Raw genomic sequence first — 55,653 nt, forward strand, 5'->3', positions numbered from 1 at the left:
ACAATTTCAGAAAATGCGGAATCGCAGCAGGTAGCTGGGAACCGCGCAGAGGAGATGATGGCCTCGGCAATCGCACACGAGGCAAAGATGGCGGAAATCAAAGCCGCCGAGGAGCAGGAGGAGAAAATGAATCTTCGCATTATCAAAATCAAACCCGCAGGGAATGCCAAAATGTTCCGCACGCTGGCGAAAGCGATTGCGGCAGGGGCTACCACCCTGATCGTGACCACCCGTGTAGACGTGGCTGGATGCGGCTACGTGTGGTTCGGAATCCGTAAGGGTTACACCGAGTTGGACGGGAAGCTGTTGCTCAATGCCCAAATCTGGAACTACCTGATGGCGTTCCTGATGGGTAAGGAGTTGCCCGAAGTAACGGAGTTTGAACCCGACCGTGAAATCTGCTGTCAGTCCGAGTGGCTGGCAGAGGTGGCCGCCGAGGTGGAGAAACTGACCCCGATCACCTCCGAGGAGTACAACGAGAGCGAGGAGGGAATCGGCTACCTTGCCAAAAAGTACCACTTTTCCAACGGCAAAGTCGTAATGCCTGCCGAGGCAATGGAGGACATCACCGACCTGCTGAACTAAACTGCTGAACGAGGGGAGCGGGTTTCACCGCTCGCTCCCCAAGTTTTTTTAACTACAAATCAAATTATTAGATGAAGATTGAATATATCACAATAGATGCAGGCCAGCGGTTCGACGCCGTGATGCCCGAAATACCGACCAACTCGATCATCAACAAGACCGTCACGGGATGCGGTGCGACCTATGCCGAAATCAATGCACCCCGACACTCCGTCATCATCGAGCCGAATGTTCCCGTTATCGAGGGCAAGATGAAAAAGCACCCGCAGATACTCGGCGTGTTCGAGGGCGTAACGACCGAGGACATCATCGACTTTCTGAACACGAACTACAACGACGGCTACCTGAAAATCATGACCACGCCCGAAAGTTTCCCCAAAGTCCGCTCGGCGATGGTGCAGACGCATACGGATATGCACGGTGAATGGTTCATGCTGTTCGACGAGTGCGAACGCACGATACAGGATGCAGGCTACCGCGGCTCTATCACGCTCCCGATGGATGATTTTTTCCGATGCAAACAAAAGGCGATGGTTTCCGCGACGCCGATCATCCCGTCCGATCCCCGTTTCGAGCAGCAGGGATTTACGATGAAGATACTCCGCCCGACCTACGACCACAAGCCGAAAATGTTGCTCATACACACGAACAACACCGTCGGCTGGGTGCGTACCCTTATGGGACAGGTAAAAGGCAAAGGGCATCCGCTCTGCATCTTTCTGAACTCGACCGATACGATCCACCGCATGATCTGCACCTATAAGATCGAGAAACGGTGCAAGGTCTTTTGCAGTTACGAGAGTGTGAAGAAACTCCGCAAGCGGGATTTTTCGCGGGCTTACTCCTCGCTCGAAGAACTGGATGAAATCAACTTTTTCACGAGCCGTTTCTTTTCGGCGGTGGACATCGAACTGCCGACAACAGCCTGCGTGCTGATCGTAACCGACCTTTCGTTTGCGGCGCACACCGTCATCGACCCCACGACCGAAGCCGTGCAGATCGTCGGACGCTTCCGCAACGGCGTGGAGGATGCCGCGCATATTTTCAGCACCAACAAGGAGATGCCCTGCAAATCGCGGGAGGAGATCGCCACGAGGTTGGAGGAGTGCGAAGCGGTCTACAAACAAGTCCTGCAAATCGAAGCGTCGGGGGCGGGTTGCGATACCCGTGCGCAGGCGTTGGAGGGAATGGACTACAAACGGTTCATGAACGCCGACGGAACGCGCAACTGGTTCATGTGGGACAACGCCTACGACGACGAGCGGATAAAGCAATACTACACCGACGCCGAACTGGTGCGGGAGGAGTACGCGAAAGCATTTCACACGGATTGCGCCGAACATATCTATCCGTTGTCGGACTGCGACCGACTGCAACGCATAAATCCCCGACTGAAAATGAAAGACTTGTTCCGCGAAATCGTGCGGCAGTTGGAGATACTGGAACAAAACCGAACGTGGAATGAATACTACTTTCTGCGCGAGGAGATTCAAAGCCAAGTGCCGATGATGGTGGATGCCTACTACGCCCTCGGAGCGGCAGAGATCGAGCGGCACAACTACAACATGAACGCAATCGGTAAACAGATACAGGAAAACGAAAGCCAACAACTGCTGACCTCGGAAAAAGTTTGCGGAGAGGTGTACGACCGACTGAAAACGGGCGACAAACTACCCGTGTGCGCCGTCAATCGTTTTATGAACGACCTGATTATGCGGTTCGGCATCCCCTACCGCAAAAAAGTGACGGCAAAGATGATCGGAATCTATTTCGAGTACAGGGATGTGCGCACCAACAAACAACGGTTCATCGAATTGGGAAAGCGAATCATATAGCCCGTAACGGGTGAAAACAGGTCGGTGACAAACTTTTGAAAAGGGTCTATAAAAGTACCTTTTTCGGAATTCCTGTCACCCGATCACCCACTCCCCGCAGCGTGTAGACCCCACCCGTTTGAGCCTGCCCGACTTGGTGAGTTTCTGCAAATGATATTTCACGCCGTCGGGTGAGATTCCGACAACCTCGGCCAGCTCCGCCCGCGTAATGCTGGGATTGCGGGCGATGGCTTCCAAAATAATTTCTTGGGTAGTCTTTCGGGTAATTTCTTGGGTAGTGAGCGTTTCGGCGATTACCCCCAAAATAAACTCGACGAAAGGCGTGCAACCCGCTTTACCGCCACTTACGGCAATCGCCTTATAATACTCCTTTTGATACTTATATACAATGTTTTCGATAGGCAGGTTTTTGAAGATAGGCCGCCACCTGCTCAAAATCAATGTCTGCCACAATCGCCCCGTGCGACCGTTACCGTCCGCGAACGGATGGATAAACTCGAATTCATAATGAAAAACGCAACTTGCGATCAGCGGGTGTTCATCCGTGGTGCGCAGCCACTCGAACAGATCGTTTACGAGAAACGGCACACGTTCGGCATCGGGCGCATAATGGATAACCGTTTTCCCCGACACCACACCCGCACCGCCTTTGCGGAAACAACCGATTTCGTCAATCAATCCCGCCTCCATTGTGGCGTGCACCTTTAACAGATCATCAACTTTACAGGGGTCGAGCATATCGAGCAACTCATACGCTTTAAGGGCATTGCGCACCTCCTGTACCTCGTTAATAGGAGCAACAACGGGTTTTCCCTCCAATACCGCCGTGACCTGCTCCGTCGAAAGCGTGTTGCCCTCGATAGCCAGCGTGCCGTGAATCGTTTTGATTCGATTGACACGATGCAGACGCAGATTTTCGTGCGCATAATAGCCGCCGATTGCTTCGCTGATTTGTGCAACTAAATTCGTGATCTTCGGCGTAATGGTGTAAGGCGGTTTATAGGACATGATACACTTGCTTTTCGGCAAAGATAACGATTCTTTCTTTTATAGGGTAGTTTTGGGTAAATCTATTTATCATCCATTCCCCACATCGTGCGATTTATGCCGAAACTACCCCGCAACCAAAAGGTGACAAACTTTGTGAAAGGGTCTATAAAATATCCTTTTCTGAAAAGGTTGTCACTCGCAGACAAACAAACCGAGATACCCCGACCGAGCGGACAATCCCTATTTTTCACCCCTCCCCCTTTTCGGCTGGAAAACCGAATTTTTATCTATCCCATTAATAGGATTCCACATAAAACAGACCACCCCCTATTTATGCCCGAAACCATATAACAGCATAGAATTATTTGCATTATCATAGAATCGGAAAGCTATTCTTACATGGAGATATGCCGCCCTTTTTAGTTGGTTATGAATGGAGTTATCTTTTTACAAGTAATGGGGAATAACTCTAAACTTTACAGACCATGAAAACATTAAATGAAAGGGCGACAGAAATTCTGAAAGCCTTGTTAGCCGTGCGGGCTTACAGAATCGACCACGGGAACGGAGTTTACACACGCTTACGTGCCGCAATGATTGGGCGCAATGGAAAGTACAACCTTATTTCGCTGGTAGAATACTACGAAGCTAAAGGTAAACTTGCGCAGAATACAGAAATGAATTTTGCATTTGACACAAGTACAAAGCAATTTATCCCGTACTATTACTGCAACAAAACTCTCCGCATTGAATCGCATAGTGCATACCCGACAGAAAACGGAATGGAGAATTGCGCCGAGGAACGACAGGCAGACCACACAAATTTTGCAAACCGATGGCTAATACGCATGAACTCGCAACAACCGATTATATGAATGCGCAACGAATAGTACAGAATTGTGTTTTGAAGAATCAAAGCACGGTTATCGAGGAAATGATACGGGCAAACCTTATTTCCGAAGAATATCTTTATCCGTTCGCGGATGATGTCATGGAATGGTGGCTGATTGATTCATGGCTGGCCGAACGACTGAAACGTGAGGGCGAGGTTATCATCGAGGAATACGGTTGCTACTGGTGGGGCAGACAATCCAGCGGACAGGCGATTTACATGGACGGCGTAATACAAGAAATCTGCGGGAACGATTAACCCAACTTACAACTAACAAAGTTTCGATTCCATACTCCCCGCTATTGGATAGAAACTTTGTTTTTCAGAAATTTGATACGGCAACAATCCCGAAAAGCGGGATAAGGTCATTGCGATTTCAGAATATGTTTTTTACCTTTGTGGATGACATATTGAAATTTACGGAAGCGTAAGTTTATTCTCGGATAGTGAACGTAGGAAATTCATTGAACATGAGAATAGGCAGACCTTATCTCCCGTCATATCCTTTACGGATACGGCGCGGGGTTGTTGCTTATTTGAATGTTCGGGCAATCCTACGGCCTACTATCCTCAAATGAGCTTTCAGCCCTGCGCTTTCTTATTATTGAATCCACTATTGAGGGGCGGATAGTAAGATTTAAAATACTTGTTCAACTTAAATAAATCTTACTATGAAAAAACTATTGGCTTTTGCCGCATTATTTGCGGTGGTTGCGCTCACATCGTGTAAATACGATGATGATGACCTTTGGAACAGCGTTCACGGATTGGAAAACCGTGTCGCAAAATTAGAGGAACTCTGCAAGCAGATGAACACAAATATTTCATCGTTGCAGACTATCGTAACAGCATTACAAAACAACGTCTATGTTACGGGGACTACACCTCTTATGAAAGACGGCAAAGAAATCGGCTATACAATTACTTTCAGCAAAGGTAACCCTATTACCATCTACCACGGTAAAGACGGACAAGACGGTGAAGATGGGATAACACCCACTATCAGCGTAAAGAAAGATACTGATGGTGTCTATTATTGGACGTTGAACGGTGAATTTATCGTGGTCGATGGTGGAAAAATCCAAGCCGAGGGCAAAGACGGAACCAACGGCACGACCCCGCAATTCAAAATCGAAAACGATTATTGGTTTGTTTCCTATAATAACGGAGCAAATTGGACGCAGTTAGGTAAGGCCACAGGTGAAGACGGCATTGGTGGCGATTCCATGTTTTCGGGTGTGGATTATGAAACCAGCACCGACTATGTAATTTTCACTTTATCGAACGGTACGCAAATCAAACTACCCACATGGTCAGCTTTTGAAGCCTTACAGCGTCTTTGCAACGAAACGAATACCAATCTTTCGGCATTACAGACAATTGTAACAGCACTCCAAAACAACGATTATATTACGAGTGTAGACCCGCTGACCGAGAACGGCAAGGTAGTAGGCTATACGATTAAGTTTGCCAAGAGCAACCCGATTGTGATTTACAACGGCAAGGATGGTGCGGATGGTGTCGATGGCAACACACCCGTTATCGGAGTGAAGAAAGACACGGACGGCATCTATTATTGGACGCTGGACGGTGAGTTTATCGTTGTAGATGGTCAGAAGATAAAAGCACAAGGGACAGACGGTAATAATGGCACGGATGGTTCAGATGGTGTTACGCCTAAACTCGAAATTCGAGAGGGCTATTGGTGGATTTCCTATGACAACGGAACGAATTGGACGCAATTAGGCAAAGCTACGGGAGAGGACGGCAAGGATGCAGACAGCATCAAAATCACGCAGGATGAGAACAATGTTTACTTTGAATTGGCAGATGGAACGGTAATAACTATGCCTCAGAATAATGATACGACAACACAAAACATTCAATTTGCTGATCCCATTACGAAATATTTGTGTTCTAGTCAATGGCTTAACAGTAGTAATATAGATAATCTCAATTCGTGGGATAAAAATCTTGATGGTGAACTATCGTATCAGGAGGCAGCAAATGTAAAATATATTGGGTATTACCATTACTTTCATGGTAGTGCGATTTCGTCATTCAATGAATTACGATATTTTATCGGGGTAACCTATATTGGAAAAGAGGCATTTAAAGACTGCTCTAAATTATATACTATCGTTATTCCAGATAATGTAAAAACTATTGAGCAAAATGCATTCTCGGGATGCTCAGATTTACAGTTTGTTACTTGGGGAAATAATATTACAGATATTCAAGATAGAGCATTCTATGGATGTACCTCACTCCGATTTATAATATTAGGGGATTATGTAGAAACTATTGGAGCATATGCATTTTATGGAGCATCTAGTATCAATATCTCAACTTTACGTGTTACGCTACCCGCAAGTGTCAAATCTATTGGAGACTATGCATTTCACAATCGCAATGTAGAATTTGTCTATTGCAAATCTCTTACACCGCCTTTTTTAGGAGGTGCCAACGTTTTTGGAAATGATTGGGGAACTTCATGGAAATGTAAATACTATGTTCCGATGTCAGCTGTTGATGATTATAAAAAAGCTCCATATTGGAAAGATTTAGGCGATAATATTGTTGGATACGATTTTACAGAGTAAGCCCAATGGAGTACAAAAATATTTTTGAAATAGAGTTTATCCAACGGACACAAGAAATTGTTAACGGATACCAAATACCGTTTGAAAATACATTGTTCATCAATGCATGTGTTGGATTATTGATAATTCCACAACAAAGCCTATTCAATCATCTTCCGACAGAGGTTGTTTCAGCGGACAAATGGGGAATTGCCGATACAGACATTAGCTGCATAAAAGAACCCAATAAGAGCGTGAAGAACGTGGCTCGGCATATCCGAAATGCCATTGCACATGATGGAATCCGATTCGGGAGCGATAACGGAAAAGACATTACACATATTAAAATCACAGATTGGAAAGACGAAAGACACAAAACAGAAACATTTAAGGCGGTAATAGAGGTGACGAAATTTAAAACGTTTGTTTGGGCATTCGCTCAATTTGCCTTAACTCAACAATCACTATTCAAAAGCCAAAACTGATTGGCAAAATTCCGAGTGACAGACTTTGTGAAAAGGTTAATCCATAAGACCCTTTTGCAGAGTTTGTCACTTTCTTATTTTGTTTATTCCACTAATAATCTTATCTTTATAAAGATAAAATAACAATTAAATTTTAGCTAAAATGAACAGATACAAACAACCGAAAACAGAATGAATGACCAAAGCATGGGAGGATAAACAAGCTATTTGCAAGTTGGTCGAATGGAGCAAGACAGAGGGAATAGGCTTAATTGTCATAAAGCCTCAAAATGAGATTTATCCCGAAATGTTTTACTTTGTTTTCTCTCCCGAAACAGCGGACATAAATAAACCCGTTGAAATCGCACTTGTAAAGAACAAACAATGAATAATCGGGTGAAAAAGCGATCTTAAAGAGATAGACGATACAATAGGAATAATAATCGCTAACGAGGTGAAGATGGAGGGCATGAGCGAAACGGTAAATTTATTCGACTGCCTTGTCAGAGCGAACACTATATTATTATTTCATTACACCACGCCCGACGGACGGAACGAAACAAAAAGATTCCCGTTAGCGGGATTCTGCGAAAACTATCTGATGCAATTTGCAAAGTAGCGGCAGGAACCGTACGGTAGTATGGAACAGGCGCACGTATTAGAGGCAACGAATATTACTCCACAAAAAATGGAGTTATATATACTATATATCTTAAAAGGTTAAGGGCAGGCCGAAAAAATGTGGTTTTCCTTTGACAACGACAAGTGACAGACTAAAAACGAGGGGCTATATAATTGCCCTTTCAACAGAGTTTGTCACTTTTTCTATTTATCAAATAATCAATTAATTCACCTATTGTTTAACCAGCATTGAATTTGCCCTATTGTGTAAACCAACGTGTAAACCGCGCCGAGCAACAGCACGAAAAAGAGAAATTAATCGACAAAATTCACTACCGTAACTATCTGTTAATCAACATTGCCCTACATTTGCAATCGCAATTCGGCACCGTAGCTTAATTGAATAGAGCATCTGACTACGGATCAGAAGGTTACAGGTTTGAGTCCTGTCGGTGTCACAAGGAGGGAAAGGCAAATGCTTTTCCCTCTGTTGTTTACAGCCGCTTGCAATTTGCAGGCGGTTTTTTCGCATCTTGTTTCGAGCGGTTTTCACGGCGAAATCGGGAATTTATTTAAACCAATGCGTAAACCGAAAAATCCCGATGAACACGGCCATCGAGACGATCGAAAAATGCAGTGACGCGTAAAGCCGGCATTATTTCACCTCCGAATTTTTCCGTTTCACCCGTCCGAAACCGGACAATCGGACAAAGTTTTCTAATTCTATATTTCAGCAACCGGCTCGTTTCACTGTCAAAAGCCGACGGCCAACACGCTTTTTGGGCATTTTCGGCATCGTTACGACACTTTTATTCGTCGGAAAGGGCACCAGAACCGGACGCCCATTCGGTTTTGCATCCATCCGCCTTTTTCGTATCTTTGCATACAATACCCTACGCAAAACCGGACTCTCGCAATGAATAAGAAAAAGAAATGGATCATCACGGCCATCGTTCTCGTGGTATTCTGCCTGATCCTGGGCCTCTACAATCTATTGAACGACAAAGCTCCGGCATCGGATGACGCCGCCAAAGCGCCGATCGCGCCCCGCAGACAGAGCACCCTCAACGTCAACGGACGCATCGTCCGTCCGCAGCGGCTCACCGACGGCATCACCACGGTGGGCAACCTGCTGCCGGACGAGGAGGTGGACCTCTCGTTCGAAACCTCGGGCAAAATCGTGGCGATCAACTTCCAGGAGGGCACCGTCGTCCGCAAGGGCGAGCTGCTGGCCAAGGTCAACGACCTGCCGCTCGTGGCCCAGCTCTCGCGTTACGAGGCGCAGCTCAAACTGGCCGAAGACCGCGTTTACCGCCAGAGCGCCCTGCTCAAAAAGGACGCCGTGAGCCAGGAGGCCTACGAACAGGCCCGCACGGAACTGGCGATGCTCAACGCTGACATCGACATCGTGAAGTCGAACATCGCGCTCACGGAGCTGCGGGCGCCGTTCGACGGCGTGATCGGCCTGCGCAACGTCAGCGAAGGCGCCTACGCCTCGCCCAGCGTCGTGGTGGCCAAGCTCACGAAGATTTCGCCCCTGAAGATCGACTTTTTCGTTCCCGAACGCTATGCCAACCAGATCAAGCCCGGCACGCGCCTCTCGTTCACCATCGAGGGACGGCAGGAGCGTTTCGAAGCCGCGGTTTACGCCACCGAATCGAAGGTCGACATCGCCACCCGCACGCTGGCCGTCCGGGCGAAGTATCCCAATACGCAGGGCAAACTGCTGCCGGGACGCTTTGCGACGGTGCAGATCCGCATGCACGAAATTCCCGACGCCATCGCCATCCCGACCGAGGCCCTCGTGCCGGAGATGGGCGTCGACAAGGTATTCCTCTACAAGGGAGGCAAGGCGCACGCCGCGGAGGTGAAAACCGGACTGCGGACCGATTCGAGCATCCAGATCATCGACGGGCTTAACGTCGGCGACACGCTCATCACCTCCGGCACGTTGCAGCTGCGCGAGGGGCTTCCCGTGAAACTCGACACCGTCGAATAAACCCTCCGCCGCATGAACATTTCCGAACTGAGCATCCGGAGGCCCGTCCTGGCGTCGGTGCTGACGATCATCATCCTGCTATTCGGTCTGATCGGATACAGTTACCTCGGCGTGCGCGAATTCCCGAGCGTCGACAACCCGATCATCTCGGTCTCGTGCTCCTACCCGGGCGCCAACGCCGACGTGATCGAAAACCAGATCACCGAGCCGCTCGAACAGAACATCAACGGCATCCCGGGCATCCGCTCGCTGTCGAGCGTCAGCAGCCAGGGCCAGAGCCGCATCACCGTCGAGTTCGAACTCTCGGTGGACCTCGAAACCGCCGCCAACGACGTTCGCGACAAGGTTTCGCGCGCCCAGCGCTACCTGCCGCGCGACTGCGACCCCCCGACCGTGACCAAGGCCGACGCCGACGCCTCGCCGATTCTGATGGTCACGATCCAGAGCGACAAGCGGTCGCTGCTCGAATTGAGCGAGATCGCCGACCTGACGGTCAAGGAGCAGTTGCAAACCATCAGCGACGTGAGCGGCGTGCAGATCTGGGGCGAGAAACGCTACTCGATGCGCCTGTGGCTCGACCCCGCGAAGATGGCCGGCTACGGCATCACCCCGACCGACATCAAGACGGCCCTCGACCGCGAGAACGTCGAACTGCCTTCGGGCAGCATCGAGGGCAACACCACGGAGCTGACGATCCGCACGATGGGACTGATGCACACCACGCGGGAGTTCAACGACCTGGTGGTGCGCGAAGACGCCGACCGCATCATCCGCATGAGCGACGTGGGACGCGCCGAACTGGGTCCGCAGGACACGCGCAGCTACATGAAAATGAACGGCATTCCGATGGTGGGCGTCGTCGTGATCCCCCAGCCGGGCGCCAACCACATCGAGATCGCCGATGCCGTGTACGCACGCATGGAGAGCATGAAGAAGGACCTCCCGGACGACGTGGTCACCTCCTACGGATTCGACAACACGCGCTTCATCCGCGCCTCGATCGACGAGGTGAGGACCACCGTCTACGAGGCTTTCATCCTGGTCATCATCATCATCTTCCTCTTCCTGCGCAACTGGCGCGTGACGCTGATCCCCTGCATCGTGATCCCCGTGTCGCTGATCGGCACGTTCTTCGTGATGTATGCCGCGGGATTCTCGATCAACGTGCTGTCGATGCTGGCCGTGGTGCTCTCGGTGGGACTGGTCGTCGACGACGCCATCGTGATGACCGAAAACATCTACATTCGCATCGAACGGGGCATGACGCCCTTCGACGCCGGCATCGAAGGGGCCAAGGAGATCTTCTTCGCCGTAATTTCGACCTCGATCACGCTGATCGCCGTCTTCTTCCCGATCGTCTTCATGGAGGGCATGACGGGCCGCCTGTTCCGCGAATTCAGCATGGTGATCTCGGGCGCGGTGGTCATCTCGACCTTCGCCGCGCTGACGATCACCCCGATGCTCGCGACCAAGCTGCTCGTGCGGCAAGAGAAGAAGAGCTGGTTTTACAGCAAAACCGAGCCGTTCTTCGTCTGGCTCAACGACTTTTACAGCCGCACGCTGGCCTCGTTCCTGCGCCGCCGGTGGCTGGCCCTGCCGCTGGTCCTGCTGACGATGGGACTCATCGGCTGGCTATGGAGCGCCATCCCGGCCGAGATGGCCCCGCTGGAGGACCGTTCGCAGATTTCGATCAACACGCGCGGCTCGGAGGGCGCCACCTACGAATACATCCGCGACTACACCGAGGACATCAACCGCCTGGTCGACTCGCTCGTGCCGGAAGCCTCGTCGGTGACAGCCCGCGTGTCGAGCGGCTCGGGCAACGTCCGCATCGCCCTGACGGACATCGCTACCCGCAAACGCTCGCAGATGGAGATCGCCGAGCAGATCTCGGCCGCCGTGCGCTCGAAGACCAAGGCCCGCGCCTTCGTGCAGCAGCAGAGCACCTTCGGCGGACGCCGCGGGCGCATGCCCGTGCAGTACGTGCTCCAGGCCACCAGCCTCGAACGGTTGCAGGAGGTGCTGCCCGAATTCATGCGCAAGGTTTACGAAAGCCCCGTGTTCCAGATGGCCGACGTGGACCTGAAGTTCAGCAAGCCCGAGGTGCGCATCGAGGTCAACCGCGACAAGGCCAACCTGCTGGGCGTCTCGACGCGCAACATCGCCCAGACGCTCCAGTACGGATTGAGCGGCCAGCGTCTCGGCTACTTCTACATGAACGGCAAGCAATACGAAATCCTGGCCGAGATCAACCGCCAGCAGCGCAACAAGCCCGCCGACCTGCGTTCGATCTACGTGCGCAGCGACAAGGGCGAGATGATCCAGATGGACAACCTCATTTCGCTCGCGGAGAACGTCGCGCCGCCGCAGCTCTACCACTACAACCGCTTCCTGTCGGCCACCGTGTCGGCCGGACTGGCCAAGGGCAAGACCATCGGGCAGGGACTCGACGAAATGGACCGCATCGCCGACGAGACGCTCGGCGACGACTTCCGCACGGCGCTGGCCGGCGACTCGAAGGAGTTCCGCGAAAGCTCGTCGAGCCTGATGTTCGCCTTCATCCTGGCCGTCATGCTGATCTACCTGATCCTCGCCGCGCAGTTCGAGAGCTTCAAGGACCCGCTGGTGATCATGCTCACCGTGCCGCTGGCCATCGCCGGCGCGCTGGTCTTCATGTGGGGCGCGGACCAGACGATGAACATCTTCAGCCAGATCGGCATCATCATGCTGATCGGACTGGTGGCCAAGAACGGCATTCTGATCGTCGAGTTCGCCAACCAGAAACAGGAGGCCGGGCTGGACAAGATGCGAGCCATCGAGGAGGCCTCGCTGCAACGCCTGCGCCCGATCCTGATGACCTCGGCCTCGACCATCCTGGGCCTGCTGCCGCTGACCGTCGCCACGGGGGAAGGCGCCAACGGACGTATCGCCATGGGTATCGCCGTGGTGGGCGGCATGGTGGTCTCGACGCTGCTGACGCTCTACATCGTTCCGGCCATTTACAGCTACGTATCGACGAACCGAATCAAGAAATCGAAACACAACGACGCATGAAAATAGCATTTTTAGCGGCCCTGCTGCTGGGAATCGGCAGCGCCGCCGGAGCGCAGGAGGCGCCGCCGGCTCGGGAGGCGTCCGCTCCGCTGACCCTGCGCAAATGTCTGGAGATCGGGCTTGAACAGAATTACGACGTGCGCATCGTGCGCAACGAGGAGCGCGTCAGCGACAACAACGCCACGGCGGGAAACGCCGGGATGCTCCCCACGGTCGACCTCTCGGCCGGGTACACGGGCACGCTGGACAACGACCGCACCGTCACCCCGCGCAACGGGGACGCCACGACCGAGACCGGCGTCTACGACCAGACGGCCAACGTCGGGCTGGCGGTGAACTGGACGCTGTTCGACGGACTGCGCATCCGCACCAACTACAAACGCCTGAAGGAGATGCAGCAGATGGGCGCGCTGAAGACGCGCATCACCATCGAGGACTTCATGGCCAGCCTCACGGCCGAATATTACAACTACATCCAGCAGACGCTGCGCCTGGAGAACTTCCGCTATGCGGTCTCGCTTTCGCGCGAGCGGCTGCGCATCACTGAAGCGCGCGTCCAGGTGGGCAACTTCTCGCGCCTCGACCTGCTGCAAGCCCGCGTCGACTTCAACGCCGACAGTTCGAAATACATGTCCCAGCACGAACTGGTGACCGCCTCGCGCATCCGCATCAACGAACTGCTGGCCAACGAGAACCTCGACGAGAGGTTCAGCATCCCCGACTCGGTGATCCGGGTCAACGCCACGCTCGACTGGAACGACCTGCTGGCCAAAACCCTTTCGGCGAACGCCTCGCTGCTGATGGCCGAGCACAACAGTTCGCTGGCCGAACTGGACCTGAAGACCGTTCTGGCCCGGAACTATCCCTATGTGAACCTCACGACGGGCTACGGATACACCTACAACCGCTACGGCACGGGAGGGAACCTTTCGCGGGGAACGCTCGGGCTGAACGCCGGGGTGAAGGTGGGCTTCACGATCTTCGACGGCAACCGCCGCCGCGAACAGCGCAACGCCCGCATCGGCGTCGAGAACGCGCAGCTGACGCAGCAACGGCTGGAACAGTCGCTGCGCGCCGACCTGTCGAATTTCTGGCAGGCTTACCGCAACAACCTCGAAGTGATCCTGCTCGAGGAGGAGAACCTGATCGCCGCCAAGGAGAATTACGAAATCGCCATGGAACGCTACCTGCTGGGCGACCTGCCGGGCATCGAGATGCGCGAGGCGCAGAAGAGCCTGCTGGACGCCGAGGAGCGCATCCTCACGGCGCAGTACAACACCAAACTGTGCGAAATCTCGTTGCAGCAGATCAGCGGCAACGTGATGGTCTACCTGGAATAATCCGCGAGAGTTCGCATTCCTTCGCCATCAAAACATTTCGCACGCTTCGCCGGCTGTTCTTTGCCGCTTTTTGGTCGGCGGTTAACCGCGGTCTCGGCCCGCGGAAGCTTATGTACTTTTTGACCGCAAAAAGTACCAAAAACTCTCCGACAGATGCCTTCGCCGACTTCGTCCCGTCTAACGTTCGCCCGCCTAAGAGGCGGGTTTTAGGGGACTGCGCGAACATTCATAAAACAGGCGCATTATCGCTTGGAGCGGAACAAGAACAACCGACAGCCTGCGTGCCCGGAGCGGGAGGCTGGCAAAGGCGTCCGCAGGCGAAGGCAGATACGTGCTGTTTGCCGAGCCGCCACAGCCTTTACGGCGCGTGTTTTTGCGCCGTAAAGGCCTGATCTTACTGCGCCCGCTCAGCACGGGACGGAGAAGACTCCCGCAAAGAACGACATGCGGATGGTTCTGGCGCTTTTAACTTCGCTACGCTCGTTTTCCTCCTTCTGGCACGGCATAGCCCGCAAGCGGTCTCTGCTCGCGCTGCGTGTGTCGGTTGACATCAAAAGTACATAAAATTCCCGCGGGCGAAACCCGCCGTTTTCAAATCAGTGAATCATTAGATCACAATATTTTCCATTGGAAATTTGTTTTATCGGAAAATAAATTCTATCTTTGCATCGTTATTGATAGAGAACAATAAAAAACAAGATGAAAAAACTGCTCATAACCGCTTTCGCGCTGCTGGCCTTCGCCGCCGGAAGCCAGGCACAGACAAACAACAAAAACGCAAAGAATATGAAAACGATCGCATTGACCAAAGCCGACTTTCTGAAGAAGGTCGCCGACTATGAAAAAAATCCCGAGGAGTGGAAATACCTCGGTGACAAACCCGCCCTGATCGACTTCTACGCCTCGTGGTGCGGTCCCTGCAAGGCCCTCGCACCGGTGCTCGAAGAACTGGCCGCCGAATACGGGGACCGGATCTACATCTACAAGATCAACACCGAGGAGGAGCAGGAGCTTGCCGCGGCGTTCGGCATCCGCTCGATCCCCACGCTGCTGTTCATCCCGATGGAAGGCAAACCCCAGATGGCCCAGGGCGCCCTGCCCAAGGCTTCGCTCAAGGAGGCCATCGACAAAGTGATGCTGGGTAAATAATGGCACTGACGGTCGACGCCCTGCTATGCCCGCAGAACCACCGTTGCCCGCTGATCCCGATCTGCCCCGCGGGCGCGATCTCGCAGGAGGGGAACTCCCTTCCGCGGATCGACCCCGGAAAATGCATCGAATGCGGCAAATGCGTGAAACGCTGCGGCATGCAGGCGGTATATAAAGCGAAGGAACATGGACAAACTTTGTAAGATCCGCGACCTTCAGCGCGCCGTGCACCAGTTCGAAAGCGCGTTCGAAAAACGCTACGGCATCTGCCTGAACGAGGGCATGACGCTGTGCAGCCTCTCGAAAACCGGGCGTCTCTGCCCGGGAGAGCTGGGAGAACTGCTGGGACTCACGCCGTCGAACACCTCGAAAGTGCTCCGCTCGGTGGAACAGAAAGGACTGGTGACCCGCGAACTCTGCAACGAAGACCGGCGCCAGATGTACTACTCACTCACGCAACAAGGACGCGAACTGCTCGCTTCGGTCAGCTGCCGGGAGGTGGAAACACCCGAAATCCTGCGCGACTGGCTCTGCGGGTAGCACGGGACGCAACCAAACACAGCAACGGCTGTCCTTCCGGGGACAGCCGTTTGTCGTTTCGGGACGGCAGGAGCGCTATTCGAGAAAATGGTTCTCGTCGTTGAAGGCCGCAGCGAATTCGCTCAACGACTTGAGGTGGCGGCGCTGCATCGCGACGGCCCCCTCCTCGTCCTTCTCGCGGACGCAGCGCAGCAGTTCGCGATGCTCGAAATAGACCTCCTCCTGCGGAACCGTGCAGACACGGTAACGCTGGTAATAACGCAGCACGTCGGGCGTGATGACCAGCAGCATCGACGCGATCACCGGATTGTGCGCCCCGCGGGCCAGCGCCTGGTGGTAGGCGAAGTCCTTCGAGACACGCTCCTCGGTATAGAATTTCGCCTCGCACTCCTCCAGCGCCCGTTCGATGTTCTCCAGATCCTCCGCCGTACGGTTGCGGGCGCAGAGCTTGATGGCCTCGATTTCGAGCAGCACACGCACGTAGACCAGCGACGCGAAGTCGTACTGTCTGATCTGAAGCGCGTCGGTGATCATGCGTTCGAGCACCTGCATCTTCTCCTGGGCGACCACCGTGCCGCTCTGGGGGAAGGTCTGGACGATGCCGTAAAATTCGAGTTTCTGAAACGCCGCACGCACATGGGCGCGGCCGACGCCCAACATGTCGGCCAGCCGCCGCTCGGCCGGGAGGCGTTCGCCCGGCTGCAAACGTCCGGAATAAAGCTCATTCTTGATGTATTTCAGGACGGTTTCCACCTGTTTGATGTTCGGCGAGTTGTTCATGGGTTATTCTTTTGCAGCACAAAGATCGCAAAAAAACCAATCAAACCAAACAATTCCGGCAATTTCGTGAACGTCCCGCAGATTCCGCTCCGCAAAGTCCCCGCCTCCGGGAAAAGCCGAAAGGCCGGATACGGGCCGCACGGCGTCCCGGAGCGCATTTTACATTTTTCAACCAGAAACCGGGTCGAAACCTATATTTTTTCCCGATTCCAGCCGAATGTCTGATAAATTATCGCCAAATATTGGATTTTAATTAAATTTTCCTAAATTTGTAAAAAGTGAACCAGACCGTAAGCTCATGGCAAAACGAGAACTCTTACTCGGAGACGAAGCCCTCGCACTGGGGGCGCTCCACGCGGGACTGTCGGGTGTCTATGCCTATCCGGGCACACCCTCGACCGAAATCACGGAATACATCCAGCAGCATCCCCTGGCTGCGCAGCGCAACGTGCACCGCACGTGGTCGTCGAACGAAAAGACGGCCATGGAGGAGGCGCTCGGCATGTCGTTCGCCGGCAAGCGCGCGCTGGTCTGCATGAAACACGTGGGGCTGAACGTGGCGGCCGACGCCTTCGTCAACTCGGCGATGACCGGAGCCAACGGCGGGCTGGTGGTCGTGGCAGCCGACGACCCCTCGATGCACTCGTCGCAGAACGAACAGGATTCGCGCTTCTACGGGAAATTCGCCCTCGTGCCGACCTTCGAGCCTGCGGACCAGCAGGAGGCATACGACATGGCGAAGGCCGCCTTCGACCTCTCGGAGCGGTTCCGGATTCCGGTGCTGATGCGCCTGACGACCCGCATGGCCCATTCGCGGGCCGTCGTCGAGACGGGCGAGGCGCGCGCCGAAAACCCGTTGAGCCATCCCGAACAGCCCCGCCAGTGGGTGCTGATGCCGGGAAACTCGCGCGTGCGATACCAGACGCTGCTGGAGGATTACGCCCGGCTGGAAGAGGAGTCCGCCGCCAGCCCGTTCAACGCCTATACGGAGGGTCCGGACAAACGGCTGGGCATCGTCGCCTGCGGCATCGCACACAACTACCTGATGGAGAACTACCCCGACGGATGTCCGCACCCGGTGCTGAAAATCGCGCAGTACCCGCTGCCCCGCACGCTGGTGCGCCGTATCGCCGCCGAGTGCGGCACGCTGCTGATCCTCGAAGAGGGCCAGCCCGTCGTGGAAGAGATCGTCCGGGGCATGCTGCCCAATCCCGTGGCGATCCGCGGACGCCTGACCGGCGAACTGCCCCGCACCGGGGAGCTGACGCCCGACAGCGTGCGCGCGGCCCTCGGCATGGCGCCCCGCCGGACGCACGCCGCAAGCGGAATCGTCGTACCCCGCCCGCCCGCGCTCTGCCAGGGATGCGGACACCGCGACATGTACACAGCCCTGACGGAGGTGATCCGCGAGGAATACCCCGCGGGCAAGGTTTTCAGCGACATCGGCTGCTACACGCTGGGGTGGCTGGCGCCGCTGCACGCCATCGACACATGCGTCGACATGGGAGCCTCGATCACCATGGCCAAAGGCGCGGCCGACGCGGGCCAGCACCCTTCGGTGGCCGTGATCGGCGACTCGACCTTCACCCATTCGGGCATGACGGGCCTGCTGGACGCCGTGAACGAGCGCGCGGACATCACGGTCATCATCTCGGACAACCTCACGACGGGCATGACCGGCGGGCAGGATTCGGCCGGAACGGGCCGTCTGGAACAGATCTGCGCCGGCATCGGCGTCGATCCCGCACATATCCGCACGGTCGTGCCCCTGCCCAAGAACCGCGAGGAGATGAAGGCCGTGATCCGCGAGGAGATCGCCCACCGGGGCGTCTCGGTGATCATCCCGCGAAGAGAATGTATCCAGACCGCAAAGCGACACAACGCTGCTAAAAAGTAAAGGCTTATGAAACGCGACATCATACTCTCGGGCGTAGGAGGCCAGGGAATCCTCTCGATCGCCGCCGTCATCGGACGGGCCGCCCTCGAAGACGGGCTTCACATCAAGCAGGCCGAGGTCCACGGCATGAGCCAGCGCGGCGGCGACGTGCAGTCGAACCTGCGCATCTCGTCGTCGGCCATCCGTTCGGATCTCATTCCGCGCGGCGCGGCCGATCTCATCGTCTCGATGGAGCCGATGGAGGCGCTGCGCTACCTGCCGTGGCTCGCCGACGACGGATGGGTAATCACCGGCATCACGCCGCTGATCAACATCCCGAACTACCCGGAGGGCGAGGCCCTGCGGCGCGAACTGGAAAAACTCCCGCACGCCGTAGTCCTCGACGCCGACGCCGTCGCCAAAGCCGCCATGGCGCCCCGCTCGGCCAACATGGCGCTGCTGGGAGCCGCCGCGCCGCTGCTCGGAATCGACGCCGCGAAACTGGAGTCCGGCATCCGCGCCATCTTCGCCCGCAAGGGCGGGCAGGTCGTCGAAACGAATCTCGCGGCGTTCCGCGCCGGCTACGAAGCGACCCAAAAACAGGCAAAGCCATGAAAATACCGTTCGACAGGTCCTGCCTGCGCTCCGCGCTGGAGCGGATGGACATAGCCGACATCGCGCAGGCCACGATCCGCCAGTCGGGCGACATCGCCCGCACGATGGAGCGCGACACGGGCGTGGAGTTCCTCCACCTCGAAATGGGCGTGCCGGGGCTGCCGCCCGAACGGGCGGGCGTCGAGGCCGAATGCGCGGCCCTGCAGGCGGGCGTCGCGTCGCAGTATCCCAACATGTTCGGCATTCCGGAACTCAAGACGCAGGCGTCGCGCTTCCTGAAAGCCTTCCTCGACGTGGAGGTGGCCCCCCGGGGCTGCATCCCCACCGTCGGGTCGATGCAGGGCAGCTTCACCACATTCCTGCTCTGCTCGCAGCTCGACCCGCAGCGGCGCAAAATCCTCTTCATCGACCCCGGATTCCCCGTGCAGCGCAGTCAGGTACGCATTCTCGGCATTCCCTCGGAGTCGTTCGACATCTACGATTACAGGGGCGAAAAGCTGGGGCCGAAGATCGAGAGCGTCCTCGCCGCAGGCGACGTGGCGGCCATCGTCTACTCGAACCCCAACAACCCGGCGTGGATCTGCCTCACGGAGGACGAGCTGCGCACGATCGGCGAGCTGGCCACGCGGTACGACGCCATCGTCATCGAGGACCTCGCCTACCTCTGCATGGATTTCCGCAAACCGTTGGGACGGCCTTTCGAAGCCCCCTACCAGGCTTCGGTGGCCCGCTACACGGACAATTACATCCTGCTGGTCTCCGGGTCGAAGATATTCAGCTACGCCGGGCAGCGAATCGCCGTGGCGGCGATCTCCGATGCGCTTTTCCGCCGCGAGTACCCCGCCCTGCGCCGGCGTTACAACATCGGACGGCTGGGCGACGCCTACGTACTGGTCTTTCTCTATGCGGCCTCATCCGGCACGAGCCATTCGGCGCAGCACGCCCTGGCGGCAATGTTCCGCGCGGCGGCCGACGGCGAACTGGACTTCGTGGGCGAAGCCTCGGAGTACGCCCGGCGCGCCCGGCTGACCAAGGAGACGTTCCTCCGCCACGGATTCCGCATCGTCTACGACAAGGACCGCGACGAGCCGGTCAGCGACGGATTCTTCTACACGGTCGGCTACGGCGCGATGACCAGCGCCGAACTGTTGAGCGAGCTGCTGCTCTACGGCATCTGCGCCATCTCGCTCACCTCGACCGGCAGCCGCCAGAGCGGCATCCGCGTCTGCGTCTCGCAGATGAACCGCCCCGAACAGTTCGAAATGCTCGAAGAACGTTTAACCGCTTTTGCAGAAAATAACCGCTGACAACATGCACTACACGACTGCCGCGGAGGCGGTAAAACTCATCCGATCCAACGACAGCGTCTACATTCAGGGCAGCACCTCGATCCCCGAAGCGCTCGTGGCCGCAATGGCCGAACGGGGCGGCGAACTGGAGCATGTGACGGTCTATTCGGCCTTCGCCGTGGGAGCCTTCGACGCCCCCTACTGCCGCCCCGAATACAAGGAGTCGTTCCTCGTCAACAGCCTGTTCGTCGCCAACAACATCCGCAGGTGGCTGGCCGACGGCTACGGACAGACCATTCCGGCCTTCCTGGGCGAAATCCCCGCGCTGTTCCGCGACGGCACGCTGCCTCTCGACGTCGCACTCATCAACGTCTCGCCGCCCGACGCCGAAGGCTACTGCTCGTTCGGCGTCTCGGCCGATCTGGCGGTTTCCGCCGTGGAGTGCGCCAAGACCATCATCGCGCAGGTCAACAAGGCGATGCCCTACTCCTACGGCGACGCCGTGATCCACACCTCGCGCCTGGCGGCGGCCGTGGAGGTCGATTCTCCGCTGGTGGAGGTCCCGACGGCCGTGCCGAGCGAAACGGAACGGAAAATCGGCAGCTACATCGCCGAACTGATTCCCGACGGGGCGACGTTGCAGATCGGCGTGGGCGGCATTCCGAACGCCGTACTGGCGGCCCTCGGCGGCCACCGGCATCTGGGACTGCACACCGAGGCGATGACCGACGGCGTGCTGCCGCTGCTGGAAAGCGGCGTGATCGACAACTCGCAGAAAGCGGTGATGCCCGGCGTGACGGTGGCCTCGCTGGCCCTCGGCTCGCGCCGGCTGTACGACTACATGGACTACCGCAAAGACCTCGTGATGAAGGACGTGGCATGGACCAACGACCCGTTCCGCATCCGGCAAAACCCGAAGGTCATGGCCATCAATTCGGCCGTGGAGGTGGACCTCACGGGGCAGGTGTGCGCCGACTCGGTCGGAATGCGCATCATCTCGGGCGTGGGCGGCCAGCACGATTTCATGTACGGCGGGGCGCTGTCCGAAGGCGGCAAGACCTTCATCGCCATCCCCTCGACCACACCCAAGGGCGAATCGAAGATCAGGGCGCTGCTGTCGCCCGGCGCGGGCGTCGTCACGACGCGCCACATGGTCCAGCACGTCGTCACCGAATACGGCGTGGCGCACCTGCGGGGCCGCAACCTCGCAGAACGCGCCCGGGCGCTGATAGCCGTGGCGCACCCCTCGGTCCGCGAGGAGCTGGAACGCGCCGCAGCCGAACGCTTCGGCTATTCGTTCCTGCGCCTCAAAGCATAAACCCCCGCCCGGTCCCCGAAAAGACCGGGCGGGCCTTTTTACCGATAGGCAGATATTCCGCAATCACCTCTTTTTCGCCCCCGACGGCCGCCGCACGACCGGCGTGATCCGTCATGCGCCCGGGGAACCGGGAACCGCCCCCGCGAAGCGGCTGCGGCCCGAAGGCTCGGAACACGCGGTGGCCGTCCGGGACACAGATGCGCCATAACAGCCGCGAATACGCCGGCGTCCCGCTCGACAACCCGATCTTCAACCGCCGGGCCGCGCGCAACGACATCAGCAAGGCGCAGCTCGCCGTGCGCAGCCAGCAGCTCGCCGTCACCCAAACCGTGCAGGCCAAATACGAGTTCGTTTTCCGTCGAAGATTCCCGATTTCCACCGCGGGAAGCCGTTGCAACTCTGAAAACGGGAGATTCTGATAAACGAATTCAAACAAAAAGGGTGACCTAAAACGGTCACCCTCGCTGCTACCCGGAACATCAAGTTCCTGAATAATCCGGGCGGCTGCCGGATTGGATCCCGGACCTTCTCCGGCAGAAAAGTCCTTCGTGCGTCACTGATGATCTGTGTTTATCCCAGCAATACAAAAGTAGACAAATTATCCCAACCCACAATAGGTAGAGCGTTTTTGTAATAAGGCTCGACCAAAATGTCATACCCCGAAAAGGCAAAATAATACGCCCGGACGCATACGGACCACTTTTCGTTCTGCAAAAAAGCGGCAATCCGGAAAATTTGACCTACTTTTGCAACGGTTTCAACAGTTGAAGGAATGGAATGGCTTAAAGAATTGTTCGTCGAGCACTCGGCTTTGCAGGCCGTCGTGGTGGTTTCGCTCATCTCGACGATCGGTATCGGACTGGGAAAGATCCGCTTTTTCGGAATCTCGCTCGGAACGGCCTTCATCTTCTTCGTGGGCATTCTGGCCGGGCATTTCGGGCTTTCGCTCGACCCGGCGATGCTGACCTATGCCGAGAGTTTCGGACTGGTGATCTTCGTCTACGCCCTCGGCCTTCAGGTGGGGCCGGGCTTCTTCAGTTCGATGCGCGCCGACGGACTGCGGCTCGTCTCGCCCGCCATCGCCATCGTGCTGCTCGGAACGGCCCTGGCCATGGCGATGAGCTACGCCTTCGGAGTCTCGATGCCCGACATGTCGGGCATTCTGTGCGGCGCGACGACCAACACCCCGGCGCTGGGCGCCGCGCAGCAGACACTGCAACAAATGGGCATCGACGCCAACGGAGCGGCGTTGAGCTGCGCCGTGGCCTACCCGCTGGGCGTCGTAGGCGTAATTCTGGCCGTGGTCTTCCTGCGCAAGCTCTTCGTGCGTCCCTGCGACATGCCGGGACCCGACGCCGAACACCGCAAGAACGTCTTCATTGCCAGCTACCACCTCACCAATCCCGCGGTCTTCGGCAAGAGCGTCCACGAAATCGCGACGCAGAGCCACCACCATTTCGTCATTTCGCGCCTGTGGCGCGACGGGCGGGTTTCGATCCCCACCTCGGACAAAACCCTACAGGAGAACGACCTGATCCTGGTCATCACCACGCCCGGCGAGGCCGACGCCCTGCGGCTGATCTTCGGCGAGCAGGAGACCAAGGACTGGAACACGGAAAACATCGACTGGAACTCCGTCGACAGCCAGCTCATCTCGCAGCGCATCCTCGTGACACGCCCCGAAATCAACGGCAAGAAACTCTCGCAATTGCGCCTGCGGAACACCTACGGCATCAACATCAGCCGCGTGTACCGCTCGGGCGTGCAACTGCTGGCCACCCCCGACCTGCGTTTGCAGCTGGGCGACCGTCTGACCGTGGTGGGCGAAGCGGAGGCGATCCGCAACGTCGAGAAAATCCTCGGCAACGCCGTCAAGAGCCTCAACGAACCCAACCTCGCGGCGGTGTTCATCGGCCTGATCCTCGGCCTCACGCTGGGAAGCATTCCCGTGGCGATCCCCGGGATTTCGATTCCCGTGAAACTGGGACTCGCAGGCGGCCCGATCATCGTCGGCATCCTGATCGGCACGTTCGGCCCCCGGCTCCACATGATCACCTACACCACCCAGAGCGCCAACCTGATGCTGCGCGCACTGGGCCTTTCGATGTACCTCGCATGCCTCGGGCTGGATGCCGGAACCCACTTCTTCGAGACCGTCATGCGCCCCGAGGGGGCCTTGTGGCTCGGCATCGGATTCGCCCTGACGTTCGTGCCGGTGGTGCTGGTGGGGCTGTTCGCCCTGCGGGTGCTGAAGGTCGACTTCGGATCGGTCTCGGGACTGCTGTGCGGCAGCATGGCCAACCCGATGGCGCTCAACTACGTGAACGACACGATCGAAGGCGACAACCCCTCCGTATCCTACGCCACGGTCTATCCCGTGTGCATGTTCCTGCGCGTGATCATCATTCAGGTGATGCTGATGCTGGTGCTTTAGCCTCCTCCGGGGCGGGCTGTTCCGCCTGCGGCCTTTGCGGGGCGGCCGGCCGGGATGCATGCAGGGGCGGCGCATTTTGCGGGGCGGCCTGTGAGGAGGCCTGCGGTGACGCCTGCGGGGGTGTCTGCGAGGGTGTCTGCGCGTTTGGAAAAAAGGCATTGCGCAGCGAGGCGACGTCCTCCCCCGACGGATTCTGAAAAACCCGCAACCCGAATTCGGGAATCACGGCCAGCACATGATCGAAGACATCCGACTGAATCCCCTCGTAATCCACCCACACGACCGTATCGGTAAAGAAATAGAGCTGCATCGGAAGCCCCGTTTCGGTGGGCTGCAACTGCCGCACCATCAGCGTCATATCCTTGTTCACCGGAACCTCGTTCCGGAGGTAGCGGACCAGATAGGCCCGGAAAACCCCGAGGTTGGTCTGATGCAGGCCGTTGATCCGCCGTTCCCCGGAGCCGATGCCGTGCGCGGCGTTGTACTCCTCGACGCGCCGTTCGGTCTGATCGACGTAGTCGCGGATCAGGTCGATCGTACGGTAGTGGTCCAGCATCTCGGGGGTGCAGAAACGCACGCTCGTCATGTCGATCGCCACGGAGCGCATCACGCGCCGCCCGCCCGAAAGCTGCATGGCGTGCCAGTTGGTGAACGAATCGGTCGTCAGCAGGTAGGGCGGCAGCATGACGAGCGTGTTGTCCCAATTGCGGATCTTGACCGTCGTGAGCGACACCTCCTCGACGTTGCCGTCGGCCCCGTACTTGGGGATCGAAATCCAGTCTCCGACCTTGAGCATGTCGTTGGCCGCGAGCTGAATGCCCGAAACGAAGCCGAGGATGCTGTCACGGAAAATCAGCATCAGCACGGCCGCCGAGGCGCCCAGTCCCGTCAGCAGGATGGCGGGCGACTTGTCGAGCAGGATCGAAACAATCAGAATCGTGCAGATCAGCAGCGCAATGCCCTGCGCCGTCTGCCGCAGGCCCTTGATGGGTTTGTTCTGCCAGGCGGGACGCGCCGCAGCGATGTGGAAGGCGGCATAGAGCAGGGCGTTGACGAAGCGGAAAACCGAAAAGACGATATAGGCCTCCATGAACCGCAGGACGATGACGCGCCCGGTGGATTTCTCCTCGAAGACCACCGGGAGCACGACGGCCAGCAGAATGGCGCTCAAAATATGGCACATGCGCCGGAGAACCGGAACGCTGAAAAGCGTGTCGTCCCACTTGGCCCGGGTGCGCTCCACGAGTTTCCGCACCCCGTGTACGATGCCCAGTTGCAGCAGCAGGTCGAAAACCACGGCGGCCAGCACCACGAGCACGAAAGCCGCCCAGCGGTCGAGCGCATCGCCGGTGGCCGAAGTCAGGCCCAGCCATTCGAGCAGGGCGTGCGTCCAACGTTTCAGAAGTGTCTGCATACCCGTACCCGCATCAACTTTCGGGCCTCAACCGCAGCGGCGGCCGAAAAACCGGAAACGACGCCGGCGCGGACAACGGAATCACCCGAGAATCAATCCGGCTTCGCCTTCGAAGTTGGGTGTGAAAACACCCTGTCCGAGGTTTTCGCGGATTTCGTCCGGGGACCAGAAACGCCCGCCGTCAAGCTCCCCGCTCGGACGGACCTCGCCGTCGTAGACCGTGCGGAAGACATGGACCAGTTCGTATTCGCGTTCCGAGCGGAACGGATAGACCGCAACCGCCCCGGGCACGAAATCCGTGATGCCCAGCTCCTCGCGCACCTCGCGCCGCAGGGCTTCGGCGATCGTCTCGCCGTAGTCCACATGGCCGCCCACGGCCGTGTCCCACCGTCCGGGCTGAATGTCCTTCCAGGCGGGGCGTTTCTGCAAATAGAGTTCGCCGCGCGAATTGAAAACATGGAGGTGCACCACCGGGTGCAGGAGCATCGACCCGCCGTGGCACTCGCCGCGCGTGGCTTTGCCGACGACGTTCCCCGCCGCGTCGACCACGGGAAAGATCTCTTCGCTGTTATCGCTGTTCATGCCGGGGATATTTACGGATGTAGATCATGGCGGCCGTCATCCCCAGCAGCACGAAAGCCGCGCCGGGAAGCGCCGTATATTCATAGCCAAGCCCGTGCCCGATCGGCAGGCCGCCGACGTAGGCCCCCAGGGCGTTGCCCAGGTTGAAAGCCACCTGCACGAGCGCCGCGCCGAGCATCTCGCCGCCGCGCGAATTTTCGAGGATCAGCAGTTGCTGGGGCGACGATACGCAGAAGAGGCAGGCCGTAGTCAGACACATCAGCGCTAGCGAAAGATAGCGGACATGCGCCCCGAAAAAGATGCCGACGAGCGCCAGACAGGCCATGCCGAGCGTGAAGCGCACAACCCGCTCGGGCGTGAACCGGTCGGCATAGTGACCGCCGACGATATTGCCCGCAAACATGCCGAAACCGGCCAGCATGACGATCAGCGTCAGGTCCTCGGAACGGAACCCCGAGGTGTGGACCATCAGCGGGCTGACGTAGCTGTACCAACAGAAGATGCCGCCGTTGCCCAGCATCACCGACGCCAGCACCAGCCACGGAGCGGCGCTTTTCAGAAACCGGAACTGCCCCTTCATCCCCGTATCGGGCAGCGCGGGCAGAGCCGGAACCCACAATTTCACGAGCAGCATGGCCACGGCTCCCCACACGGCGACGATCCCGAACGTGGCGCGCCACGTCACGACGCCGCTGATATAGGTTCCCAGCGGCACGCCGAAGAGGTTGGCGACGGTCATGCCCACGACCATGATCGACACGGCCTCGGCCCGCCGGCCCTTGTCGGCGACGCGCTCGGCGACGATCGACCCCACGCCGAAGAAGGCCCCGTGGGGAAGCCCCGAGACGAAACGCATGGCCAGCAGGGTCCAGTAGTTCGGCGAAAGCGCCGCACAGGCGTTACCGAGAATGATCAGGCCCGTGAGGGCCAGCAGGATGTGTTTCAGCGGCCGCGTGCGGGCCACCAGCACCGTGAGGGGCGCCCCGAAGCAGACGCCCAGCGCATAGGCGGAGATCAGGTGCCCCGCTTCGGGGATCGAGACGCCGAGGCTGCGGGCGATGTCGGGCAGAATGCCCATCATCACGAACTCCGCCATACCGAGCGCCAACGTCCCGAATGCCAGGGCGATCAGACTTTTCTTCATGGGAAAACAGACATTAACGGCTAACCGGCTGCAAAAATAGCACAAAAAAGGTGAAAAGTTTTTGCATCTTTTCACCTTTTTCCAATTTTTCAGAGCTTGGGTCCCGACTCCCGAGGCTGGCCCACCTCGAAGCCCAGCGCCCGCATCCACTCCACGGTGGCGGCATCGACCTGATCGTTGCGGTCGGCCCAGCGGCGCTCCTCGATCAGCTGCTTCTTGCGCTCCTCGAGGGCTTTCAGAAGCGGGAAATCCGGATGTGCGAGATGCCTCTTCTCCTCGCGCTGCGAGGGCCGGACCCTGCGGTCGAAAACCGCCCCCTGCGTCGGACGCCGCGCGCCCTCCCACTTGAACCCCTTGAGGTAAAGCTCCTGATCGGCGGGAATCTTGTCCATCGGATAGATGTTCCAGTCGGGGTCCTTGCGGTAGACGATCGTCACGACCTGTTTGTCCTCGATATAGAACGAACAGTCGCCGCTCTCGATGACGCCCATGCCCGTGATCTGGGGCGGCTCGCCGTCCTGCATGTAGTAGATCGTCTGGGCATTGCCGTTCACGTCGTTGCGGTAGATCTGATTGTCGCGGAACCACGCCGTCATCTGCTTGCCCGCCACCTGGTTGTAATGGACCGTGTCGAGCTGGGAGACCATCATCGGAGTGCCGATGAACTCGGCGCGCGTGATCTGCTGGTTCTCGGTGAATATGTCCATCACGTCGGAGGTGATCTGGTTACCCTGGTTCCACAGCACGGGATTGATGTAGAGGTGGATCGTCGAATCGGTGCTGATGGCCGTCATCGAGTCGCATACGGCCTGGAAATCGGAACGGAAAATGCGCACATTGCGGAAACCCTTCATCAGGCGGTAAACCGAGTCGGCGGAGTCGGTGAGCGAATCGACCGAGTCGGCCGGAATCCGCATCGCCAGCGAGTCGGCGGCCAGCGAATCGGCCATCTGCAACAGCAGCGAATCCATCTCCCGGTCGTTGCGGGCGATCAGCGAGTCGATCTCGCGCAGGGCCGTGGAATCGACCGGAATCACCTTGCCTTTGCGGGCGGCGCGGGCCTGACGGGCGCGGAGTTTCGACTCGGCCTTGAGTTTGCGCGCAGCGAGGCGCCGCTCCTCCCGCTCCTTCTGCGCCAGCAGTTTGGCCGTCGTCTTATCCTGGCGTTTTTTGGCGATCTCCTCCAGTTTTTCCTTCCGGGCCTTGGCGGCAGCGGCTTTTTGGGCCGCCTTCAACTTGGCGGCCTGCTCCTTGAGGTAGGCTTTCCGGGCATCGCCGACCAGCGTGTCGAGCGGATCGACGGCCGGAACGGCCAGCGAATCCGGGACGGAAACGCCCAGCAGCGAATCGGGGACCTCCCGCCGGGCCAGCGAATCCGGCCCTGCGGCGTCTTCCGGCGAACCGGGACCGACGGCCGGAACGCGGGGACTTCCGAGCGAATCCGCCGCAGGACGGCCTTCGGGAAGCTCCCCGGCCGGGTGGTGCGGCGTCCCGAGAAGGGCGGAATCGGTTTTCAGACGCGCCAGCGAATCGGCTTTGGCCGCAGCGGCGGCCCGGCGCAGTGCGTTTTCATTGATCGTGAAGAGGTACATCGAATCGGCGCGCATGAAAAGCGAGTCGCCCTGCGAAAGGTCGTAACTCACCACCGCGGGCCGGCGCGTGAGGAACGCATTTCCCGGCTCCTTCCAGTACTCGCCGTAGTCGCCGAAGGCGATCACCTTGTGTTCGGCGTCGTCCAGCTGCAAATCACGCCGCAGGATCACATGGTCCTCGGCGCGGTAGTAATGGAGGCTGTCGCTCCAGATCTCCTGCTTTTCAGTCAGGATATAGCCGTTGCGCGTCACGATGTAGAGCGTATCGGCCTTGTCGTAGGAACCGCGGTCGGCATAGAGGTAGTCGCCGTCCTTGTTCCAGATGTTGGTGCGGTCGAAGAAAAAGGCGTTGTCGGTAGCCATGTTGTAAACCACCGAATCGCCCTTGAGTTCGTATTCGTCGTTGCGCATTTCGACGCGGTCGACGGCGATCAGCTCCTTCGTGTCGGCATAATAGTAGCCGCGGACCGATTCGAGCAGGTTCTCGCGGTTGAGCATCACCCCGCCGTCGGCGAATTCGCCGATGTTCTTCTTCGTGTTGAACAGGAATTTATAGGTGTAGAGCGTGGCGTCGCCGTCGACGACCTTGACGATGTCGGAGTAGACCCGCGCCTCGTTCAGCTCGCCGTCGTACTCGGCCCGGTCACCGTAAATGTAGGTCGTATTCTTGTTGATGAGCACGTTGCCGAAGAACTCGATGCGCATGTCCGAGTAACGCACGGCCGAGTCGCACGTGATGACGGCGCCGTTGTGCTGTGCGGCGAAGTTCCCCACCAGGAAAACCACCGAATCGCCCGGGGCGATGGGGCCCATCAGGTCCGACTTGAGGTCGATGAGCTTTTTCTCGCCCTCCGGCTCCGGCGCCTGCATACCGCTGCGCGCCGCAACCACGGCGGCGGCCAGCACCACTACGGCTATGGACAAGAGCCTGCGCACGGCCTATTTCACCCAGTGTTTGTTCTCGAACTCCCCGTTGCGGAATTCGGGCGAGATGTAGACGTACATGCCGTCGATCTTCTTCGAAAGCCACTCCTTGAAGACCCGCTCCTGCTTGTCCTGCAAGGCCATCTCTTCGAGCCGCAGGTAGTCCTCGTTGAGCGAAGCCGTATGCGTGGGGATCACCTCAACCAGCTTGACGATCTTGGCCATCTGGTTGCCGAGCATGTCTTCGGTGAGGTAGGCCTCCGAAATCTCGCCGGGTTTGAGCCGGTTCAGGGCGTTGTAATCATCGAGGCTCTTGAAGCGGCCAAAGTCCTCCTTGAGGAATTTCGTGACGGTCAGCTTGGCGTCGAAGGCGTTGAAACGCTCCAGGATGTCGTGGTTCGAGACGATGCCGCCGTTCATCTTCGACTGCGCGTCGTCCGAATAGAGCAGCGCAGCCCTCTCGAAGGTGATCGAATCCTTGCGGATCACCTTCACCAGACTGTCGAGCGTATTGAGCGAACCGCCCAGCTCCTCGGTCGTGTAGACCGGACGCAGCAGGATGTGGCGGAAATGATAGAGCCGGCCGCGCTTGTCCAGAAGCTGGATGATGTGGAAGCCGAACTGCGACTCGACCACCTCGGAAATCTGGCCGGGGCGCATCTTCTCCAGCGCCGCGCCGAATGCGGGGTCGAGCTGTTCGAGCGTCGAGGGGTCCATCTCGCCGCCGCGCATCATCGTGCCGGGGTCCTGCGAATACATGCGGGCGAGGTTTTCGAACTTGGCCTTGCCCGTGATCACGCGTTCGCGCATGTCGATCAGCCGTTCGCGCGTACGCTGCTTGGCGGCGGTCATCGACTTGGGAAACTTGGTGATCTGCGCATAGACATACTGGTCGGCGACGAGCGGCAGGCTGTCCTTCGAGATCGACTTGTAGAAACGCTCCACCTCGCCCGGAATCACCGACACCTTGTCGACCACCTCGGTCTGCATGGAGTTGGCATAGGCCTGCTCCTCGTAACGCTGGCGCATGATCTCGCGGATGTTGAAGATCGGCATGTGGTGCTTGGCTTCGAGCTGGGGGATCGAGCCTTCGGCCTCGACCATCTGCTGCACCTGCTCCTCGACGCGCGCCATGATGTCGGCGTCGTTGACCTTCACCGAGTCGATCTGGGCCTGGTTGTAGAGCAGCTTCTGGGTCATCAGCGCTTCGAGCGCCTCGTTCATCGGGTCGCGGTCGGAAGTGTAACCCTCCTGACGGCGCTGTTCCGTCAGCTGGCGCGCATAGTCGTCCACCTCGGAGTAGAGGATCGACGATCCGCCCACCACGGCCACCACCTTGTCGAGCATCACCTGTCGTTTCTGCGCAAGGGCGCCTGCGAACAACAGGGCGAGCGCCGCGGCCATCATAGCTTTTTTCAACATCTTGGTTTCGTTTATCGTTTTATTTTTATTCGTCTTTCTTCGGTTTCTCGTCGGCGAAAATCTTCACCTCGCCCATCTCCGCGGCCCGGGCGCAAAGCTCCTCCTCGTGCGCGCGGATGATCTCGCCCTTGCGCTGGTTGAACAGGATGCGGCGAATCGTTCCGCGCAGCCGTTCGAGCGGAATCGGCTCGCCCTCGCGCAGCACCGCATCAATCTGGAAATAATAGTGCGCATGGCTGTCGCGCATCTCCTGCACGGCAGCAGTCGCCAGCACCGAATCGTAGCTCTGCGAACGCAGCGTCGGGAGGTAGCTCAAGAACTCCGGGAAATCAATCCACTGGTCGCGGAAATCGTCCACCGTGAAATCGTTCTTCTCGCAGATGTCCCTGAAATCCTGCTGCTGCGCCTCCGACCTGGCCCCCATCAGCGTCTTGAGCTTCGCGGCCTGCCGGTACCCCTCGCCGAAACGGACGATGCGCCCCTTGACGATCGTGCGGTCGAGTTTGAAATCGGCCTTGTGAGCGTTGTAGTAGGCCGCAATCTCGTCGGCGGTGAACACCGTGTCGATCGAACGGTCGACGTAATGCTGGTCCAGCTGGCGGATCAGCAGCGCCTGGCGGTACTCCTCCACCATCTTGTCGATGTCGCCCGCCGAAGAGGAAAAGAGCGTCTCCGCCTCCTGGAGCTTGAGCTGCTTGAGCACCCAGCGGTCGATGTAAACCTTCATAAAGGCCGCGCTGTCGTCGCCCGAAAGCCCCTGCGGGACCACCGACCGCACGTCGCCCAGCCGCAGGTCCTTGCCGCCGGCCCGCGCAATGGTCGTGTCGCCGGCAAAATAACGCGGCAGCTCCCGGCATCCCGCCAGCAGCAGCACACCCGCCGCGACCGCTATTTTCGCTCGCAAATTCATATTCCGAAGGGCAAAGATACGTTTTTTACTTGTAAGTAACGCAGTGCGGAGCCGGATTATTACGCCGCAGACGGATTTTTCTCCGCCTCCTTCATGCGCCGCAGCGTGCGCAGCATCATATAGCCCGACACGGCGGAGAGCGCCAGCGCCGCGATGTAAATCAGCACGTAAAGCGTCCGGCTGCCCACCAGGTCGATCAGCAGCGCATTGCCGTGCCCGGTGGCCAGCGCCAGATAGGCCACGGCGTTGTTCAGCGCATGGAGGATCATCACCGACCACAGCGAATCGGTCGCCAGGTAAACGTAGCCGAGCACCAGGCCGATGACCGTGGCGTTGATCACCTGCACGGGCTGGCCGTGGAGCACGCCGAAGAAAAGCGACGAGACGAGCCATGCGGTCGTCACGCCGAACTTACCGCGCAGCGACCCCAGCACGACGCCGCGGCAGATCAGCTCCTCGAAGATCGGAGCGAAGATCACCAGCGAAAGGATGGTCCAGAATCCGCGGCCCACTTCGAGCGACAGTTCGGGCATCAGCCGCAGCAGCGGTTCGAGCACCACGCCGACGGCGAACATCAGCACGAAGGCCCACAGCAACAGCGCGGGATTCAGCCCCCGGGCCGAGAAACGCGCCCACGGACCGCTGCCGCCGCGCGCGCGGCGGTAGTAGAGGATGCCGGCAAGCGTGATCGACATCGAGCAGAAATAGAGCGCCGCCATCACCTTGCCCAGCGCAGCCGGCTCCAGCGATTTGAAATCAAGCCCGTGCCCGGCGAAAAGCAGGAAGACCATCGCTGCGGTCCCCACGACGATCTGCGCCCCGAAGGCGATACCCAGCATGGCGAACAGGTCGCCCACGGTCGGGAATTTCCGGCGGCCCGGACGCAGCTCCGCCGCCGGGACTGCGGCCGGCTGTCCCGAAGCTGCGGACTCCGCCGCGGAAGCCGGCGATTTTTTTTCTTCCATAGTATCGTATAGCTATCAATTCATTCCGACCGTAAAGATAAGCATTTTTCCGCTACGGTTATGGATTTCCATTTAATTTCACTAAATTTGCCTGCTTATAAACCGAATTCAAACATGGCAAAGGTAATCGCATTGGCCAATCAGAAAGGCGGCGTGGGCAAGACCACGACAGCTATCAATTTAGCGGCTTCGCTGGCCCTGCTGGGCAAGAAAGTCCTGTTGCTGGACGCCGATCCGCAGGCGAACGCCACCTCGGGGCTGGGCTTCGACATCAACCTCGAAGGCATCTACGAGTGCATCGCCGGACAGAAACAGGCCGACGAAGTGCTTCTCCAAAGTCCCGACGTGAAAAACCTCTGGGTGCTGCCCTCGTCGATCGACCTGGTGGCCGCCGACACCGAACTGCCGAAGATGGAAAACGCCCACCACGTGATGAAACGCATCGTCGACTCGGTGCGCGGAAAGTTCGACTACATCTTCATCGACTGCTCGCCGTCGCTGGGCTACACCACGGTCAACATCCTCACGGCCGCCGACACGGTGCTGATCCCCGTGCAGTGCGAATACCTCGCCCTGGAAGGGCTTTCCAAACTGCTCAACACCATCCGCAAGGTCAAGGGCGGACTGAACCCCGGCCTCGACATCGAGGGCTTCCTGCTGACGATGTACATGCGCAACCGCCTGAACAACCAGGTGGTGAGCGAGGTCCGCGAGCACTTCGGCCCCCTGGCCTACGACACAATAATCCAGCGCAATATCCGTTTGGGAGAAGCGCCCTCGCACGGAAAACCCGTGATGCTCTACGACGCCGGGGCCGTCGGCTCGGAAAACTACCTGGCCCTGGCCCGGGAATTTCTGAAACGCAACCGCAAACGCAGCAAATAAACGAATACCGATATGAAACAGAAGGGATTAGGACGCGGACTCGACGCCATTTTCGGCAGCGATCCCGTGGATGCCAAGCTCAAACCGATGAGTCAGATGGCAGAAATCGAAATCGCCGACATCATACCCAACCCCACGCAGCCGCGCACGCAGTTCGACGAGGAGGCTCTGGACGAACTGGCCGACTCGATCCGCCAGCTGGGCGTCATCCAGCCCGTGACGGTGAAAAAGGGCGACGGAGGCAAATACGTCATCATCAGCGGCGAACGCCGCTGGCGGGCCGCGCAGCGGGCCGACCTGAAGACCCTCCCGGCCTATATCCGCGAGGTGGACGACGAGAACCTGCACGCCATGGCCCTCGTGGAGAACATCCAGCGACAGGACCTCAACGCCATCGAAATCGCGCTGGGCATGCAGCGCCTGATCGACGAGTGCAACCTCACGCAGGACGCCCTGTCGGAGAAGGTGGGCAAGAAGCGTTCGTCGGTGTCGAACTACCTGCGCCTGCTGAAACTCCCCGACGAGGTGCAGCTCGCCCTCAAGGAGGGGCTGATCTCGATGGGACACGCCAAAGCCATCGCCGGGGCGCCCGCCGACCAGCAGCTGCGCGTGCTGAAAAGGTGCATCAAGAAAGGCCTCTCGGTCCGCCAGGTCGAGGAGCTGGTCCGCTCTCTCTCCGAAGCCCCGGGCAAAGAGGCACAGAATGTGGAGGACGAAGAGTATCCCGAAAGCTACCTGAAACTGGTCGAGCAGCTCGAAAAGTTCTTTTCGCAGGAAATTTCGATCAAACGCGCGAAAAACGGCGGCGGCAAAATCGTCATCGGCTTCACGGACGACAGGGACATCGAACAGTTCATCGAACGTTTCGCTAAACGCTCCTAATTAATATATGGTGACAATCCGGTTCAGACTCCTGCTCCTGGTCGCAGCCCTTTCGCTGGGACTGCCCGCCGGGGCGCAACTCCACCGCGGCGCACGCACGGTCGTCCGCGGCGGACTGCTCGAAAAACCGGATTCGCTCAAGGGCCGGCGCGATTCGCTGCGCCTGGCGGGCCTCGTACGGCAGATCGACTCGATCGCCGCCGCCGAATACGCCGCCGACTCGGCGGCCGTCGCGGACCTGCGCTCCGACGACCTGCATTACCTCGACTCGCTGGCCCTGGCGCGCTTCGACGCCGCACAGCGGGGCGTGGACACCACGACCAAACGCAAGGTCTACAAAAAAGGCTGGTTTATGAGCGACTCGATGTCGCTCTCGAAGGTGTGCTGGATTTCGACCGTGGTCCCCGGCTACGGACAGATTTACAACAAACAGTACTGGAAACTGCCGATCCTCTACGGACTGGTGGGAACCGGACTGGGACTGTACATCCACGAAAACAAGACCTACAAGCCGCTCAAGCGCCAGTTCGAATCCTATACCGACGTGAACCTCTCGCGCACGCCCGAGCTGGACGCCCTCCAGTCCAAGATGATCCGCAGCAACACGCGGCGTCAGGTTTACCTGGGGATCACGATCGCCTCGTACATCTACTTCATCGGCGACGCGGCCGTGAGCTACTCGACCAACGACGTGTCGAGCGTCAAGAAGGCCACCACGCTGGCCTGCATCTTCCCCGGAGCGGGACAGATCTACAACAAAAGCTACTGGAAAGTGCCTTTCGTCATCGGCGGATTCGCCTCGATGATCTACTGCATCGACTGGAACAACCGCGGCTACCAACGTTTCAAAAAGGCCTACAATCTGTTGAGCGACTACGACCGCAATCCCGACAAATACCCCGACGGGCCGACCGACGAGTTCCACGGACGCTATTCGGCCTCGTTCATCCGCAACCTGCGCAACAACTACCGGCGCAACCGCGACCTCTGCATCATCCTCTCGGGTGCGCTGTACGTCCTGCAGATCGTCGATGCGCATGTCGACGCCCACCTCAAGGACTACGACATTTCGGACGACCTCTCGATGAACCTCGAACCGCTGGTCGACTACACCTACGTCCCCACCCTCGGGGGCAACCGCCCGGTGTTCGGCTTCAATCTGAGCCTGAAATTTTAGACGATGAAGAAACTCCTTACCATAGCGCTGCTCCTGGCCGTCGCCGCTTCGGCGTCGGCCCTCGACCGCAGCCCCCGCAAGAAGAAACGCGACAAGAAAGCCAAAACCGAAACCGTCGTCCCGGCGCCCGTTCCCGAGGCCGAACCGGTTCCCGTCCCCGAGCCGGAACCCGCCCCGGCCGAAGAACCCGTCGTCAACGACATGACGCTGGGATTCTCCCCCGAACAGACCGACTCGCTGCTGGCCGCATGGCGCGAACGCCAGCGGCAGGACGCGTTCAGCGAATTTTTCAAACAGTACATCCTGGAGGACTCCACCGAGGTGGCCGACAGCACGCCCGACTCGGTCTACTCCCGGCGGCTGCTCGACCTCGCGTCGCCGATCCAGTTCCCCTACAACAGCATCGTAAAGGGCTACATCAACCGCTACACCAACTCGCGCTACGGCACGATCAGCCGCATCCTCGGCATGTCGCAGTACTACTTCCCGATCATCGAGGAAGAGCTGCTCCGCGAAGGCCTTCCCGTCGAGCTGCGCGCGCTGCCGATCATCGAATCGGCGCTCTCCCCCACGGCGGTGTCGCCGATGGGCGCCGTCGGGCTGTGGCAGTTCATGCCCACGACCGGCAAGAGCTACGGACTCGAAATCAACTCGCTGGTCGACGAACGCCGCGACCCCTACCGCGCCACGCAGGCCGCCTGCCGCTACCTGAAAGACCTCTTCGCCATTTATAACGACTGGTCGCTGGCCATCGCCGCCTACAACTGCGGCCCGGGCAACGTCAACAAAGCGATCGCCCGCTCGGGAGGCAAGAACTTCTGGGAGATTTACGACTACCTGCCCCGCGAGACGCGCGGCTACGTGCCGGCCTTCATCGGCGCGTCGTACGCCTACGCCTACCACCGCCAGCACGGCATCGAGCCGACCGAAGCTCCGATTCCCCTTTCGGTGGACACCGTCCGGATCAACAAACTGATGCATCTGGAGCAGATCTCCTCGACGATCGACCTGCCGATCGAGACCCTGCGCCAGCTCAATCCGCAGTACAAACTCGACATCATCCCGGCCACGACCAAGCCCTACACGCTGGTCCTGCCGCAGCGGTATGTCATGCAATACATCGCTCACGAGCCTGAAATCCAAGCCAAAGACTCGATGTACCTCAAGGAGTACATCAACCCGGCCAACATCGACAAGAAACGCCAGGAGCGCAGCGGATCGGTCTACGTGGTCAAAAAGGGCGACACGCTGGGGGCCATCGCCCGCCGTTACCGCGTGACCACGGCGCAGATCATGCGCTGGAACAAGCTCAAGAGCGCCCACAAACTCCGCATCGGACAACGGCTCCGCATCGAAGGCAGGTAATGAACACCGATCACGATACCATCGTCGCCCCTGCAACCGCCGCCGGAGGGGCTATCGCCGTCATCCGCATCAGCGGCGGAGAAGCCTTCGCCGTCTGCGACCGGATATTCCGGGGCCGGCGGCTGCTCGCCGAGGCAGACGGCTACACGGTGCATTACGGTACGATAGCCGAGGGCGACCGCGTGATCGACGACGTGCTGGCGGCCGTTTTCCGCGCCCCGCACTCCTACACGGGCGAAAACTCGGTCGAAATCTCGTGCCACGGCTCCTCCTACATCGTCTCGGAAATCCTCCGGCTGCTGATTGCCGCGGGAGGACGCATGGCCCAGCCGGGCGAATTCACCATCCGCGCCTACCTGGCCGGGAAACTCGACCTCTCGCAGGCCGAGGCCGTGGCCGACATGATCGCCTCGTCGTCACGCGCCGCGCACGCGCTGGCCTCGACGCAGATGCGCGGCGGATACTCCGAAGAGCTCGAATCGCTGCGCGAAAAACTGCTGAACCTCACCTCGCTGCTGGAACTGGAACTCGACTTCTCGGAGGAGGATGTGGAGTTCGCCGACCGTACGGCGCTGCGCGCGACGATGCAGCGCATCGCTGCGGAGATCGACCGCCTGCGCAGTTCGTTCGCACTGGGCAACGCCATCCGGGAGGGCGTCGCCGTGGCCATCGCCGGAGCGCCGAACGTCGGCAAATCGACGCTGCTCAACCGACTTCTGAACGAGGAGCGGGCCATGGTCTCGGAGATCGCCGGAACCACGCGCGACGTGATCGAGGAGTGCGCCAACATCGGCGGCGTGCTTTTCCGGTTCCTCGACACGGCCGGCATCCGCCCGACCGACGACCGGCTCGAACAAATGGGCATCCAGCGCACGATGTCGAGCATCGAACGGGCGCGGATCGTCATTCATATGGTCGACGCCTCGACGCTCACGGGTCCGGTTCCCGCCCCGGATTTTCCGCTCCGTCCCGGGCAGAAACTCCTGACCGTCGTCAACAAGACCGACAAGGCTCCGGCCGCATGGCGGCTTCCCGAAGGCGTTGTCGGCATTTCTGCCAAACACGGCGAGGGTATCGACGCCCTGTGCGACGCCCTGCGGGAGTCCGTCGACACCGAAGCGCTCTACCACGGTGATCCGGTCGTCTCGAACAGCCGCCATTACGAAGCGCTTTCGGCGGCCCGCGAAGCACTCGGCCAAGCCCTCGACGGTCTCGCCCACGGCCTTCCGACCGACCTTTTGAGCGAAGAAATCCGCCAGGTCATCACCCACCTCAGCGCCATCACGGGCCGCGGCGCCATCGCCCCCGACGAAATCCTGCAAAACATCTTTTCGAAATTCTGCATCGGAAAATAGGTCGTCATTTTTCCAATTAACCAAAACGCCATTTCGCCAGCACATCATCGGCATATAAACAGCAATAACAAAGCTATTTACAGTTTTATCTGCCAAACAAAATTTTCTCATCTCTTTGCTGTACGGATGCAAATAATTTGTTACTTTTGTGTTGCTATTCTGTTACTCGGCCAAAATGAGTAACAGAAGTAACAAAAATCATTCAACGCAAAAGGATATGGCGGAGATCAAAGAACCGATCCGGATCAGGCGCAAGAAGCTGACGAACGGGAACGTCAGCCTCTACCTCGACATCTACCTGAACGGAAAGCGGGAATACGAATTTCTGAAACTGTACCTCATTCCCGAAAAGACAAAAGCCGACAGGGAGGCGAACCGGCAAACCCTCCAACTCGCCAACTCGATCAAGGCACGGCGCATCGTCGAGGTGCAGAACGGCGAGCATGGCTTCAAGTCGGCATACGCCTCCGACACCCTCTTCTTCGACTACTACCGTGCGATGTGCGCCCGGCGGCTCGGAGCGGAGAGTACCGGAAATTGGGGGAATTGGAAATCATGCCTGAAACACCTCCAAAAATACGAGCCGAACGAGCGGATCAGGTTCTCGCAGATCACGCAGGAATGGGTGCAGGGATTTCGGGACTATTTAGAGAAAGATGCGTGCGCGTGGAGCTGCGACGAGCGGGATCGCATCAAGGATCATCCGCTGTCTCGCAATTCACGGGTCAGCTACTTCAATAAACTGCGGGCCTGCCTGAATCAAGCATACGAGGATCGCATCATACCTATCAACCCCATGAGGGGCGTCGAGGGTTTCAAGGCCGAAGAGGGAACACGCATGTACCTGACCATCGAAGAGGTGCAGCGGCTCGCTCAAACAGAATGCGAATATCCGGCCATCAAGCGGGCGTTCCTGTTCTCCTGCCTGACGGGACTGCGCCGCTCCGACGTGATCCGTCTGACATGGGGCGATGTGCATCAGCAGGGAGAGTTCACTCGGATTATCTTCAAACAGAAGAAGACCAGCGGACAGGAATATCTCGACATCCCGCCGCAGGCCGCCGAACTCATGGGCGAGCGCGGCAAGGACGCCGAGCATATCTTCCCCAACATCCACTCTCCGAGTTGCACCAACGAAACGATCAAAAGGTGGGTATTGCGGGCCGGAATCCATAAGGATATAACCTTCCATTGCGGCCGCCACACGTTCGCGGTGATGATGCTCGACCTCGGAACCGATATTTATACGGTCAGCAAGCTACTCGGACATCGGGAGCTATCGACCACGCAGATTTACGCAAAGGTGCTCGACAAGAACAAGCAGGCAGCGGTCGCCAAGATACCCGACATATTCTAACGAAGAAAGGCATCGGTTTCGATGCCTTTTTCTATTGCTGGAACATCATGCCCCGTCCGGTCAGGAGCCATGTCGCGGATATGCCGCAATCCCGAACCAGCGGAACGAGCCATCCGACCTCGAAATAGCCACGATTGCGGTCTTTACGCTGCGTATAGAAATGAGGCGGAGCTATCGAATTATCCCGGCAATATTCGGCGATACTCTTTATCAGCCGATTCTGTACGGCAATGTCGAACGCCGTGAAAAACCGCTCCATAATAGCCAACGTATTGTCGCTGTAAACCCGTCTGCGGCTCATTTCTTCTTCCCCTTGATTAGCGTCTTTTCCTCCGATTTAAGCCGTCGTTCGACTTTCTTCACATCTTCGCCCGCAGGGAGCTGTTCGGGGACGATACCCCGGCTCAAAAGCATATTGCGGACGGCGACGTTGTTATCGACATGCTCCTTTTCTATCGCCATCTGTCCGTGCAAATTCTTCTGCTCGGCATTTACAGAGGTCATTTCGGCGGCAAAATCTTTCGCTTTGATACCGATCGTCGGCAGAAAGTCGGCCAGCGGACGGGAATCGGGTGCACCGAGTTTGCGCTTTACCAATGCTGTATCAAGATGGAACAAAGCCCTATCCCCTTTCGACCGGATAATCGCAAAACCCCGGCTATCGACGCCGCGCTCATACAGGACGCCTGACAGTCGTTTTTCGGTTTCTGCCAGCTTCGCGCGAGCCTGCACCCGTTCGTAATCGAGGATTCTCTGCTGCACCAACTCCGCTCTACGGGTCTGCACAGCGAAATAGTTTTGTGCAAATGCGATCTGCGGCTTGCGGGGATCGCCGTTCTGCGCAATCAGGTAGCAGGCATAGCGGGTCAGCATATAATCATCAATCTCGCGCTGCGCACCTTTGGCAAGTTCGATCATTTTCCCGACGCGGGGAAAATGATCCTCGACATGCTCTCCTGCGTTTACACACGCATCCCGCGCCTTTTCGATTACATTGTAGAATTTTTCCCACTTCGAATAGCCGAGAAGCCCGCAAAGTTCTCGCGCACTCCAACATTCGATCCCCTCATACTCATTGGCGATAGATTCGAACTGCTCGAACAACTCCTTTATCTCTTCTGTTTTCATATATCCGACCTCTATTTATTATTCTTTTCTATAATCCCGATGAGCCGATCCATCTGCTCGTCCTTTTTTTCGAGCAAGGCGATGAATTTCTCCGACAGCGCATTGATCTGATTCGAATCACCCGATACCGCGATACCGTGATCCGTCGCTACCGTATTCCCGCTACCCTCATAGAAATAACAAACACTTTTGTTGGTAACACGGGCAATATCCTCGATCAACCCACTTTTGACATCCTCGGATTTCAGGGCACTATGCAGACGTTGATCCCCATTATGTCCGAGCATCCGCGCAACATCCGCAATTGTGATGCCCTCCGAGCGAAGTATGTCCTTTATCTTCTGTCCTGTCATATATGTTTGTATATCACAATGTTATTCTTATTCAAACGCAAATCCCAATCTATGCCAAATATTTTTCTTTGCAGAAAACAAAGAAATATGTTGGTTATCCAAACAAAAGTATTTATCTTTGCCCTTGCAATACGGGAAGATATTGACGCATCAATAAAATCCGTCGGGTGCAAATATATAAAAATAGTACCTAACAAGTGAATAATTATCGACGAAATATGAGCAGAACAGAGAAAAAATCATTTTTCGACCTCTATGCGGAGCAGAAAAAGAAGCCGACGCCCGCGCAGAATTTCATCGCCGAGATCGCTGCGCTCACGCATCGTTCCGAGAATACGGTCAAGATGTGGCTCTGCGGTCGGCAAGTCCCCGACGAGCTGACGCAGAGTATCATAGCCCGTCGCTACAACCTGAATATAAACGGCCTCTTCCCAAAATCGGAGGTGCAATCCAATGAAATATGAAAGCTCTGCTGAATTGGCGATACTACGTTCTGATGGTCGTCGGTATGATCGCCGTTATCGGGACATTCTCCGTCCCCATAGACGACCAACCGCTCGGAGCATGGCTGCTCGCCCTGATAATCCCGAAGATCATCGGATTCGGGGCTTGGTATCTCATCTTTCGGATGTGCGACTATTGGGACGCTCGCGGGCTGATTCCCGAAATGTCGAAAACGATGCAGGAGGAGGACGACACATGGGAGTAGAGGAAAGATTGGAACGTATCGAGCGGCTTCTACTTCTCGGTTCGAAAGAGGTGCTCAATACCTCGGAGATCGCCCTGTTGCTCGGCATATCCGAAAGCCGCGTGCGGCATTTGACGAGTGCAAAGAAGATTCCGCACTACAAGCAGGGCAACAAAATCTATTTCAGGAAAAAGGAGATCGAAGCATGGCAGCTTCAATCCCGCGTCCCGACCGACGATGAAATCCGCAGCAGGGGCACGACCTACGCCGTAACGCATAAATAGCAGAGATATGAACGACAACCCTAATATTCAGGAATCCGAAAGCCAATGCAAGCGCATACTCGCCTACTTGCTGAACGGCAGCCGGATCACGAGCCTCGAAGCATTGCGGCTCTTCGGGTGCATGAGGCTCGCATCGCGCATCAGCGACCTGCGGAAAAGCCATCCCGAAATCAAATTCAAAGCGACGAGGGTTGAGACGACGACGGGGAAAAGGGTCGCTCAATATTACATCGAGAGTATTCAGTAAACATTCAATTCAACGCAAATGAAAACGGTAATCATTAAAGAAATCAGGCTCCTCAATTTCAAGGGACTGCGTAATCTGACGGTCGAGTTCGACCCCGCGCTCACGGAGATTTACGGGCGCAACGGCATCGGCAAAACTTCGATCTTCGACGGGTTCACATGGCTCCTGTTCGGCAAGAACAGCGAGGACAGAAAACAGTTCGGCATCAAGACCTACGACGAGGCCGGAAACATCATCCCGAAACTCCCGCACGAGGTATCGGCCGTCCTGCTGGTCGATGGCGAGGTCGTAACCCTCTGCCGTCGGTTCAATGAAAAATGGACGAAGAAACGCGGCTCGGCGGTCGAGGAGTTCGTCGGACATGAAGAGGAACGCCTCTACAACAACGTACCCTGCTCGGTCAAGGAGTGGAACGAGAAGATCGCCGCCATCTGTCCCGAACAGGTATTCAAGTTCATCACCAATCCCCTCTACTTCACATCGCAGTCGGTAGATACGCAGCGGTCGATGCTCTTCCGTATGGCCGGAGGTATCACCGACGAGGAGATAGCCGCCGGAAATGCCGATTTTGCGGCCCTCCTTGCCTCGCTCACGGGTAAGACGATGGAGGAATACAAGAAAGAGATCGCCGCGAAAAAACGCCGTCTGAAAACCGAAATCGAGGCCATCCCCGAACGTATCGACGAACGCCGCCGCGATGTGCCGGAGGCGGAGGATTGGGCGGCCCTCGAAGAAGAACTCCGCCAAAAACAAGAGGCACTCGCAAAGGTCGAGGAACAGATTAACGACGCATCGAAAGCCTATGCCGCCGCGAATGAGGAACGGCTTGCAACGGTGCGCAAAATCAGCGACCTGAAAAACGAACGGCTGGCCCTCGAACTCAAAATCAAGGACGAAGTACAGGCCCTCTACCGTTCCGACAAGGCCAAGCAGCGGGCCGCTGCCGAGGATTTGGAGCGGGCGAAGCGCGACAAAGCCGCCGCCGAGCGCGACCTCGCCAATGCCCGCCGAGAGGTAGAGGTATGCACCGATCGCCGCGCCGAGCTTATCAAGCAATGGCAATCAATCAATGCCCGCAAGCTCGTATTCGATGAGAACGAGTTTATTTGCCCGACCTGCAAGCGCCGTTTCGAGATCGAGGAGATCGAGAGCCGCCAGCAGGAGATTACCGAGAACTTCAATCGCCGGAATGCCGCCGACCTCGAAGAGAACAATCGTCGCGGCAAGGAGAACAAACTCCGCATGGAGGAGGTGAATCAATATATCAGCGAAATCGAGGAAAAGATCGCCGAGCAGGTATCTATCATCTCCGAAATCGAAATGAGCGGCATCCTCACGGCAAAACTCATCGAACCCGACGCCACCCCGACCATCGCGGCCAACACCGAGTATATAGCACTCGGAGAACAGATCGCAGAACTCGAAAAGGAAGTTTCGCAGCCCATAGCCGCCACAGAGGATGATTTTTTACGCGAGGGACGCGATTCTCTTACCGTCGGAATCGACGCGCTCAAATCGCGGCTGATGAAGCGCGAACAGATCGAGAAGAATAACCAGCGCATCGCCGAACTCGAAAAGTCTCTCCGGATGCAGTCGGAAGAACTCGCGCAGTTGGAGGGTATCGAGTTCACGATGGCAGCTTTCTCGAAAGCCCGCACGGAGGCCATCGAAAGCAAGATCAACGGGCTGTTCGACTTCGTGAAGTTCCGCCTCTTCGAGACACAGATCAACGGAGGTGAAGTGGAAACGTGCGAAGCAATGGTGAACGGCGTGCCGTTCTCCGATGCCAATACCGCAGGGCAATTCAACGCGGGTATCGACATCATCAACGCGATATGCCGTTTCGAGGGCATTTCCGCCCCGATTTTCGCCGATGGTTCGGAAAGCGTCAATACCCTGCATCCGACACAATCGCAGGTTATCCGCCTGTTCGTATCGCTCGACGACAAGCTCGTCATCAAGCACAACGGAAATCCGGCTCAACCGAAGAGCCTTTTCGACTAATAATCATTCACTTAAAATTCAACGCAATTATGAAAACCGAAGAACAGAAAAGCGCATTTATCCTCCGCGTGGAGGAGATGGTAAAAGAGATCGAAACGCTGATGCAGGAGGGGGGGGGCAATGAGAGGTCTTGCATCCTCCTCGTAAACGAGAAGCCGCAAGACAGCGACATGACGACCCAATGTATAGCGATCATGGGAAGCGGCAAAAGGCTAATCGAAAGCATGGCCGCATTCATCGATCGGCCCAACATGGCAGAAGTCGTGTCTCTCAGTGCAAAACTCGCCGCTCTTAAAAAACTCGCAGAAAATTAACATTCAAAATCAACCTTACAATGAATCAAGCAATCGCAAAGCAGGATCGCCCCGTCGATCTGCTCAAAGCAACAATCAATGCTCCGTCAATACAGGAGCAGTTCAAGAACGCCCTCGGCGAGCACAAGGATACGTTCGTCGCATCGCTCATCGACCTCTATACGGGCGACAAATCCTTGCAGACCTGCAAGCCCTCGGCAATCATCATCGAAGCACTCCGCGCGGCAACCCTCCGCCTACCTCTGAACAAGGCCCTCGGTTTCGCCTACATCGTGGTTTACAACAACTCGGTAAAAGTAACCAACGAGCAGACCGGACGCGAGGAATGGATCAAAGTTCCGACGCCGACGTTCATCCCCGGCTACAAGGGCTATATCCAGCTCGCCATGCGAACGGGGCAGTACCGGACGATCAATGCCGATGTAGTCTATGAGGGCGAAGTCCGCAAGGTGAACAAGCTCACGGGAGAGATCGCTTTCGACGGCGAAAAGACCTCCGACAAGATCATCGGCTACTTCTGCTATTTCGAGCTGCTCAACGGCTTTTCCAAGACGCTCTATGTAACCGTCGAGGATATGGCCGCCTACGCCAAGCGGTATTCTCCCTCCGTGAAGAAAGAGACGACCGTCGCGCAGCTCATCGCCAAAGCCAACGACGGCATCATCGGCAAGAAAGTCGGATGGGAGGGCAACTTCAACGACATGGCTCTGAAAACGGTGATTCGCCGCCTGCTGTCGAAATACGGCTATCTCTCCGTCGAGATGCAGAACGCGATGGCTCACGATGTCGAGGATGAGGCCATGTCCAACCGCAACGACGCACTCGATAATGCCGCAGCGCAGACGGTCGATCTCTCGGCAACGGAATACGAGGAGGTCGATACGGAAACGGGGGAAGTCAAGGAAACCGGATCGGAGCAGGCCGCACCCGCTCCTGCACCTGAATACTGATCTGACGGCACGAGAGTATGATCTTGAAATGTTTGGGGAGTTCATCACGGGGCAACTGCTACATCCTCGAAGCAGCCGATGAAACTTTGATCGTCGAGGCGGGAATACCGATGCGCGACATCAAAAAGGGTCTCGGCTGGCAGCTCGGCAAGGTGGTAGGATGCCTCGTATCTCACCGACACGAAGATCATGCAAGGTCGTTGAACGACCTTCTCACCTGCGGCATCCGCGTACTGGCTCTCGCCGATGTATTCGACGCCGCCAATCCGAGAAATCGCGTATTCTGCAAGATAATCGAACCGATGCACGGCTACAAAGTGGGAGGCTTCAAGGTCTTCGTACTGCCGGTCGTCCACGATGTGCCATGCGTCGGGTTCGTCATCGAGCATCAGGAGATGGGACGCCTGCTCTTTATCACCGATACGATGATGTTCGAGTACCGGCTTGCCGACCTGAATCACGTAATGATCGAGGCGAACTACTCCGATGCGATCTTACAGCAGAATATCGACCGAGGGTTTATGTCTCCCGCCATGCGGGGGCGGCTGCTGGGTTCGCACATGGAATTGCAGACGACGAAAGAGATTTTGCGGACGACCGATCTATCGGCGGCAAATGAGGTGATTTTACTGCATCTCTCCGACGGCAATAGCAATGCCAAAGGATTTGCCGAAGAAGTGCGGCAAATCGCCGGAAAACCGGCATATATCGCCCGTGCAGGATTGGAGGTCAATCTCGATAAACTCCCATACTGAATGCTGATATGCGACCTGTGCCTAACGATATAGTTTCAACGCTGATCCGCTGCCTGCCGCAGATACTCGAAAATGTGCAGATAGACAGCGGGAATACGCGGCTCATCAATGCCGTAAGACTGACAAAAAGGATTATTCCACGATTGCAAAAAATCGAATGCAATGCTGATAGTAAAGCAGGACAAGACCCGCAAGGAGGAAGAGGGACAGATATTCGTCGAACTCACGATTTACCGTGATGTCAGGAATATCGCAGACTGCAACCGCCTCGGATATTGGTGCGACAAAGCGCATCTGTCGCACTTCATCATGGAATGCGCGAAATGTTTTACGCAAGACGAATTAAAAAACATACTGAAAATGAACGGAAACAATATTTACATCGAGAAAAACAACCTGCTCGATGCCTACAAGAAAGGCAATGCCGATAACAAGAAGATGCTCGAAAATCTCTTCGGCAAGGAGATGTTCCGCCCGAAAAACATCATGGAGCGCATCAAGACCTTCGATGACGCATTCAAGGAACTCGGCGAGAACCATCCGCTCGTAAAAGAATACCACAAACGGCATCTGTTCCTCGAAGACGATTCGGATATTAGCTCCGATCTCGTAGCCTACCTCAAACTCCGCATCATTACTGCCGCTCTCAACGAGGGTTGGACACCGCAGTTCACCGAGGACGAATACCGCTACTTCCCGTGGTTTTGGCTCTACACCAAGGAGGAGATCGCCAAGATGGACAAGGAGGAGCGCAAGAAAGTTGTCCTGTTCGGCGGTGCTGCGACTAACGGCTCGGCTGCCGGTTTTGCGTCTGCGCATTCGGATCGCGCGCCCTCGTATACGGCTGCGCTGATCGGGTCTCGCCTTTGCTTCAAATCGTCCGCGCTGGCGAAATACGCAGGTGAACAATTCGCTGAAATCTACTTTGCTTTCGTGGGGAAATAGATGATGGGAGGATGGATAAAAATATATCAAACCATTCGGGAGCATTGGATATGGAATGATCCGCGAAAATTGAAGTGGTGGATCGACCTGCTGATGCTCGCCGAATGGAGAGATAGCAAACGCCTTGTTGGATCAGACCTCGTAACCATCAAACGGGGGCAATTGATCGCATCCGTCCACTATCTCCGCGAGCGGTGGGCATACAAAGATGACAACGGGGTGCAGCGCAAGCCGTCCGAGCATACCATCCTCAAATTTCTATCTCTCCTCGAAGCAGATCAGATGATAAGCCGCGCGAAACACCCTGCCACCCGTGCAACGATGATTACAATAGTTAATTACGATGATTACCAGCAGAATAGCGTAGCAGGATGCAACGAGGGCAGCAACGACCCCTGCAACGACGGGTGCAACGATCCCTGCACAGAAGATAAGAATAATAAGAATATAAAAGACAATAGAGAGGGGAAAAGTGGAAAAAGCGAAAAACGCTTTTCCCCGCCCTCTATCGAGGAGGTTGATTCTTATATCAGGGAAAAGGGGTACACGGTGGATGCCGAGCGATTCGTGAACTTCTACGAGAGCAAGGGATGGTATGTCGGCAAAAACAAGATGAAAAACTGGCGTGCGGCGGTGGCAACATGGCAAAAAGAAGACAACAAACGAAATGGGATCAATCAACAAAGATCATGTGATAAACGTCGAGGGACTGAGGCGACAGCTACTCGCCCGGAAGACTACGAGGGGAAATTTTAAGTGGTCGGTGAGCTTGAAGCAGGCAGCGGACATTCTGCTGGCAGCATATCAGGCGGAAGTCGAATACCGCCACCGCAGGTTCATCGAGGACGAGGCGACCAAAACCAACATCGAACGGCTGGCCGCATTCCTGATCCGCAACGATGCCAAGTTCGGGGTAATGCTCTGCGGCGTACCCGGCAATGGCAAAACGACCCTCCTGTATGCCTTTCAGTCGGCGGTGAATTGGCTCAACGACATAGGGCATTTCGAGGGCAAACGGGCCGGTATTCGGATCGTCGATGCAAAGGAGGTAGTTATGCTCGCAAAGGATTTCGAGGCATTCCGTAACCTACGCAATATGCCGATGATCGCCATTGAGGACATGGGGCGCGAACCGATAGAGGTTCTCGACTATGGGAACATCCTCAATCCGGTTGTCGATATGCTCGAATATCGCTACAACATGCAGCTCTTCACGTTCATCACGACCAATCTCACGAAATCGCAAATCCGCGAGAAGTACGGCAACCGCATCGCAGACCGATTCAACGAGATGCTCGAAGTCATCATTTTCAAGAATGAGACCTATCGGGACAAATGAAATTAAGGCGATTTGCCGCGAGTTTCAGGTAACGGCGATAAGATGGTCGGATAATCCGAAATAATGCGGCATATCGCAGAAAACAGAGCAAAGACACAAAATTCAACGCAATGGGGACAGAAGTAAAATTAAAACGGGAGGCAATCGAGCGACGCATCGCCGAATTGGAGGGCAAGATGCCCGACATCCAAGCCTCCAAAGAGGGAGCCGAAGCGCGGGCAACGATCCGCAGGCTGAAAGCGCGGCTCAAAACCTATCCGCAAGAGCCGAAAAAGCGGATTTACAAAGTCAAGGCCCGATTCATTTTCGACGGCGTTTTCGAGATTCGCGCCCACACTCGCAAAGAGGCCGTGCAGATGGCAAAAATCGGATGCGGGATGAACATCGGAGAAATCCACACCTGCTACGGGACTGACGTAGATTGGGAATTTGATTGCAAACCGGATAAAATCGTGAAATAACCGATACCATGACACAAGACGAATTTGACGCACTACGATTTTGCGCAGGCATGATCGCAGAATACAGAGGAAGCTGGTATAAAGTCATATCATGCAACTTTCCCGAACGCTTATTTGCCTTATGCGATGACAGCGGAATTGATGCAGACGACCCGATGTGGGTGCGTTGCGAAAATGTTTCACAAGTAAGATATAGTTAATCATGATTCACATAGGAGCTATCAGGAAAATATTTCGCGGCTGGCGCATCCTCATCTGCGCATGGGTGGACGACAATAGCCCGCTGAAATCGCAGTTTTTCATGCTCTTTCGCGGCGATAACGGGAAAGAGTACATCAGGATCGGAAAGGGGTACGACCCCAAGACAGACACCTACCCACGCATGGTCGTTACGCGCTGGTCGATCATCCGGTATGTCGGGGAACGCCATTGGGAGAAATCCTTTGTGTGGTTCGGCCTCGGTAAATTCATGGACGGCAGGGATATGTAATAATCAATAATTCAACGCAACTATGAAAGAGAATAAAATCAGTATCGAAATCACCGCTGACGGTTGGAAAACCGATGTAACGATCAACGGCAAAACCTATTCCGAACGGCATATCGGACATTATGGCAGCTCGGAGTGCGTCGAGGGGAACTTTGAAGAAGATGATGAAATCCCCGAATCAATCTACGATGCGCTCAACGACTTTTTCTGCTTCGGCTGCCAACAGGCATTGGCGCAGTTTGAAATTGAAGAGGGAATCGAGGAGGAATAGTCATGGAGATCAAACCAAAATTTCAGTTCGTCGAGGGTAGTTTCGATACCCAACGGGTAAAACTACTCTGCATACCGGATGATAATCACGGACGGGTCGATCTCTGCATCAAAGACCCCGACTGCGGATGGAATATCCCTATCGGCCAAATAAAGCTATTCAGCCGCGATTTGTACCGCGACTTCAAAGAAACACTACCCGACGCTACGAAACTCGGAGAAGAGATCGCACGTCGATGGAATGAATGCGAAACCAAAAAATAAGGCGATATGAAACTGCTATACATCGACTTATTCTGCGGAGCTGGCGGAACCTCTACCGGCGTTGAGAACGCTCGCCATGATGGACGGCAATGTGCAAAGGTCATCGGGTGCGTAAACCATGATGCAAATGCGATTGCCTCTCATGCCGCTAATCATCCCGACGCGCTGCACTTCACGGAGGATATTCGCACGCTGGAACTCTCGCCGCTGACAGCTCATATCGCCGAAATGCGGCGGCAATATCCCGATGCGTTCGTCGTCTTGTGGGCCAGTCTCGAATGTACGAATTTCAGCAAGGCCAAAGGCGGCCAGCCCCGCGATGCCGACAGCCGGACGCTGGCCGAGCATCTCTTCCGATACATCGAGGCTATCAACCCCGACTACATTCAGATCGAGAACGTCGAGGAGTTCATGTCATGGGGCGACCTCGACGAGAACGGCAAGCCGATCAGTAAAGATGCAGGACGGCTGTATCAGCAATGGGTGTCGAATGTCTGCGGCTACGGTTATCGGTTCGCGCATCGGATTCTAAACTCGGCCGATTACGGGGCATACACCACTCGTCGCCGATTCTTCGGCATCTTCGCCAAAGAGAGCCTCCCGATAGTGTTCCCCGAACCGACGCACAGCAAGGACGGCGCAACGGGATTATTCGGTCGGACGCAACGCTGGAAGCCCGTGCGCGAGGTGCTGGACTTTTCCGATGAGGGCGAAAGTATTTTCGGGCGCAAGAAACCGCTCGTCGATGCGACCCTCGAACGCATCTACGCGGGTCTCATCAAGTTTGTTGCAGGCGGCAAAGAGGCATTCTTGGTGAAATGGAACTCGATGAGTCAAACCGGGAAATACCACGCACCGAGCATCGACGAACCTTGCCCGACCGTTGCAACGCAGAATAGGCTCGGCATTGCGCAGGTCAATTTCCTTTCCAAGCATTACGGAGGCAGTCCGGAGGGCAAATGCGTTTCGGTCGAAGAGCCTGCGGGGACAATAACGACATGGGATCATCACTCGTTCATCACGGCATATTACGGGAACGGGCATAACCACTCCATCGACGCACCCGCGCCGACGCTGACCACAAGGGATAGGCTCGCGTTCGTGGATATGCAGTACGGGAACGGAGCGCCCTGCGACATCGAAAGCCCTGCACCGACGGTTACAACCAATCCGAAACTCCAGCTCGTAACCTGCCGAATGGAGCAGCAAGAAAGCACAACCACAATAACCTCTGACGACAGTCCGGCGATGGCAAAAATCAAGCGATTCATGGCGTTGTACGGCATCGTCGATATAAAGATGCGGATGCTCCGCATTCCCGAATTGAAACGGATCATGGGCTTTCCCCCCGATTACGTTCTCGTCGGGACACAGGCCGATCAAAAGAAATTCATCGGTAACGCGGTCGAGGTCAATATGGCGCGGGTTCTCTGCGAGGCCCTTTGTGCCCGATTAATTGAGGGCGATTGGCGTCCGATACAAATAGCAGCATAATACTATGGCAAAGAGAATTATAACCGCAATCCTTAATCACGACATGGACTTCCTGATTCATTTTCAGAGAAACGTGATTAAAAACTGCTCCGTAGAGGGGATTGATCCTCGTATGCTTTCGGCAATGCGGGATATTCTACACATCCTCGAAGCGGTAAAAGAAATCGGAATTTTAACAGAACTACCCAACAAAGAAAGCTAATAACCATGATTGAACCTCAAATCTTATACGGCGTTACATGCGACCGTTGCGGGGAGACCCTCATCAATAGCAATGACAATAGTGCTTGGTATGACCGCAGCACAGCGGAAGAAGAAGCATCCGAGGAGGATTGGCACTCGGTAAGCAGTCATCATTATTGCCCGAACTGCTATCGGGAAGATGACGACGGTAATCGAACTATTAAAGCACCATTTCCCTACTATGTGCAGAAAATCAACCGATTCATGAATCGTATAGCGAAATCCTACCCATGCCGCATTGTCGAGGAAGACGATCATTTCGCTCTTCATGGAAACACACAGGATGGCAAGCAGCTCGCTCCATGCGACGAAGAATGGGTACGATCCTACGCCGCCGACAAACTCCTCGGTATTCAGATGATCGACAAAGGATGCGCGAATGCCGAATATATCATCCGATTACGCAAAGAATAGAACCATGAAAATCAACAGACAAATAAACGAATGTCATTGCTACAACTGCCGAAAATACGAAGAATGCCAAACCAAAGGCGTATTCGACGATGATCCGGGCTTCGACTTCTGCGTGAACTATGAGGATGTGAGCTATCCCGATGACGATAACGATGAAAACGATTGAGCCATGAAAAGCGAAAAAGCAAAGGAATACATTACACATGCCACGTGTACGGCACAAGAGTATGCTGAAAGATTCGGAGGGCGCGAGTTGGTCGTGTCAAGATGGGATGTGTCTACCGCTATCGAACTTGCCGAGCAGGATGCCGAGATGCGAATGCGTGAGAAAGCGATTAAAGCGTATTGCAGCGAATGTGCATGCTATGAAACGGGGGCCTGCGCATTAGACCCCGACAAATGTGCGACAAAACTACTTTTTGTCCAAAACATGACCGAGGAATGAAAAGTCAGAAAGCAAAAGAATTTATAGACGGGTGCATGGCTCATCTCACAGTAGAGATGAGCGACCACGCCAAATGGCAGCTCCGGGCGGCAATGACCCATGCGGCCGAACTCGCCGAGCAAGAAATGGAGGGATTCTACACCTGCTGGATCGACCCGAAAGACTTCATGCCCGAAGCGAATAAGAATGTCCTCGTAAAATGTTCCAGCGGGGAGATTCAGACCGATTTCTATGCGCCTGAATTGGGCGGATTCTTCATCGAACACTCAACCCACGCCAAAGTCACCGGCTGGCGCGAAATGATGTAGCGATATGGGAATGCGAGGGACACGGGGAGGAACCCCGACCAAACCGAAACACACCGAGGAGAGCATCCAGCAGGCGTTGTATTGGAATCATCCAATTCTGACAAAACCCGCTTTCGAGATGGTCGGCTTCATCTTCTATGCGTGGGAATCCGATTATTTGGCAATCTCCAAAGCCGGATACGTGTACGAGTGCGAGATCAAGATCAGCCACTCGGATTTCCTGAATGAGGCAGCCCACAAGCAGGAGAAAATGCGATTACTGGGAGGAGAGGATATGACGGTCGCAAAATACCACAGCTACGACAAATACGGTATAGAGTGCGGCAAGGAACCGATGCAGAAGCCTAACTACTTTTGGTATGTCTGTCCGGAGGGAATCATCTCCGAGGCTGAATGCCCGAAGTTCGCAGGGCTGATGTATATCACCGATTCGGGCACATTCCGCTGCATCAAGTCCGCTCCATGCCTCCACAAGGCCAAGTACGACACGCAGGCCGATTTGCTCCGGCGGGATATGCGGGATAAGTTCTACTATGCAATGTGGAATTGGATTCGTCGCTATTGGCGCAATGTCGGCAAGGCGAAAGATATTGCCCCGCAGACCGCTGCCGCATACGAGCAGGCATTGGATAAGCAAGCCGAAGAAGTTGCCGACCTGAAATATCGGCTTTCTTCTCTGACGCAATGGCGCGACATTCAGGCCGACCCGAAATGGGGATTTGCCACCGATGACGCCATAGATGAGATATTTCGCAATCTGCCGCGCCTTGTCAGGGACAAGCGGGACGGGTGCATCGAACTCATCGACTACGATAATGCCGCCGAATGGCGCGGCGATTTAGAGCGCAAACCGAGCCTCTACCAATGGCTACCAATTAACGGAAATACACTATGAAAGACATAGAATTATTCAACGATCATTTTCAAAATTTCAAGGCATACGGCATCCCCAAAGCGCAGCTTATCATCGCCGATGTGCCGTATAACCTCGGTGCGAATGCCTATGCCAGCAATCCGGCATGGTATGTTGATGGCGACAATAAGAACGGCGAGAGCGCACTCGCAGGCAAGCAGTTTTTCGACACCGACAAGGATTTCCGGCCTGCGGAGTTCATGCACTTTTGTAGTCAGATGCTTCGCAAGGATAAGCCTATAAAAGAGGAGAAATCCGAGGGGGGGGGAAGATCGAAAGGAGGTGCGGCCTGTATGATCCTTTTCTGTCCTTTCGAGCAGATGCACTATTATATCGAACTCGGACAACGATATGGACTGAAACGCTACATCCCGCTCGTATTCCGCAAGGATTTCTCCGCGCAGGTACTCAAAGCCAACATGAAAGTCGTCGGCAACTGCGAATACGGATTGATTCTCTACCGCGACCGCCTGCCGAAATTCAACAATGACGGGAGGATGATATTCAACTGCTTCGATTGGGTACGCGATACAGATACGCCGAAGATCCACCCGACGCAGAAACCCGTTCCCCTGCTGGAACGCCTGATCGAGATATTCACCGACAAAGGGGATGTAGTCATCGACCCGTGCGCAGGAAGCGGAACAACCCTGCTCGCGGCTGCTAATATGGGCCGAAAAGCATACGGATTCGAGATCAAAAAGGATTTCTGTGCCGAGGCAAGAGTAAAGGTATTACCAAGAATTTCAAAATCGCTATTCGTATGAAAAAGATTTTGGATGCTTGCTGCGGCAGTCGGATGTGCTGGTTCGACAAAGACAACCCCGATACGGTCTTCATGGACTGCCGCAGCGAGGAACATACCCTTTGCGATGGGCGCAGATTGGAGATCAGGCCTGATGTCGTCGGAGACTTCCGCAAGATGCCGTTTCCCGATAATTCGTTCTATCTCGTCCTGTTCGATCCTCCGCATCTGAATAACCTCGGCGAATCGTCATGGCTGGCGA

General features: G+C 56.4%; 61 protein-coding genes and 1 tRNA gene (2 of these 62 only partly in view). 50 read left to right on the forward strand and 12 right to left on the reverse strand.

The genetic code is table 11. The annotated features are described in order from the left end of the window. Together DWW03_RS00835 and DWW03_RS00840 are read left to right on the forward strand one after the other, a co-directional pair. Positions 1-585 carry the 3' portion of a hypothetical protein gene (locus DWW03_RS00835; RefSeq protein ID WP_229094712.1) on the forward strand. Its footprint begins 6 nt before the window's first position, so 585 of the gene's 591 nt are visible here — the last part of the coding sequence; its start codon lies off the left edge, out of view; it ends in the stop codon at positions 583-585. 71 nt (positions 586-656) lie between these two features. Beyond that, complete coding sequence (locus tag DWW03_RS00840) at positions 657-2,420, forward strand: hypothetical protein (protein WP_118406103.1); 1,764 nt, start codon at positions 657-659, stop codon at positions 2,418-2,420. 75 nt (positions 2,421-2,495) lie between these two features. Here the strand turns inward: DWW03_RS00840 and DWW03_RS00845 are convergent, their stop codons facing one another. Further along, entirely contained in the window at positions 2,496-3,428 is a 933-nt protein-coding gene (locus DWW03_RS00845; RefSeq protein WP_118406104.1) for a Fic family protein, read from the reverse strand. Between the two features lie 467 nt (positions 3,429-3,895). Between DWW03_RS00845 and DWW03_RS00850 the strand changes: the two genes are divergently transcribed. The 12 genes from DWW03_RS00850 to DWW03_RS00905 all read left to right on the forward strand — a co-directional run bounded on the left by DWW03_RS00850 (position 3,896) and on the right by DWW03_RS00905 (position 16,051). Continuing rightward, positions 3,896-4,285, forward strand: coding sequence for a DUF6908 domain-containing protein (locus DWW03_RS00850; RefSeq protein ID WP_091534450.1), 390 nt, complete (start codon positions 3,896-3,898; stop codon positions 4,283-4,285). Continuing rightward, complete coding sequence (locus DWW03_RS00855) at positions 4,282-4,560, forward strand: hypothetical protein (protein WP_118406105.1); 279 nt, start codon at positions 4,282-4,284, stop codon at positions 4,558-4,560. The genes DWW03_RS00850 and DWW03_RS00855 overlap by 4 nt, the downstream gene beginning before the upstream one ends. A 413-nt stretch (positions 4,561-4,973) precedes the next feature. Further along, the gene (locus DWW03_RS00860; RefSeq protein ID WP_118406106.1) at positions 4,974-6,905 is read left to right on the forward strand and encodes a PL29 family lyase N-terminal domain-containing protein; all 1,932 of its coding nucleotides are present in this window, start codon (positions 4,974-4,976) and stop codon (positions 6,903-6,905) included. 5 nt (positions 6,906-6,910) lie between these two features. Next, positions 6,911-7,369, forward strand: a complete 459-nt coding sequence (locus DWW03_RS00865; protein ID WP_004328099.1) for a HEPN family nuclease — start codon at positions 6,911-6,913, stop codon at positions 7,367-7,369. Positions 7,370-7,544: 175 nt separating this feature from the next. Next, positions 7,545-7,736, forward strand: a complete 192-nt coding sequence (locus DWW03_RS00870) for a hypothetical protein (protein WP_118406107.1) — start codon at positions 7,545-7,547, stop codon at positions 7,734-7,736. A gap of 617 nt (positions 7,737-8,353) precedes the next feature. After that, positions 8,354-8,427, forward strand: a tRNA-Arg gene (locus tag DWW03_RS00875). A 458-nt stretch (positions 8,428-8,885) separates the two neighbouring features. Further along, positions 8,886-9,968, forward strand: coding sequence for an efflux RND transporter periplasmic adaptor subunit (locus DWW03_RS00880; RefSeq protein WP_118406108.1), 1,083 nt, complete (start codon positions 8,886-8,888; stop codon positions 9,966-9,968). A 12-nt stretch (positions 9,969-9,980) separates the two neighbouring features. Next, complete coding sequence (locus DWW03_RS00885) at positions 9,981-13,022, forward strand: efflux RND transporter permease subunit (protein ID WP_015547517.1); 3,042 nt, start codon at positions 9,981-9,983, stop codon at positions 13,020-13,022. Next, on the forward strand, positions 13,019-14,362 hold the full coding sequence (locus DWW03_RS00890; RefSeq protein ID WP_022062635.1) for a TolC family protein: 1,344 nt from the start codon (positions 13,019-13,021) through the stop codon (positions 14,360-14,362). The genes DWW03_RS00885 and DWW03_RS00890 overlap by 4 nt, the downstream gene beginning before the upstream one ends. A 699-nt stretch (positions 14,363-15,061) precedes the next feature. Further along, positions 15,062-15,511, forward strand: coding sequence for a thioredoxin (gene trxA / locus DWW03_RS00895; protein WP_015547515.1), 450 nt, complete (start codon positions 15,062-15,064; stop codon positions 15,509-15,511). After that, positions 15,511-15,714 (forward strand): 4Fe-4S dicluster domain-containing protein, encoded by a 204-nt coding sequence (locus tag DWW03_RS00900; RefSeq protein ID WP_015547514.1) that lies wholly within the window; start codon positions 15,511-15,513, stop codon positions 15,712-15,714. Before trxA ends, DWW03_RS00900 begins: the two co-directional genes overlap by 1 nt. Continuing rightward, positions 15,698-16,051, forward strand: a complete 354-nt coding sequence (locus tag DWW03_RS00905) for a MarR family winged helix-turn-helix transcriptional regulator (RefSeq protein ID WP_015547513.1) — start codon at positions 15,698-15,700, stop codon at positions 16,049-16,051. Before DWW03_RS00900 ends, DWW03_RS00905 begins: the two co-directional genes overlap by 17 nt. A 75-nt stretch (positions 16,052-16,126) precedes the next feature. Here DWW03_RS00905 and DWW03_RS00910 read toward each other — a convergent pair whose 3' ends face one another. Continuing rightward, positions 16,127-16,831 (reverse strand): FadR/GntR family transcriptional regulator, encoded by a 705-nt coding sequence (locus DWW03_RS00910; protein WP_015547512.1) that lies wholly within the window; start codon positions 16,829-16,831, stop codon positions 16,127-16,129. A gap of 298 nt (positions 16,832-17,129) precedes the next feature. Between DWW03_RS00910 and DWW03_RS00915 the strand changes: the two genes are divergently transcribed. The 6 genes from DWW03_RS00915 to DWW03_RS00940 all read left to right on the forward strand — a co-directional run bounded on the left by DWW03_RS00915 (position 17,130) and on the right by DWW03_RS00940 (position 24,363). Then, positions 17,130-18,728 (forward strand): thiamine pyrophosphate-dependent enzyme, encoded by a 1,599-nt coding sequence (locus DWW03_RS00915; protein WP_118406109.1) that lies wholly within the window; start codon positions 17,130-17,132, stop codon positions 18,726-18,728. Between the two features lie 6 nt (positions 18,729-18,734). Then, positions 18,735-19,322, forward strand: a complete 588-nt coding sequence (locus DWW03_RS00920) for an indolepyruvate oxidoreductase subunit beta (RefSeq protein WP_022062633.1) — start codon at positions 18,735-18,737, stop codon at positions 19,320-19,322. Next, positions 19,319-20,629 carry an aminotransferase class I/II-fold pyridoxal phosphate-dependent enzyme gene (locus DWW03_RS00925; RefSeq protein WP_015547510.1) on the forward strand — a complete coding sequence of 437 codons (1,311 nt, stop codon included), beginning with the start codon at positions 19,319-19,321 and terminating at the stop codon, positions 20,627-20,629. Before DWW03_RS00920 ends, DWW03_RS00925 begins: the two co-directional genes overlap by 4 nt. Positions 20,630-20,633: 4 nt before the next feature. Next, positions 20,634-21,929: an acetyl-CoA hydrolase/transferase family protein gene (locus DWW03_RS00930; protein WP_022062632.1), complete on the forward strand. Its 1,296-nt coding sequence runs from the start codon at positions 20,634-20,636 to the stop codon at positions 21,927-21,929. Between the two features lie 197 nt (positions 21,930-22,126). Further along, the gene (locus DWW03_RS00935) at positions 22,127-22,348 is read left to right on the forward strand and encodes a hypothetical protein (protein WP_022062631.1); all 222 of its coding nucleotides are present in this window, start codon (positions 22,127-22,129) and stop codon (positions 22,346-22,348) included. 353 nt (positions 22,349-22,701) lie between these two features. Beyond that, positions 22,702-24,363 carry a putative transporter gene (locus DWW03_RS00940; RefSeq protein ID WP_022062630.1) on the forward strand — a complete coding sequence of 554 codons (1,662 nt, stop codon included), beginning with the start codon at positions 22,702-22,704 and terminating at the stop codon, positions 24,361-24,363. Here the strand turns inward: DWW03_RS00940 and DWW03_RS00945 are convergent. The 7 genes from DWW03_RS00945 to DWW03_RS00975 form a co-directional block, all read right to left on the reverse strand. After that, positions 24,332-25,777, reverse strand: a complete 1,446-nt coding sequence (locus DWW03_RS00945) for a mechanosensitive ion channel family protein (RefSeq protein WP_022062629.1) — start codon at positions 25,775-25,777, stop codon at positions 24,332-24,334. The two genes, DWW03_RS00940 and DWW03_RS00945, sit on opposite strands and share 32 nt — an antisense overlap. A gap of 81 nt (positions 25,778-25,858) precedes the next feature. Continuing rightward, positions 25,859-26,359, reverse strand: a complete 501-nt coding sequence (locus DWW03_RS00950) for an NUDIX hydrolase (protein WP_022062628.1) — start codon at positions 26,357-26,359, stop codon at positions 25,859-25,861. Further along, positions 26,346-27,503 (reverse strand): MFS transporter AraJ, encoded by a 1,158-nt coding sequence (gene araJ, locus DWW03_RS00955; protein ID WP_118406221.1) that lies wholly within the window; start codon positions 27,501-27,503, stop codon positions 26,346-26,348. Before araJ ends, DWW03_RS00950 begins: the two co-directional genes overlap by 14 nt. A gap of 89 nt (positions 27,504-27,592) precedes the next feature. Next, positions 27,593-30,031, reverse strand: coding sequence for an OstA-like protein (locus DWW03_RS00960; protein WP_022062626.1), 2,439 nt, complete (start codon positions 30,029-30,031; stop codon positions 27,593-27,595). Between the two features lie 3 nt (positions 30,032-30,034). After that, positions 30,035-31,441, reverse strand: coding sequence for a peptidylprolyl isomerase (locus tag DWW03_RS00965; RefSeq protein ID WP_044054503.1), 1,407 nt, complete (start codon positions 31,439-31,441; stop codon positions 30,035-30,037). A 25-nt stretch (positions 31,442-31,466) separates the two neighbouring features. Further along, positions 31,467-32,351 carry a hypothetical protein gene (locus DWW03_RS00970; protein ID WP_022062624.1) on the reverse strand — a complete coding sequence of 295 codons (885 nt, stop codon included), beginning with the start codon at positions 32,349-32,351 and terminating at the stop codon, positions 31,467-31,469. Between the two features lie 59 nt (positions 32,352-32,410). Beyond that, positions 32,411-33,316 carry a CPBP family intramembrane glutamic endopeptidase gene (locus DWW03_RS00975; protein ID WP_118406111.1) on the reverse strand — a complete coding sequence of 302 codons (906 nt, stop codon included), beginning with the start codon at positions 33,314-33,316 and terminating at the stop codon, positions 32,411-32,413. Between the two features lie 114 nt (positions 33,317-33,430). On the opposite strand from DWW03_RS00975, the gene DWW03_RS00980 reads away from it, so the two are divergent. The 6 genes from DWW03_RS00980 (at position 33,431) to DWW03_RS01005 (ending at position 40,337) form a co-directional block, all read left to right on the forward strand. Then, positions 33,431-34,201 (forward strand): ParA family protein, encoded by a 771-nt coding sequence (locus tag DWW03_RS00980; RefSeq protein WP_015547501.1) that lies wholly within the window; start codon positions 33,431-33,433, stop codon positions 34,199-34,201. Positions 34,202-34,213: 12 nt separating this feature from the next. Continuing rightward, positions 34,214-35,083 carry a ParB/RepB/Spo0J family partition protein gene (locus DWW03_RS00985; RefSeq protein ID WP_015547500.1) on the forward strand — a complete coding sequence of 290 codons (870 nt, stop codon included), beginning with the start codon at positions 34,214-34,216 and terminating at the stop codon, positions 35,081-35,083. Positions 35,084-35,090: 7 nt separating this feature from the next. Next, positions 35,091-36,260 carry a DUF5683 domain-containing protein gene (locus DWW03_RS00990; RefSeq protein WP_118406112.1) on the forward strand — a complete coding sequence of 390 codons (1,170 nt, stop codon included), beginning with the start codon at positions 35,091-35,093 and terminating at the stop codon, positions 36,258-36,260. 3 nt (positions 36,261-36,263) lie between these two features. Beyond that, positions 36,264-37,625: a lytic transglycosylase domain-containing protein gene (locus tag DWW03_RS00995; RefSeq protein WP_118406113.1), complete on the forward strand. Its 1,362-nt coding sequence runs from the start codon at positions 36,264-36,266 to the stop codon at positions 37,623-37,625. Then, complete coding sequence (gene mnmE, locus DWW03_RS01000) at positions 37,625-38,980, forward strand: tRNA uridine-5-carboxymethylaminomethyl(34) synthesis GTPase MnmE (protein WP_118406114.1); 1,356 nt, start codon at positions 37,625-37,627, stop codon at positions 38,978-38,980. The genes DWW03_RS00995 and mnmE overlap by 1 nt, the downstream gene beginning before the upstream one ends. Positions 38,981-39,197: 217 nt before the next feature. Next, positions 39,198-40,337: a site-specific integrase gene (locus tag DWW03_RS01005; RefSeq protein WP_004328754.1), complete on the forward strand. Its 1,140-nt coding sequence runs from the start codon at positions 39,198-39,200 to the stop codon at positions 40,335-40,337. Positions 40,338-40,368: 31 nt separating this feature from the next. Here the strand turns inward: DWW03_RS01005 and DWW03_RS01010 are convergent, their stop codons facing one another. The 3 genes from DWW03_RS01010 to DWW03_RS01020 are packed head-to-tail and all read right to left on the reverse strand — an operon-like array spanning position 40,369 to position 41,818. After that, positions 40,369-40,638, reverse strand: coding sequence for a hypothetical protein (locus DWW03_RS01010; protein WP_004328753.1), 270 nt, complete (start codon positions 40,636-40,638; stop codon positions 40,369-40,371). Further along, on the reverse strand, positions 40,635-41,465 hold the full coding sequence (dinD, locus tag DWW03_RS01015; RefSeq protein WP_004328752.1) for a DNA damage-inducible protein D: 831 nt from the start codon (positions 41,463-41,465) through the stop codon (positions 40,635-40,637). Before dinD ends, DWW03_RS01010 begins: the two co-directional genes overlap by 4 nt. Before the next feature lie 11 nt (positions 41,466-41,476). After that, positions 41,477-41,818, reverse strand: a complete 342-nt coding sequence (locus tag DWW03_RS01020) for a hypothetical protein (RefSeq protein ID WP_004328751.1) — start codon at positions 41,816-41,818, stop codon at positions 41,477-41,479. A gap of 218 nt (positions 41,819-42,036) precedes the next feature. On the opposite strand from DWW03_RS01020, the gene DWW03_RS01025 reads away from it, so the two are divergent. The 24 genes from DWW03_RS01025 to DWW03_RS01140 all read left to right on the forward strand — a co-directional run. Next, positions 42,037-42,282 (forward strand): hypothetical protein, encoded by a 246-nt coding sequence (locus tag DWW03_RS01025; protein WP_004328749.1) that lies wholly within the window; start codon positions 42,037-42,039, stop codon positions 42,280-42,282. Beyond that, positions 42,279-42,527, forward strand: a complete 249-nt coding sequence (locus DWW03_RS01030) for a hypothetical protein (RefSeq protein ID WP_004328748.1) — start codon at positions 42,279-42,281, stop codon at positions 42,525-42,527. The genes DWW03_RS01025 and DWW03_RS01030 overlap by 4 nt, the downstream gene beginning before the upstream one ends. Then, a complete protein-coding gene (locus tag DWW03_RS01035) occupies positions 42,518-42,790 on the forward strand; it encodes a helix-turn-helix domain-containing protein (RefSeq protein ID WP_004328747.1) in 273 nt (90 codons plus the stop codon). Before DWW03_RS01030 ends, DWW03_RS01035 begins: the two co-directional genes overlap by 10 nt. A 7-nt stretch (positions 42,791-42,797) precedes the next feature. Further along, positions 42,798-43,037 (forward strand): helix-turn-helix domain-containing protein, encoded by a 240-nt coding sequence (locus DWW03_RS01040; RefSeq protein ID WP_004328746.1) that lies wholly within the window; start codon positions 42,798-42,800, stop codon positions 43,035-43,037. 18 nt (positions 43,038-43,055) lie between these two features. Then, a complete protein-coding gene (locus DWW03_RS01045) occupies positions 43,056-45,041 on the forward strand; it encodes an AAA family ATPase (RefSeq protein WP_004328745.1) in 1,986 nt (661 codons plus the stop codon). 29 nt (positions 45,042-45,070) lie between these two features. Continuing rightward, positions 45,071-45,355, forward strand: coding sequence for a hypothetical protein (locus DWW03_RS01050; RefSeq protein WP_118406115.1), 285 nt, complete (start codon positions 45,071-45,073; stop codon positions 45,353-45,355). A gap of 8 nt (positions 45,356-45,363) precedes the next feature. Continuing rightward, complete coding sequence (locus DWW03_RS01055) at positions 45,364-46,305, forward strand: recombinase RecT (RefSeq protein WP_259301967.1); 942 nt, start codon at positions 45,364-45,366, stop codon at positions 46,303-46,305. Positions 46,306-46,322: 17 nt separating this feature from the next. Beyond that, on the forward strand, positions 46,323-47,060 hold the full coding sequence (locus DWW03_RS01060) for an MBL fold metallo-hydrolase (protein WP_118406117.1): 738 nt from the start codon (positions 46,323-46,325) through the stop codon (positions 47,058-47,060). A 162-nt stretch (positions 47,061-47,222) separates the two neighbouring features. Next, positions 47,223-48,005, forward strand: a complete 783-nt coding sequence (locus tag DWW03_RS01070) for a hypothetical protein (protein WP_118406119.1) — start codon at positions 47,223-47,225, stop codon at positions 48,003-48,005. Beyond that, the gene (locus DWW03_RS01075) at positions 48,006-48,761 is read left to right on the forward strand and encodes a hypothetical protein (protein WP_118406120.1); all 756 of its coding nucleotides are present in this window, start codon (positions 48,006-48,008) and stop codon (positions 48,759-48,761) included. Positions 48,762-48,768: 7 nt separating this feature from the next. Further along, the gene (locus DWW03_RS01080; protein ID WP_118406121.1) at positions 48,769-49,344 is read left to right on the forward strand and encodes a hypothetical protein; all 576 of its coding nucleotides are present in this window, start codon (positions 48,769-48,771) and stop codon (positions 49,342-49,344) included. A 110-nt stretch (positions 49,345-49,454) separates the two neighbouring features. After that, positions 49,455-49,805 carry a hypothetical protein gene (locus tag DWW03_RS01085; protein ID WP_004328735.1) on the forward strand — a complete coding sequence of 117 codons (351 nt, stop codon included), beginning with the start codon at positions 49,455-49,457 and terminating at the stop codon, positions 49,803-49,805. Between the two features lie 202 nt (positions 49,806-50,007). After that, positions 50,008-50,295 (forward strand): hypothetical protein, encoded by a 288-nt coding sequence (locus tag DWW03_RS01090; RefSeq protein ID WP_004328734.1) that lies wholly within the window; start codon positions 50,008-50,010, stop codon positions 50,293-50,295. A gap of 22 nt (positions 50,296-50,317) precedes the next feature. Continuing rightward, on the forward strand, positions 50,318-50,566 hold the full coding sequence (locus tag DWW03_RS01095; protein WP_004328733.1) for a hypothetical protein: 249 nt from the start codon (positions 50,318-50,320) through the stop codon (positions 50,564-50,566). Positions 50,567-50,568: 2 nt separating this feature from the next. Next, entirely contained in the window at positions 50,569-50,829 is a 261-nt protein-coding gene (locus DWW03_RS01100; protein WP_004328732.1) for a hypothetical protein, read from the forward strand. Positions 50,830-50,835: 6 nt separating this feature from the next. Then, positions 50,836-52,323 (forward strand): DNA cytosine methyltransferase, encoded by a 1,488-nt coding sequence (locus DWW03_RS01105; protein ID WP_004328731.1) that lies wholly within the window; start codon positions 50,836-50,838, stop codon positions 52,321-52,323. Between the two features lie 4 nt (positions 52,324-52,327). Then, positions 52,328-52,525 (forward strand): hypothetical protein, encoded by a 198-nt coding sequence (locus DWW03_RS01110; protein WP_004328730.1) that lies wholly within the window; start codon positions 52,328-52,330, stop codon positions 52,523-52,525. A gap of 5 nt (positions 52,526-52,530) precedes the next feature. Further along, a complete protein-coding gene (locus DWW03_RS01115; RefSeq protein WP_004328729.1) occupies positions 52,531-52,980 on the forward strand; it encodes a hypothetical protein in 450 nt (149 codons plus the stop codon). A gap of 4 nt (positions 52,981-52,984) precedes the next feature. After that, a complete protein-coding gene (locus tag DWW03_RS16495; protein ID WP_004328728.1) occupies positions 52,985-53,146 on the forward strand; it encodes a hypothetical protein in 162 nt (53 codons plus the stop codon). Positions 53,147-53,149: 3 nt separating this feature from the next. Beyond that, positions 53,150-53,425: a hypothetical protein gene (locus DWW03_RS01120; protein ID WP_004328727.1), complete on the forward strand. Its 276-nt coding sequence runs from the start codon at positions 53,150-53,152 to the stop codon at positions 53,423-53,425. Beyond that, positions 53,422-53,733: a hypothetical protein gene (locus DWW03_RS01125; protein ID WP_004328726.1), complete on the forward strand. Its 312-nt coding sequence runs from the start codon at positions 53,422-53,424 to the stop codon at positions 53,731-53,733. The genes DWW03_RS01120 and DWW03_RS01125 overlap by 4 nt, the downstream gene beginning before the upstream one ends. A gap of 118 nt (positions 53,734-53,851) precedes the next feature. Then, positions 53,852-54,628: a hypothetical protein gene (locus DWW03_RS01130; protein ID WP_147344280.1), complete on the forward strand. Its 777-nt coding sequence runs from the start codon at positions 53,852-53,854 to the stop codon at positions 54,626-54,628. After that, positions 54,625-55,413 (forward strand): DNA-methyltransferase, encoded by a 789-nt coding sequence (locus DWW03_RS01135; protein ID WP_004328724.1) that lies wholly within the window; start codon positions 54,625-54,627, stop codon positions 55,411-55,413. Before DWW03_RS01130 ends, DWW03_RS01135 begins: the two co-directional genes overlap by 4 nt. Next, a protein-coding gene (locus DWW03_RS01140) for a methyltransferase domain-containing protein (protein WP_118406123.1) crosses the window boundary here: on the forward strand, positions 55,410-55,653 show its 5' portion. Its footprint extends 245 nt past the window's final position; the window shows 244 of its 489 coding nt (coding positions 1-244); the start codon lies at positions 55,410-55,412; the stop codon falls past the right edge of the window. The genes DWW03_RS01135 and DWW03_RS01140 overlap by 4 nt, the downstream gene beginning before the upstream one ends.

The organism is Alistipes sp. AF14-19 (assembly GCF_003461645.1).
In the GTDB taxonomy this organism is placed as follows: domain Bacteria; phylum Bacteroidota; class Bacteroidia; order Bacteroidales; family Rikenellaceae; genus Alistipes; species Alistipes shahii.

Bases quoted from the DNA above. Each gene is read 5' to 3' on its own strand.
- DWW03_RS00840 (WP_118406103.1), top strand. From the start codon at position 657: ATGAAGATTGAATATATCACAATAGATGCAGGCCAGCGGTTCGACGCC.
- DWW03_RS00845 (WP_118406104.1), bottom strand. From the start codon at position 3,428: ATGTCCTATAAACCGCCTTACACCATTACGCCGAAGATCACGAATTTA.
- DWW03_RS00850 (WP_091534450.1), top strand. From the start codon at position 3,896: ATGAAAACATTAAATGAAAGGGCGACAGAAATTCTGAAAGCCTTGTTA.
- DWW03_RS00855 (WP_118406105.1), top strand. From the start codon at position 4,282: ATGAATGCGCAACGAATAGTACAGAATTGTGTTTTGAAGAATCAAAGC.
- DWW03_RS00860 (WP_118406106.1), top strand. From the start codon at position 4,974: ATGAAAAAACTATTGGCTTTTGCCGCATTATTTGCGGTGGTTGCGCTC.
- DWW03_RS00865 (WP_004328099.1), top strand. From the start codon at position 6,911: ATGGAGTACAAAAATATTTTTGAAATAGAGTTTATCCAACGGACACAA.
- DWW03_RS00870 (WP_118406107.1), top strand. From the start codon at position 7,545: ATGACCAAAGCATGGGAGGATAAACAAGCTATTTGCAAGTTGGTCGAA.
- DWW03_RS00880 (WP_118406108.1), top strand. From the start codon at position 8,886: ATGAATAAGAAAAAGAAATGGATCATCACGGCCATCGTTCTCGTGGTA.
- DWW03_RS00885 (WP_015547517.1), top strand. From the start codon at position 9,981: ATGAACATTTCCGAACTGAGCATCCGGAGGCCCGTCCTGGCGTCGGTG.
- DWW03_RS00890 (WP_022062635.1), top strand. From the start codon at position 13,019: ATGAAAATAGCATTTTTAGCGGCCCTGCTGCTGGGAATCGGCAGCGCC.
- trxA (WP_015547515.1), top strand. From the start codon at position 15,062: ATGAAAAAACTGCTCATAACCGCTTTCGCGCTGCTGGCCTTCGCCGCC.
- DWW03_RS00900 (WP_015547514.1), top strand. From the start codon at position 15,511: ATGGCACTGACGGTCGACGCCCTGCTATGCCCGCAGAACCACCGTTGC.
- DWW03_RS00905 (WP_015547513.1), top strand. From the start codon at position 15,698: ATGGACAAACTTTGTAAGATCCGCGACCTTCAGCGCGCCGTGCACCAG.
- DWW03_RS00910 (WP_015547512.1), bottom strand. From the start codon at position 16,831: ATGAACAACTCGCCGAACATCAAACAGGTGGAAACCGTCCTGAAATAC.
- DWW03_RS00915 (WP_118406109.1), top strand. From the start codon at position 17,130: ATGGCAAAACGAGAACTCTTACTCGGAGACGAAGCCCTCGCACTGGGG.
- DWW03_RS00920 (WP_022062633.1), top strand. From the start codon at position 18,735: ATGAAACGCGACATCATACTCTCGGGCGTAGGAGGCCAGGGAATCCTC.
- DWW03_RS00925 (WP_015547510.1), top strand. From the start codon at position 19,319: ATGAAAATACCGTTCGACAGGTCCTGCCTGCGCTCCGCGCTGGAGCGG.
- DWW03_RS00930 (WP_022062632.1), top strand. From the start codon at position 20,634: ATGCACTACACGACTGCCGCGGAGGCGGTAAAACTCATCCGATCCAAC.
- DWW03_RS00935 (WP_022062631.1), top strand. From the start codon at position 22,127: ATGCGCCATAACAGCCGCGAATACGCCGGCGTCCCGCTCGACAACCCG.
- DWW03_RS00940 (WP_022062630.1), top strand. From the start codon at position 22,702: ATGGAATGGCTTAAAGAATTGTTCGTCGAGCACTCGGCTTTGCAGGCC.
- DWW03_RS00945 (WP_022062629.1), bottom strand. From the start codon at position 25,777: ATGCAGACACTTCTGAAACGTTGGACGCACGCCCTGCTCGAATGGCTG.
- DWW03_RS00950 (WP_022062628.1), bottom strand. From the start codon at position 26,359: ATGAACAGCGATAACAGCGAAGAGATCTTTCCCGTGGTCGACGCGGCG.
- araJ (WP_118406221.1), bottom strand. From the start codon at position 27,503: ATGAAGAAAAGTCTGATCGCCCTGGCATTCGGGACGTTGGCGCTCGGT.
- DWW03_RS00965 (WP_044054503.1), bottom strand. From the start codon at position 31,441: ATGTTGAAAAAAGCTATGATGGCCGCGGCGCTCGCCCTGTTGTTCGCA.
- DWW03_RS00970 (WP_022062624.1), bottom strand. From the start codon at position 32,351: ATGAATTTGCGAGCGAAAATAGCGGTCGCGGCGGGTGTGCTGCTGCTG.
- DWW03_RS00975 (WP_118406111.1), bottom strand. From the start codon at position 33,316: ATGGAAGAAAAAAAATCGCCGGCTTCCGCGGCGGAGTCCGCAGCTTCG.
- DWW03_RS00980 (WP_015547501.1), top strand. From the start codon at position 33,431: ATGGCAAAGGTAATCGCATTGGCCAATCAGAAAGGCGGCGTGGGCAAG.
- DWW03_RS00985 (WP_015547500.1), top strand. From the start codon at position 34,214: ATGAAACAGAAGGGATTAGGACGCGGACTCGACGCCATTTTCGGCAGC.
- DWW03_RS00990 (WP_118406112.1), top strand. From the start codon at position 35,091: ATGGTGACAATCCGGTTCAGACTCCTGCTCCTGGTCGCAGCCCTTTCG.
- DWW03_RS00995 (WP_118406113.1), top strand. From the start codon at position 36,264: ATGAAGAAACTCCTTACCATAGCGCTGCTCCTGGCCGTCGCCGCTTCG.
- mnmE (WP_118406114.1), top strand. From the start codon at position 37,625: ATGAACACCGATCACGATACCATCGTCGCCCCTGCAACCGCCGCCGGA.
- DWW03_RS01005 (WP_004328754.1), top strand. From the start codon at position 39,198: ATGGCGGAGATCAAAGAACCGATCCGGATCAGGCGCAAGAAGCTGACG.
- DWW03_RS01010 (WP_004328753.1), bottom strand. From the start codon at position 40,638: ATGAGCCGCAGACGGGTTTACAGCGACAATACGTTGGCTATTATGGAG.
- dinD (WP_004328752.1), bottom strand. From the start codon at position 41,465: ATGAAAACAGAAGAGATAAAGGAGTTGTTCGAGCAGTTCGAATCTATC.
- DWW03_RS01020 (WP_004328751.1), bottom strand. From the start codon at position 41,818: ATGACAGGACAGAAGATAAAGGACATACTTCGCTCGGAGGGCATCACA.
- DWW03_RS01025 (WP_004328749.1), top strand. From the start codon at position 42,037: ATGAGCAGAACAGAGAAAAAATCATTTTTCGACCTCTATGCGGAGCAG.
- DWW03_RS01030 (WP_004328748.1), top strand. From the start codon at position 42,279: ATGAAAGCTCTGCTGAATTGGCGATACTACGTTCTGATGGTCGTCGGT.
- DWW03_RS01035 (WP_004328747.1), top strand. From the start codon at position 42,518: ATGGGAGTAGAGGAAAGATTGGAACGTATCGAGCGGCTTCTACTTCTC.
- DWW03_RS01040 (WP_004328746.1), top strand. From the start codon at position 42,798: ATGAACGACAACCCTAATATTCAGGAATCCGAAAGCCAATGCAAGCGC.
- DWW03_RS01045 (WP_004328745.1), top strand. From the start codon at position 43,056: ATGAAAACGGTAATCATTAAAGAAATCAGGCTCCTCAATTTCAAGGGA.
- DWW03_RS01050 (WP_118406115.1), top strand. From the start codon at position 45,071: ATGAAAACCGAAGAACAGAAAAGCGCATTTATCCTCCGCGTGGAGGAG.
- DWW03_RS01060 (WP_118406117.1), top strand. From the start codon at position 46,323: ATGATCTTGAAATGTTTGGGGAGTTCATCACGGGGCAACTGCTACATC.
- DWW03_RS01070 (WP_118406119.1), top strand. From the start codon at position 47,223: ATGCTGATAGTAAAGCAGGACAAGACCCGCAAGGAGGAAGAGGGACAG.
- DWW03_RS01075 (WP_118406120.1), top strand. From the start codon at position 48,006: ATGATGGGAGGATGGATAAAAATATATCAAACCATTCGGGAGCATTGG.
- DWW03_RS01085 (WP_004328735.1), top strand. From the start codon at position 49,455: ATGGGGACAGAAGTAAAATTAAAACGGGAGGCAATCGAGCGACGCATC.
- DWW03_RS01090 (WP_004328734.1), top strand. From the start codon at position 50,008: ATGATTCACATAGGAGCTATCAGGAAAATATTTCGCGGCTGGCGCATC.
- DWW03_RS01095 (WP_004328733.1), top strand. From the start codon at position 50,318: ATGAAAGAGAATAAAATCAGTATCGAAATCACCGCTGACGGTTGGAAA.
- DWW03_RS01100 (WP_004328732.1), top strand. From the start codon at position 50,569: ATGGAGATCAAACCAAAATTTCAGTTCGTCGAGGGTAGTTTCGATACC.
- DWW03_RS01105 (WP_004328731.1), top strand. From the start codon at position 50,836: ATGAAACTGCTATACATCGACTTATTCTGCGGAGCTGGCGGAACCTCT.
- DWW03_RS01110 (WP_004328730.1), top strand. From the start codon at position 52,328: ATGGCAAAGAGAATTATAACCGCAATCCTTAATCACGACATGGACTTC.
- DWW03_RS01115 (WP_004328729.1), top strand. From the start codon at position 52,531: ATGATTGAACCTCAAATCTTATACGGCGTTACATGCGACCGTTGCGGG.
- DWW03_RS16495 (WP_004328728.1), top strand. From the start codon at position 52,985: ATGAAAATCAACAGACAAATAAACGAATGTCATTGCTACAACTGCCGA.
- DWW03_RS01120 (WP_004328727.1), top strand. From the start codon at position 53,150: ATGAAAAGCGAAAAAGCAAAGGAATACATTACACATGCCACGTGTACG.
- DWW03_RS01125 (WP_004328726.1), top strand. From the start codon at position 53,422: ATGAAAAGTCAGAAAGCAAAAGAATTTATAGACGGGTGCATGGCTCAT.
- DWW03_RS01130 (WP_147344280.1), top strand. From the start codon at position 53,852: ATGGTCGGCTTCATCTTCTATGCGTGGGAATCCGATTATTTGGCAATC.
- DWW03_RS01135 (WP_004328724.1), top strand. From the start codon at position 54,625: ATGAAAGACATAGAATTATTCAACGATCATTTTCAAAATTTCAAGGCA.